The organism is Amycolatopsis keratiniphila subsp. keratiniphila, assembly GCF_001620365.2.
Lineage (GTDB): Bacteria > Actinomycetota > Actinomycetes > Mycobacteriales > Pseudonocardiaceae > Amycolatopsis > Amycolatopsis keratiniphila.
The window spans coordinates 115,344-164,313 of the sequence record NZ_LQMT02000029.1 but is presented as its reverse complement, the minus strand read 5'-3'; the positions used below and the strand labels follow the sequence as shown (position 1 = coordinate 164,313).

General features: G+C 70.0%; 46 protein-coding genes (1 of these 46 running past the window's edge). 19 read left to right on the top strand and 27 right to left on the bottom strand.

The annotated features are described in order from the left end of the window. The 5 genes from hisG to AVR91_RS28340 all read right to left on the bottom strand — a co-directional run. The coding region (hisG, locus tag AVR91_RS28360; protein WP_076857458.1) for an ATP phosphoribosyltransferase at positions 1-803 on the bottom strand (803 nt) is incomplete at its 3' end. A gap of 32 nt (positions 804-835) precedes the next feature. After that, positions 836-1,099: a phosphoribosyl-ATP diphosphatase gene (locus AVR91_RS28355; protein ID WP_007035378.1), complete on the bottom strand. Its 264-nt coding sequence runs from the start codon at positions 1,097-1,099 to the stop codon at positions 836-838. A 72-nt stretch (positions 1,100-1,171) separates the two neighbouring features. Next, a complete protein-coding gene (locus tag AVR91_RS28350) occupies positions 1,172-1,663 on the bottom strand; it encodes a methylated-DNA--[protein]-cysteine S-methyltransferase (RefSeq protein ID WP_063272102.1) in 492 nt (163 codons plus the stop codon). 14 nt (positions 1,664-1,677) lie between these two features. Further along, positions 1,678-3,141, bottom strand: a complete 1,464-nt coding sequence (locus tag AVR91_RS28345; RefSeq protein ID WP_063272103.1) for a DNA-3-methyladenine glycosylase 2 family protein — start codon at positions 3,139-3,141, stop codon at positions 1,678-1,680. 56 nt (positions 3,142-3,197) lie between these two features. Further along, positions 3,198-3,878 (bottom strand): HAD family hydrolase, encoded by a 681-nt coding sequence (locus AVR91_RS28340; RefSeq protein WP_083737773.1) that lies wholly within the window; start codon positions 3,876-3,878, stop codon positions 3,198-3,200. A 178-nt stretch (positions 3,879-4,056) separates the two neighbouring features. Between AVR91_RS28340 and AVR91_RS28335 the strand changes: the two genes are divergently transcribed. Further along, positions 4,057-4,956 (top strand): PAC2 family protein, encoded by a 900-nt coding sequence (locus AVR91_RS28335; protein WP_063272104.1) that lies wholly within the window; start codon positions 4,057-4,059, stop codon positions 4,954-4,956. A 57-nt stretch (positions 4,957-5,013) separates the two neighbouring features. Here AVR91_RS28335 and AVR91_RS28330 read toward each other — a convergent pair whose 3' ends face one another. From AVR91_RS28330 to AVR91_RS28320, 3 genes are read right to left on the bottom strand one after another with little or no spacing between them, the layout of a single operon-like run. Continuing rightward, positions 5,014-5,838 (bottom strand): metallophosphoesterase family protein, encoded by an 825-nt coding sequence (locus AVR91_RS28330; RefSeq protein WP_016334144.1) that lies wholly within the window; start codon positions 5,836-5,838, stop codon positions 5,014-5,016. 15 nt (positions 5,839-5,853) lie between these two features. Next, positions 5,854-7,092, bottom strand: a complete 1,239-nt coding sequence (locus AVR91_RS28325) for an MFS transporter (protein ID WP_063272105.1) — start codon at positions 7,090-7,092, stop codon at positions 5,854-5,856. Next, positions 7,089-7,667, bottom strand: a complete 579-nt coding sequence (locus tag AVR91_RS28320; protein WP_063272106.1) for a helix-turn-helix domain-containing protein — start codon at positions 7,665-7,667, stop codon at positions 7,089-7,091. The genes AVR91_RS28325 and AVR91_RS28320 overlap by 4 nt, the downstream gene beginning before the upstream one ends. A 146-nt stretch (positions 7,668-7,813) precedes the next feature. On the opposite strand from AVR91_RS28320, the gene AVR91_RS28315 reads away from it, so the two are divergent. Next, positions 7,814-8,284 carry a MarR family winged helix-turn-helix transcriptional regulator gene (locus AVR91_RS28315; RefSeq protein ID WP_063272107.1) on the top strand — a complete coding sequence of 157 codons (471 nt, stop codon included), beginning with the start codon at positions 7,814-7,816 and terminating at the stop codon, positions 8,282-8,284. 149 nt (positions 8,285-8,433) lie between these two features. Then, positions 8,434-10,041, top strand: a complete 1,608-nt coding sequence (locus tag AVR91_RS28310) for an ABC-F family ATP-binding cassette domain-containing protein (RefSeq protein ID WP_063272108.1) — start codon at positions 8,434-8,436, stop codon at positions 10,039-10,041. Between the two features lie 72 nt (positions 10,042-10,113). Here the strand turns inward: AVR91_RS28310 and mshC are convergent, their stop codons facing one another. The 4 genes from mshC to AVR91_RS28290 all read right to left on the bottom strand — a co-directional run bounded on the left by mshC (position 10,114) and on the right by AVR91_RS28290 (position 15,564). Then, a complete protein-coding gene (gene mshC, locus AVR91_RS28305) occupies positions 10,114-11,352 on the bottom strand; it encodes a cysteine--1-D-myo-inosityl 2-amino-2-deoxy-alpha-D-glucopyranoside ligase (RefSeq protein ID WP_043848111.1) in 1,239 nt (412 codons plus the stop codon). A gap of 75 nt (positions 11,353-11,427) precedes the next feature. Further along, positions 11,428-12,192: a MerR family transcriptional regulator gene (locus AVR91_RS28300; protein ID WP_063272109.1), complete on the bottom strand. Its 765-nt coding sequence runs from the start codon at positions 12,190-12,192 to the stop codon at positions 11,428-11,430. 19 nt (positions 12,193-12,211) lie between these two features. After that, positions 12,212-14,170: a vWA domain-containing protein gene (locus AVR91_RS28295; protein WP_063272110.1), complete on the bottom strand. Its 1,959-nt coding sequence runs from the start codon at positions 14,168-14,170 to the stop codon at positions 12,212-12,214. After that, on the bottom strand, positions 14,167-15,564 hold the full coding sequence (locus AVR91_RS28290; protein WP_063272111.1) for an ATP-binding protein: 1,398 nt from the start codon (positions 15,562-15,564) through the stop codon (positions 14,167-14,169). The genes AVR91_RS28295 and AVR91_RS28290 overlap by 4 nt, the downstream gene beginning before the upstream one ends. A gap of 240 nt (positions 15,565-15,804) precedes the next feature. Between AVR91_RS28290 and AVR91_RS28285 the strand changes: the two genes are divergently transcribed. Further along, complete coding sequence (locus tag AVR91_RS28285; protein WP_063272112.1) at positions 15,805-16,602, top strand: hypothetical protein; 798 nt, start codon at positions 15,805-15,807, stop codon at positions 16,600-16,602. 4 nt (positions 16,603-16,606) lie between these two features. Here the strand turns inward: AVR91_RS28285 and AVR91_RS28280 are convergent, their stop codons facing one another. Together AVR91_RS28280 and AVR91_RS28275 are read right to left on the bottom strand one after the other, a co-directional pair. Continuing rightward, on the bottom strand, positions 16,607-17,227 hold the full coding sequence (locus AVR91_RS28280; protein ID WP_063272113.1) for a VC0807 family protein: 621 nt from the start codon (positions 17,225-17,227) through the stop codon (positions 16,607-16,609). Next, positions 17,224-18,108, bottom strand: a complete 885-nt coding sequence (locus AVR91_RS28275; RefSeq protein WP_063272114.1) for an alpha/beta fold hydrolase — start codon at positions 18,106-18,108, stop codon at positions 17,224-17,226. The genes AVR91_RS28280 and AVR91_RS28275 overlap by 4 nt, the downstream gene beginning before the upstream one ends. Positions 18,109-18,197: 89 nt before the next feature. Between AVR91_RS28275 and AVR91_RS28270 the strand changes: the two genes are divergently transcribed. After that, positions 18,198-18,761: a TetR/AcrR family transcriptional regulator gene (locus tag AVR91_RS28270; RefSeq protein WP_063272115.1), complete on the top strand. Its 564-nt coding sequence runs from the start codon at positions 18,198-18,200 to the stop codon at positions 18,759-18,761. A gap of 250 nt (positions 18,762-19,011) precedes the next feature. Here the strand turns inward: AVR91_RS28270 and AVR91_RS44450 are convergent, their stop codons facing one another. Continuing rightward, on the bottom strand, positions 19,012-19,959 hold the full coding sequence (locus AVR91_RS44450; protein WP_063272116.1) for a cold-shock protein: 948 nt from the start codon (positions 19,957-19,959) through the stop codon (positions 19,012-19,014). Positions 19,960-20,114: 155 nt separating this feature from the next. Further along, on the bottom strand, positions 20,115-21,161 hold the full coding sequence (locus AVR91_RS28260; protein WP_063272117.1) for a ferrochelatase: 1,047 nt from the start codon (positions 21,159-21,161) through the stop codon (positions 20,115-20,117). A gap of 85 nt (positions 21,162-21,246) precedes the next feature. On the opposite strand from AVR91_RS28260, the gene AVR91_RS28255 reads away from it, so the two are divergent. From AVR91_RS28255 to AVR91_RS28245, 3 genes are all read left to right on the top strand, one after another. Further along, complete coding sequence (locus tag AVR91_RS28255; protein WP_063272118.1) at positions 21,247-21,831, top strand: TetR/AcrR family transcriptional regulator; 585 nt, start codon at positions 21,247-21,249, stop codon at positions 21,829-21,831. 73 nt (positions 21,832-21,904) lie between these two features. After that, positions 21,905-23,086: a Cmx/CmrA family chloramphenicol efflux MFS transporter gene (locus tag AVR91_RS28250; RefSeq protein ID WP_063272119.1), complete on the top strand. Its 1,182-nt coding sequence runs from the start codon at positions 21,905-21,907 to the stop codon at positions 23,084-23,086. Between the two features lie 9 nt (positions 23,087-23,095). Next, positions 23,096-23,500, top strand: coding sequence for a nuclear transport factor 2 family protein (locus AVR91_RS28245; RefSeq protein ID WP_063272193.1), 405 nt, complete (start codon positions 23,096-23,098; stop codon positions 23,498-23,500). A 64-nt stretch (positions 23,501-23,564) separates the two neighbouring features. On the opposite strand, the gene fabI is transcribed toward AVR91_RS28245, so the two are convergent. Continuing rightward, positions 23,565-24,332 (bottom strand): enoyl-ACP reductase FabI, encoded by a 768-nt coding sequence (gene fabI / locus AVR91_RS28240; protein WP_063274927.1) that lies wholly within the window; start codon positions 24,330-24,332, stop codon positions 23,565-23,567. Between the two features lie 51 nt (positions 24,333-24,383). Further along, the gene (gene fabG, locus AVR91_RS28235; RefSeq protein ID WP_016334125.1) at positions 24,384-25,088 is read right to left on the bottom strand and encodes a beta-ketoacyl-ACP reductase; all 705 of its coding nucleotides are present in this window, start codon (positions 25,086-25,088) and stop codon (positions 24,384-24,386) included. 192 nt (positions 25,089-25,280) lie between these two features. On the opposite strand from fabG, the gene AVR91_RS28230 reads away from it, so the two are divergent. From AVR91_RS28230 to AVR91_RS28205, 6 genes are all read left to right on the top strand, one after another. Beyond that, positions 25,281-26,639: an MFS transporter gene (locus AVR91_RS28230; protein WP_063274928.1), complete on the top strand. Its 1,359-nt coding sequence runs from the start codon at positions 25,281-25,283 to the stop codon at positions 26,637-26,639. Positions 26,640-26,655: 16 nt separating this feature from the next. After that, positions 26,656-27,318, top strand: a complete 663-nt coding sequence (locus AVR91_RS28225) for a response regulator transcription factor (protein ID WP_172843495.1) — start codon at positions 26,656-26,658, stop codon at positions 27,316-27,318. A 3-nt stretch (positions 27,319-27,321) separates the two neighbouring features. Further along, positions 27,322-28,725 carry a sensor histidine kinase gene (locus AVR91_RS28220; protein WP_063274930.1) on the top strand — a complete coding sequence of 468 codons (1,404 nt, stop codon included), beginning with the start codon at positions 27,322-27,324 and terminating at the stop codon, positions 28,723-28,725. After that, complete coding sequence (locus tag AVR91_RS28215; RefSeq protein WP_063274931.1) at positions 28,722-29,663, top strand: TAXI family TRAP transporter solute-binding subunit; 942 nt, start codon at positions 28,722-28,724, stop codon at positions 29,661-29,663. Before AVR91_RS28220 ends, AVR91_RS28215 begins: the two co-directional genes overlap by 4 nt. A 100-nt stretch (positions 29,664-29,763) precedes the next feature. Further along, a complete protein-coding gene (locus AVR91_RS28210) occupies positions 29,764-31,050 on the top strand; it encodes an alpha/beta hydrolase family protein (RefSeq protein WP_063274932.1) in 1,287 nt (428 codons plus the stop codon). 285 nt (positions 31,051-31,335) lie between these two features. Continuing rightward, the gene (locus AVR91_RS28205) at positions 31,336-31,767 is read left to right on the top strand and encodes an acyl-CoA thioesterase (protein ID WP_063273699.1); all 432 of its coding nucleotides are present in this window, start codon (positions 31,336-31,338) and stop codon (positions 31,765-31,767) included. Here AVR91_RS28205 and AVR91_RS28200 read toward each other — a convergent pair. Further along, positions 31,755-33,350, bottom strand: a complete 1,596-nt coding sequence (locus tag AVR91_RS28200) for an alkaline phosphatase D family protein (protein WP_063273698.1) — start codon at positions 33,348-33,350, stop codon at positions 31,755-31,757. The two genes, AVR91_RS28205 and AVR91_RS28200, sit on opposite strands and share 13 nt — an antisense overlap. A gap of 112 nt (positions 33,351-33,462) precedes the next feature. On the opposite strand from AVR91_RS28200, the gene AVR91_RS28195 reads away from it, so the two are divergent. Next, complete coding sequence (locus tag AVR91_RS28195; RefSeq protein WP_038513977.1) at positions 33,463-33,924, top strand: tRNA (cytidine(34)-2'-O)-methyltransferase; 462 nt, start codon at positions 33,463-33,465, stop codon at positions 33,922-33,924. 217 nt (positions 33,925-34,141) lie between these two features. Here AVR91_RS28195 and AVR91_RS28190 read toward each other — a convergent pair whose 3' ends face one another. The 6 genes from AVR91_RS28190 to AVR91_RS28165 form a co-directional block, all read right to left on the bottom strand. After that, the gene (locus AVR91_RS28190) at positions 34,142-35,122 is read right to left on the bottom strand and encodes a VWA domain-containing protein (protein ID WP_016334115.1); all 981 of its coding nucleotides are present in this window, start codon (positions 35,120-35,122) and stop codon (positions 34,142-34,144) included. After that, the gene (locus tag AVR91_RS28185; protein ID WP_228688411.1) at positions 35,119-36,003 is read right to left on the bottom strand and encodes a DUF58 domain-containing protein; all 885 of its coding nucleotides are present in this window, start codon (positions 36,001-36,003) and stop codon (positions 35,119-35,121) included. Before AVR91_RS28185 ends, AVR91_RS28190 begins: the two co-directional genes overlap by 4 nt. Before the next feature lie 70 nt (positions 36,004-36,073). Further along, positions 36,074-37,144 (bottom strand): AAA family ATPase, encoded by a 1,071-nt coding sequence (locus AVR91_RS28180; protein WP_063275971.1) that lies wholly within the window; start codon positions 37,142-37,144, stop codon positions 36,074-36,076. Between the two features lie 92 nt (positions 37,145-37,236). Beyond that, positions 37,237-39,504: a hypothetical protein gene (locus AVR91_RS28175; protein WP_228709378.1), complete on the bottom strand. Its 2,268-nt coding sequence runs from the start codon at positions 39,502-39,504 to the stop codon at positions 37,237-37,239. Positions 39,505-39,542: 38 nt separating this feature from the next. Then, positions 39,543-40,085, bottom strand: coding sequence for a molybdenum cofactor guanylyltransferase (gene mobA / locus AVR91_RS28170; RefSeq protein ID WP_063275972.1), 543 nt, complete (start codon positions 40,083-40,085; stop codon positions 39,543-39,545). A gap of 2 nt (positions 40,086-40,087) precedes the next feature. After that, on the bottom strand, positions 40,088-41,437 hold the full coding sequence (locus tag AVR91_RS28165) for an NlpC/P60 family protein (protein ID WP_063275973.1): 1,350 nt from the start codon (positions 41,435-41,437) through the stop codon (positions 40,088-40,090). A gap of 341 nt (positions 41,438-41,778) precedes the next feature. Here AVR91_RS28165 and AVR91_RS28160 point away from each other — a divergent pair, with 341 nt between their 5' ends. Next, positions 41,779-44,586 carry an aconitate hydratase gene (locus AVR91_RS28160; protein WP_063275974.1) on the top strand — a complete coding sequence of 936 codons (2,808 nt, stop codon included), beginning with the start codon at positions 41,779-41,781 and terminating at the stop codon, positions 44,584-44,586. A gap of 75 nt (positions 44,587-44,661) precedes the next feature. Next, entirely contained in the window at positions 44,662-45,465 is an 804-nt protein-coding gene (locus AVR91_RS28155; RefSeq protein WP_063275975.1) for an alpha/beta fold hydrolase, read from the top strand. Between the two features lie 28 nt (positions 45,466-45,493). Here AVR91_RS28155 and AVR91_RS28150 read toward each other — a convergent pair whose 3' ends face one another. Both AVR91_RS28150 and AVR91_RS28145 read right to left on the bottom strand, forming a co-directional pair. Continuing rightward, on the bottom strand, positions 45,494-45,970 hold the full coding sequence (locus AVR91_RS28150) for an MgtC/SapB family protein (protein ID WP_063275976.1): 477 nt from the start codon (positions 45,968-45,970) through the stop codon (positions 45,494-45,496). A gap of 135 nt (positions 45,971-46,105) precedes the next feature. Continuing rightward, complete coding sequence (locus AVR91_RS28145) at positions 46,106-47,059, bottom strand: LysR family transcriptional regulator (RefSeq protein WP_063275977.1); 954 nt, start codon at positions 47,057-47,059, stop codon at positions 46,106-46,108. Between the two features lie 144 nt (positions 47,060-47,203). On the opposite strand from AVR91_RS28145, the gene AVR91_RS28140 reads away from it, so the two are divergent. Together AVR91_RS28140 and AVR91_RS28135 are read left to right on the top strand one after the other, a co-directional pair. Beyond that, a complete protein-coding gene (locus AVR91_RS28140) occupies positions 47,204-48,625 on the top strand; it encodes an MFS transporter (RefSeq protein ID WP_063275978.1) in 1,422 nt (473 codons plus the stop codon). A gap of 12 nt (positions 48,626-48,637) precedes the next feature. Continuing rightward, on the top strand, positions 48,638-48,970 hold the 5' portion of the coding sequence (locus AVR91_RS28135; RefSeq protein ID WP_063275979.1) for an SDR family oxidoreductase. The gene runs 558 nt beyond the window's last position; the window shows 333 of its 891 coding nt (coding positions 1-333); its start codon is at positions 48,638-48,640; the stop codon falls past the right edge of the window.

Sequence of the window (48,970 nt, the reverse complement as noted above, 5' to 3'; positions counted from 1 at the left end):
GCGCCGGTCTCGGCGAGTTCGTCCATGATCCGGTTGACCTCCTTGCGCGGCACCATCGCCCGCACGGCCACCCAGTCCGCGTCGGCCAGCGGCGCGACGGTCGGCGACTCGAGGCCCGGCGTGATCGCGATGGCCGCGTCGAGCAGCGACCGCGGGCAGTCGTAGTCCAGCATCATGTAGTGCTGGGCGAAGACGACACCCTGCAGCCGCGCCTTCAGCTGGTCCTTGGGCCGGGTGTGCTCGGTACCCGCCCGCTGCAGCAGCACCGCCTCCGACACGCAGATCGGGTCCCCGAAGGCCACGAGGTTGTGCTGGCGCAACGACCGCCCCGACTCGACGACGTCCGCGATGGCGTCGGCCACGCCGAGCTGGATCGAGATCTCGACGGCGCCGTCGAGGCGGATGACCTCCGCCTCCACCCCGTGCTGCTTCAGGTTCTCCCGCACGAGCCGCGGGTACGACGTCGCGAGCCGCTTGCCCTGCAGGTCTTCGGGCCGCCACTCGCGGCCCGCCGGCGCGGCGTACCGGAAGGTGGAACCACCGAAGCCAAGGCCGAGGATCTCCTCGACCGGGGCGCCGGAGTCGAGCGCGAGGTCGCGGCCGGTGATGCCGAGATCCAGCTCGCCGGATCCGACGTAGATCGCGATGTCCTTGGGGCGCAAGAAGAAGAACTCGACCTCGTTGACCGTGTCGAGCACGGTCAGGTCGCGGGCCTCATGTCGCTTGCGGTAGCCGGCCTCTCCGAGCATCTCCGTCGCGGCGGCGGCGAGGGCTCCCTTGTTCGGCACGGCGACACGCAGCATTGCTTCTCCTTGGTTCTCCGGACGCGACCGCGTCACAGGTACCGGTACACGTCCTCTGTCGACAGTCCTCGGCCGAGCATGAGCACCTGTACGCGGTACAGCAGCTGTGAAATCTCCTCGGCGAGCCTGTCGTCGGATTCGTGCTCGGCGGCGATCCACACCTCGCCCGCCTCTTCGAGCACCTTCTTGCCCTGCGCGTGCACTCCCGCGTCCAGCGCGGCGACGGTGCCGGAACCGTCAGGGCGCGTGCGGGCGCGCTCGGCAAGCTCGGCGAACAGCTCATCGAAGGTCTTCACGGTCTGGAGATCCTTCCATCCGCGCCCGCGTCGCGCTGCCCCGGGCCGGTGTGTTGCCGCTCGCGTCACACTTCAGAACAGCGCGGCGCCGCCCCGTTCGAAGTCGAGCAGGTGCCGTTTCCGTTCGACACCACCGCCGTAACCGGTGAGATCGCCGGTGGAACCGATCACGCGGTGGCACGGCACGATGATGCTGATCGGGTTCTTCCCGTTCGCGAGCCCGACCGCGCGCGACGCGGTGGGCCTGCCGAGACGGTCGGCGAGCTGACCGTAGGAAACCGTCTCGCCATATGGGATGCCGAGCAGGCCTTCCCAGACCATCCGCTGGAATTCGGTGCCGCCGAAGCTCAGCGGGAGATCGAATTCCTTCCGCTGTCCGGCGAAGTACTCCTTCAACTGCTTCTCGGTGTCGACGAAGACCGGCGCGCCCGGGTCCGGATGGCCGAAGCTCTCCTCGGCCGGGCGGTGCCGCTGCTGGACCATGTAGACCCCGCAGAGGCTTTCGCCGTCCGCGACCAGGGTCAGCTTGTCGTACGGGCTGTCGATGACGGTGTGCGTGCGCATGGCTCTCCTCGAACTCAGGCGGCGGGCAGCCGGTTGATCGGGTGATCTCCGGTCGCCCAGAGGTGCTGGACGGCGTAGGCGCGCCACGGGCGCCAGCGTTCCGCGTGCGCGGCGAACGCCGCCGGGCCGAGCCCGAGCCCCTTGGCGGCGACTTTGACGCCGAGGTCGGTCGGCAGGAAGGCGTCGGGGTCGCCGAGCGAGCGCATCGCGATGCTCTCGACGGTCCACGGGCCGAAGCCGGGCAACGCGTGCAGCCGTTCGCGGGCGCGTTGCCAGTCGCTTCCCGCGCCGAGGTCGAGTTCCCCGCCGTTCAGTTCCGCGACGAGGCCGAGCAGGGTCCGCTTGCGGCTCTGCGGCATCGCGAGGCTTTCCGGGTCGATTTCCGCGAGCGCGGCGGCGTCCGGGAAGACGTGGGTGAGGCCGCCGTCCGGATCGTCGACGGGGTCACCGTGCGCGAGGACCAGCCTGGCGGCGTGGGTCCGCGCCGCGGCGGTGGACACCTGCTGGCCGAGGACCGCGCGGACGGCGAACTCGTCACCGTCGACCGTCCTCGGCACCCGCCTGCCGGGCGCGGCGGCCACGAGCGGGCCGAGCAGCGGGTCCGCGGCCAACGCTTCGTCGACCGCGGCCGGGTCGGCGTCGAGGTCCAGCAGACGGCGGCAGCGGCTGATCGCGGTCGAGAGATCACGCAGGTCCGACAGGGTGAGCCGGCAGCCGATGTAGCCGTCTTCCGGCTTGAGCGCGACGACGGCGGCGCCGTGCGGGAGCCGCAGAGTGCGGCGGTACGCGCCGTCGCGCCATTCCTCGACGCCGGGGACGCCGGTCGCGACGAGATGCCCGAAGAGGTTGTCCGGGAACAGCGGCTTCCGGTACGGCAGGCGCAGGTTCAGCGTCCCGGGCGCGGCTGCCGGCTCGGTGCGGACGCGGGCCCGCAGTTCCGTCGGGGACAGGGCGAAGACCTCGCGGACGGTGTCGTTGAAGGTCCGGACGCTGCCGAACCCCGCGGCGAGGGCGACGTCGATCATCGACAGGCCGGTCGTCTCGATCAGCAGCCGCGCCGTCTGCGCCCGTTGCGCACGGGCGAGGCTGAGCGGCCCCGCGCCGAGTTCGGCGCGCACGTGCCGCTCCACCTGCCGGACGCTGTAGCCGAGCCGGGCGGCCAGCCCGCTCACGCCGTCGGTGTCGACGACGCCGTCGGCGATCAGCCGCATCGCCCTGGCCACCAGATCCGCGCGCTCGTTCCACTGCGGCGACCCGGGGCTGGCGTCAGGACGGCACCGTTTGCAGGCACGGAACCCGGCCTCCTGCGCGGCCGCCGCGCTCGGGTAGAACGTCATGTTCTCCGGCTTCGGCGGGACGACCGGGCAGCTCGCCCGACAGTAGATCCGCGTCGTCAGGACGGCGGTGAAGAACCAGCCGTCGAACCGGGCGTCCTTCGCCTGGACCGCCCGGACGCAGCGTTCGAAATCCTCATGCACCGGGCAAGCATCACCGACCGGACGGGGCGGGGTCTAGCGGAAATGCGACATGGCGGTCAGGGCAGGAGCGCGGTCAGCGCCGGCACGTCGAGCCCGACCAGCGTCGAACGGAACACCCGCCGCTCTCCCGGTTCGACGTCGACGTCGTTCGGGATCACCACCACCGTGCAGCCCGCGGCGGCCGCGGAAGCCGCGCCGGGCGGTGAATCCTCGATCGCCACGCACCGGGCAGCCGGGACTCCCAGCAACTCCGTGGCCAGCTGATACGGCCTCGCGTGCGGTTTGTTCAGACCATCGACCTCGTCACCGCAGACCGTGGCGGCGAAGTACTCGCGGCCGATGGTGTTGAGCGCGAGTTCGGTCAGCGACCGTTCGGTGGAGGTGACCAGCGCCATCGGGACACCGTTGGCGCGCAACAGTTCGAGCAGCTCCTGCGCGCCGGGACGCCATGGGAGCGGACCGTCGAAGAGGTTCGCCGTGCGGCGGCGGATCCACTCCCCCATCTCCGCGATCGACTCGGGCGTCACGGGCCTGGCGCACACTTCGAGCAGGAACGCGGCCGTGTCGTCCATATTGGACCCGACGAGACTCAGGCGCTGCTCCTCGGTCAGGCTGCCGCCGAGGCTCTCGACGGCCTCGTAGAGCGCGACGTCCCACAGCTTCTCCGAGTCGACCAGCGTGCCGTCCATGTCCCACAGCACGGCGGCGAGTCCGTCCGGTGTGGACGGTTCGGTCACGGCTCCCCCTCACGTTCGGTCAGGCCTTCCGAAGCCCACGGTAGCCGAGACGGATTCACGTCGGCGGCCAGGTGCATGCCCGAAATGTCCCATTGCGTCGGCTCCGCGCGGTTCGCGCCCGCGAAACGCCACCGGACATGCCCAACGGCGCACGGCCGCCTGGTCGTAGGCTGGTCCGGTGAGTGAGCCCGTCGACGAGACCCAGCGGCCCGGCCGCGACCACCCGGATGACACCAAGCCGATCATGATCGTCGCCTTCGAAGGATGGAACGACGCAGGTGACGCGGCCAGCCGGGCGGTCGAGCATCTCCAGCTCAACTGGGATGCGACCCCACTGAGCGAGCTGAGTCCTGACGAGTACTACGACTTCCAGGTCAGCAGACCGACCGTGCGCATGGTGGACGGCGTCACCCGGCGGGTCGACTGGCCGACCACGCGGCTCTCGGTGTGCCGTCCGGAGGGCTTCAGCCGGGACATCGTGCTGGTGCAGGGGCCGGAACCGAACATGCGCTGGCGCGCCTTCTGCGCCGAACTACTGGAGCACATCCAGCAACTGGAAGTCTCCACCGTTGTCACCCTCGGCGCGCTCCTGGCCGACACCGCGCACACCCGGCCCGTCCCGGTCACCGGGACGGCGTACGACAAGGACACCGCTTCACAGTTCGGGCTGGAGCTGAACAACTACCAGGGGCCGACCGGCATCGTCGGGGTCCTGCAGGACTACTGCGTGCAGGCGGGTGTCCCGGCGGTCTCGATCTGGGCGGCCGTGCCGCACTACGTCTCGCACCCGCCGTCGCCCAAGGCCACGTTGGCGCTGCTGCACAAACTCGAGGACGTCCTCGACGTCGAGATCCCGCTCGGCGCCCTTCCCGAGCAGGCGGAGGAGTGGCAGCGGACGGTCACCGAGATGGCCGAGGAGGACGAGGAGATCAGCGAGTACGTCCGGGGGCTCGAGGAGCGCGGCGACGCGGAGACCGAGTTCACGCTGGACGACGTCAGCGGGGACAAGATCGCGGCGGAGTTCGAGCGGTACCTGCGGCGTCGTCGTCCCGGCCAGGACGGCCCCGGACGGGTCTGATCGCGTCCCTTCAAGCGCTATGAACGGTCCNNACCGTTCATGGCATTCGGCAGGGGGTCAGAAGATGCGCCGCAGCGGGATCGGCCCCCGCGCCCGCTTCCGCCACTCACGCGGATAGCCGAGCGACACCTCTTCGAACCGCACACCGTCCGCCTCCGTGGAGCGCGGGATGTGCAGATGCCCGTAGACCGCGACCTCGGCACGGAATCGCTGGTGCCAGTCCTCGGTCTCGGTCGTCCCGCACCACAGCGCGAACTCCGGGAAGTACAGCGGTTCGGTCGGGTGGCGGTGCAGCGGCCAGTGCGACATGAGGATCGTCCCGTGATCCTCGGGGATCGCCTCCAGCCGTTCCGTGCTGATCTTCACCCGGTCGGCGCACCACGCCTGCCTGCTGGGATACGGATCGGGGTGCAGGAAGAACTCGTCCGTGCACAGCACACCCGCCTCGCGCGCCTGCTCGATGGCCGTCAGCATCGGCAGGCCTTCGGCCGCGGGGGTCCGCCAGCTGTAGTCGTACAGGACGAACAGCGGCGCGATCGTCAGCGGCTTCTCCTGGTGCTCCCACACCGGGTACGGGTCCTCCGGGGTGAGGACGTCGATCTCGCGGCAGCGTTCGACCAGATGCTCGTAACGCGCCTGTCCGCGCAGCTGGCATTCGTCCTTCTGGGTGGTCCACAGCTCGTGGTTTCCGGGGACCCAGACGACCTTCGCGAAGCGTTCACGCAAGGTCTTGAGCACCCCGATCACGGATTCGGCGCGTTCGGCGACGTCACCGGCCACGAGCAGCCAGTCGTCGGGGGTACGGGGGACGACCTCGTCGACGAGCGGGGCGTTGCCCTCATGGGTGACGTGGAGGTCGCTGGTGGCGAAGAGATGCGGCACTCCACCACCGTAGCTTCACCCGGTCCGGGAGATCGCCGGAATAGCGGCACCGCGCAGCCTGCCCGACGCCGACACACCGAGCACGATCAACGCCGAGACGGTGTGCAGACCCGCTTGGACGTTCAGCAGGACCCCTGTGCCCAGCACGTTCAGCAGCCAGCCCGTCAGCAGCGCGCCCACCGCCGTGAACCCCGCGGTCCCGGCGAAGACGGTGCTCAGCACGCGACCGGAGCGTTCCGGGGACGCGGCGGTCTGGACCAACGAGAGCAGCCCCGATCCGGCGAGCACCCCGGGCGCGCCGACCAGGCCGAAGAGCCCGATGAAGACACCGAGTGACGCCGTCAGCGCGGGCAGGTTCCAGATCACCGCCGACAGCACGCCGAGCGCGAGCCCGCCCCAGCCGAGCAGCGCGGCGGGCGCGACCTTGCGGGCGACGGTGGCGACGGCGAATCCCGCGGCCAGCCCGCCGAGCGCCTGTACGCCGCGCAGCAGACCGACGTCGCCTTCGGTGCCGTCGAGGATGTCGAGCACGAAGACCACGAACAACACCAGGAACATCCCCTGCGCCAGTGACGTCAGCACCACGACGACACCGGCGAGGCGAAGGCGTCCTTCACGGCCGATCTCGCGAAGCCCGTCGAGCCACGCCCGCACCACCGGTTCGTGCGGTCCGGCCGCTTTCGGAGCCGCGACGCGCCGGAACGGGCGCGCCAGCAGGGCCGAGCCGATCACCAGCACGCCGAGATAGGCGACCACGACCCAGCCCAGACCGCCGAACCCGAGCAGGAGACCGCCCGCCCAGCCGCCCGCGAGCCGGGCGACGCTGCCGTTGATGCTCATCAGCCCGTTGGCGCCGATCAGCTCGCCGGGAGGGACCAGTTCGGGCACGAGCGCGTTGCGCGCGGGCTCGAACAACGAAGCCAGGCCCGCCTGCGCGGCCATCACCGCGTAGATCAGGTGGACCGGGCCGCCGGACGCGACGAACAGCAGTGGCAGGGCCACGAACGCCTGTCCAGCGCACACCACGCACAGCACCAGCCGCCGGTTCCAGCGGTCCGCGACCACGCCGGCGACCGGGCTCAGCAGCACCGCGGGCACCAGGCCGAGGACGATGCTCAACGCCGTGGTGGCCGCCGAACCGGTCGCCTGGAAGACGAACACCGGCAACGCGATCTGCAGCATCCACTCGGCGGTCTCGGAGAAGAACGCGGCGATCCACAACCGCGCGAACGCGGGTTCCCTCAACGGTTTCATCTGCTCGGCTTCCCCTCGGCGTCGATGCGGAGGAACGCCCGCAGTCCCAAGTGGACCGGGAGCGCCCCAGCGGGAGCGTCTTCACGGATCGCGCCGACGTAGGGCCGCACGAGCGCGTCGATCCGCTGGACCAGCTCCTCCAGCTCGCCGGCGGTCACCCGCAGCGAGTAGTTGCTGATCCCCGACGCGTCCCGCCACTCCTCGCCGAGCCGGTCGGCGGCGTCGAGATAGCGCTCGGTCAGCTCCTTTTCCCGCGCGAGAGTGGTCCCCACGACCGCCAGCTGCGCCCCGTGCAGCTCCGGGTCGTCACCGAACTCGATGCCGACCTGGCACGCCCGCCACGGCCGCTCCCGCCCGTCCTCGCCCTCGACGCGCTCTACGAGGCCGTGCCGCGCCAGCTGACGCAGATGCCAGCTGCAGTTCGAGGCGGTCGAGCCGACGGCCGCCGCGCATTCGCTCGCGGTCCGCGGGCCGACCGCCATCAGGTGGTCCACCAGCGCCGAACGCAACGGATGCGCCAGCGCCCGCATCAGCTCGACGTCTTCGATCCGCTTGCGCGGCGGCAACCCGGCCATCACCCGATCCAATCTGAAAGCATTCTTTCGAAAGTTCTCTTTCAGATTCGCAGGTGACCGGAACACTGTCAAGCAGCTACCCTTGCCGGAGAAGTTGCTGCATAAGACAGCAACTGCACAGTTCACTTACTGCACAAAGGAATCACGTGCCTGACCAGCGAGAACTCGCCACCGCGGCGGCTTTGGAGATCCCCCGGTTCGTCAGCGCGACCGTCCTGTTCCAGACGGCCATGGCGGAACGGCTCGGGATCAGCCCCACCGAACTGCACGGGCTCCAGCTGGTCATCAGTGGCGCCGCGACCTCGCCGACCCGGCTGGCACGGGCGCTCGGCATGACCACGGGCGCGGTGACGCGGATGCTCGACCGGATGGAGACGCGGCGGCTGGTCGAGCGTGTCCCCGATCCGGCCGACCGCCGCCGTCTCGCGATCCGCCCGCTCCCGGACCGGCTCGACGACGTCGCCGACCTCTACTCCCCCATGGCCCGGTTTTTCGGCGACCGCCTCGGCAACCTGGACCGGCGCCAGCTAACCGCACTGCTCGGCGTCCTGACCGACGGGCGCGCGTTCGCCGAACGAGAGGCCGCTCGCCTGCGCTCCGAAAAAGGGGTTGACTAACGCTACAGGTGTTGCGTTAGACTTCTCGCATCATGGACAACTGACATCGCGCCTTCCCCGCTCCGAGGCGGCTTCGGTCGAGCACGGCTCCCGTAAGCCACGAGGCCCGGCGGGGTTCCCCTATGTCCGCGGAAGCACGGTGATGTCGTATGTCTCTTTCCCTGATCGCCAAAGACCTCGTCCACTCCTACGGTGCCCGCGTCGTCCTCGACGGCGTGAACCTGACGGCTTCGGCCGGGCAGCGGCTCGGACTGGTCGGCGAGAACGGCGTCGGCAAGTCCACGCTCCTGCGCTTGCTCGCCGGGGTCGAGGAGCCACAGGGCGGTGAAGTGCTCCGCGGCGACGACCTCGGATTCCTCTTGCAGGAGTTGCCTTTCCCGCTCACCGCGCGGTTCTCCGACGTCATCGACGACGCCCTCGCCGAGATCCGGCAGGCGTCGGCGAGACTCGACGAACTGACCGCGGCGCTCGCCCGGGAGCCGGACGACGCCGCCGTGCTCGACGAGTACGGCACGGTGCTCGAATGGGCCCAGGCGCACGACCTGTGGGACGCCGACCGGCGCGCCGAGGTCGTGTGCGCGGGGCTCGGACTGGCCGGGATCGACCCGGCGCGCGAACTCGGCACGCTGTCGGGCGGCCAGCGCTCGCGACTCGGCCTCGCCGCGTTGCTCATCCGGCGGCCGGGCACCCTGGTCCTGGACGAGCCGACGAACCATCTCGACGACGCCGCGATGGAGTTCCTCGAACAGCATCTCGCTTCGCTGACCGGTGTCCTCGTGCTGTCGTCGCACGATCGCGTGTTCCTCGACGCGGTGTGCACCGACATCGTCGACCTCGACCCGGCGCTGGGCGGCCCGACCCGGTACGGCGGCACGTATTCCGACTACCTGGACCAGAAACGGGCCGAACGGGCGCGCTGGGAACAGCGCTACGCCGAGGAACAGGACGAGCTCAAGGAACTGCGCGAATCGGTGGCCGTCACCGCGCGCAACGTCGCGCACAACCGGCCGCAGCGCGACAACGCCAAGATGCTCTACGACTTCAAGACCGGGAGGGTGCAGAAGCAGATCTCACGCCGGGTCCGCAACGCCCAGCTACGGCTGGACGAACTGGAACGCGACCAGGTGCGGAAACCGCCCGCGCCACTGCGGTTCCAGGGCGATCTGACCGGCGAGCCAGGCGAGGGGAAGACGGCGATCTCGGTACGGGACATCGAGATCGCGGGACGACTACGGCTGGCGACCCTGGATGTCACGACCACGTCGAGGCTCCTGGTCACCGGCGGCAACGGCGCAGGGAAGTCGACGCTGCTGTCCGTCCTCGCCGGCTCGCTGACCCCGGACTCCGGCACCGTCCTTTCCGGACGCGGGGTGCGGATCGGCCTGCTGGCACAGGACGTCGTGTTCGCCGAGCCGGAGAAGACCGCGCAACGGACCTACGCCGAGACCCTCGGCGAGGACGCTCCCCCGTTGCGCGGGCTGGGATTGCTGGCTCCGCGTGATCTCGGGACCCGGGTGGGCGCGCTGTCCGTCGGGCAGCGGCGACGGCTCGCGCTGGCGTTGCTCATCGCCGACCCGCCGGAGGTGCTCCTGCTGGACGAGCCGACGAACCACATCTCGCTCACGTTGGCCGAGGAGTTGTTCACCGCGCTCGATTCCGCGCCGGGTGCCGTCGTAATCGCGTCTCATGATCGATGGCTGCGGCGGGATTGGGCGGGTGACCACCTCCGGCTGGAAGCCGGTCGCGTCGCCGTGTAGGGCGTTATACAGATGTCAGGAAAGGGTCGTTCAGGACGAAAGATGTCCTGAACGACCCTTTCCTGACGTTCCTCAGAGCTCGATGCCGAGCAGTGCGTCGACCGCGTTCCGGATCAGCCCGGGCGCGGCCGGGTCGGTGCCGGAACGGTTCAGCGCCTGCTCCACCCACGCGTCGACGGCCGCGAGCGCCTTGGGCGTGTCGAGGTCGTCGGTGAGGTGGTCACGCAGCCGCGCGACGGTGTCCTCCGCCGCCGGGCCCGTGGCGAGAGAGACCGCTTCGCGCCAGCGCGCCAGCCGTGCTTCGGCGTCGGTCTGCAACTGCGCGGTCCACGGCCGGTCCTCGCGGTAGTGGCCGGCGAACAGCGCGAGCCGGATCGTGCCGGGGTCGACCTTGTCGGCGCGCAACCGCGAGACGAACACGAGGTTCCCCCGCGACTTCGACATCTTCTCGCCGTCGAGGCCGATCATCCCGGCGTGCACGTAATGCCGCGCGAACGGCCTGTCCCCCGCGACGGCCTCCGCGTGCGCGGCGCTGTACTCGTGGTGGGGGAAGATCAGGTCCGAACCGCCGCCCTGGACGTCGAAGCCGAGGCCCAGCCGGTTGACCGCGATCGCGCTGCACTCGATGTGCCAGCCCGGCCTGCCCGCGCCCAGTTCGGACTCCCACGACGGCTCGCCCGGACGCGCCATGCGCCACAACAGCGCGTCGAGCGGGTGCTGCTTGCCGGGACGGTCCGGGTCGCCGCCGCGTTCGGCGAAGAACTTCGCCATGGTCTCGGCATCGTAGTTCGACTCGGAACCGAAGTGCCCGGTGGCGTTGTGGTCGAAGTAGATGTCCGGGTACTCGGCGTCGTCCGCGCGGTAGGCGCTGCCGTTGGCCAGCAGCTTGGCGATGACCTCGACGATCTCCGGGATGCTCTCGACGGCGCCGACGAACTGCCGCGGCGGCAGCACCCGCAACGCGGTCATGTCCTCGCGGAACAACGCCGTCTCACGCATGCCGAGGACGACCCAGTCGTCCTTGTCGCGCTCGGCGCGCTCCAACAGGGGCTCGTCGATGTCCGTCACGTTCTGCACGTAGTGGACTTCGTGCCCGGCGTCCCGCCACAGGCGGTTCACCAGGTCGAACGTCAGGTACGTGGCCGCGTGCCCCAGATGGGTGGCGTCGTACGGCGTGATGCCGCAGACGTACATCCGGGCGGTGGACCCGGGCGCGGTGGGACGGATCTGTCCCGTCGCGGTGTCGTGGAGCCGCAGCGGACGGGGGGTGCCGGGGATACGGGGCACGTCGACCGATGACCAAGTCTGCATACCCCGACTGTAAGCGGAGCCGCCGCGCCGTTCCCGCCCGGTGGGAGACGAACACGGCCGGAGTAACCGTAATCGCTATCCGCCCGCCCGGTCCGCGTTCGCGTTGACGGCGTCACGGATGTACTCGCCGAGGCCCGGCCGCTGGTCCGGCTCACGCACCAGGAAGCCGAGCTGGACCGGTTCGGTCGCGTACAGCCCGGCGAGCTCACGGTGCGTGGTGAAATCGCAGTCGCCCATGAACGCCGCGAGCATCCGGCGGTGTTCCTCGGCGAGGTCCATCGCCGGGACGCTGACGGCGGGCGCGCCGGAGTCGAAGACGGCGAGCAACCGCCGGACCCAGTCCTCCCGGACCTTCTCCGCCTCGATCCAGTCCTCCTTGGACCGCGGCACGGCCGCCGCCCGCCACTGCGGCGTCTCGCCCCATCGACGGACGGCCTCCTCCGCGTAGCCCTCCGGCGCGCGGAACTCGCCGAAGACCTCGAACCGCTCCTCCGGGGTCAGCGCGTTCCCGACCTCCTTCGCCGCGATCACCCGCTCGACGGATTCGGCCATCCGCGTCAGCTCGCCGATCCGTTCGGCGAGCAACGCGCGCTGACGCCGCAGGTGCTCCAGCGCGTCGACACCCGGGTCTTCGATCACCTTCGCGATCGTGTCGAGGCCGAACCCGAGCTCCCGGTAGAACAGGACGCGCTGGAGCCGGTCGAGGTCGTCGTCGCTGTAGCTGCGGTACCCCGCGGTCGTCCGCCCGCTCGGGGACAGCAGGCCGATCTCGTCGTAGTGGTGCAGCGTGCGCACGGTGACGCCCGAGAGCGCCGCGACCTTCCCGACCGAGTACCCCATCGGGCCAGCGTAGGCGAGTTCAGCGCTTCCTGGTCCGCAGGTAGTCGCCGACCACGGCGGCACCGAGCCCGTCGAGGTCCGGAGCGACCACCCGGCCGCCGGAGCGGCGGGCGAGCAGGTCGACGAACTCCGTCAGCCGCGGGTCGTCCCCGAGCCGGAAGACCGTCACCGACGCACCCAGCTTAGCCATCCGGTCCACTTCGGACAGCGTCTTCAGCAGTGTCCTCGGCTGGGGCGGGTAGTCGAATTCCGCCGATCCGTCCGGTTCCAGATGTGCGGTCGGCTCGCCGTCGGTGACCATCAGGACCACCGGCTGCGCGTCGGGATGCCGCCGCAGATGCCGTCCGGCCAGTAACAGGGCGTGGTGCGCGTTGGTGCCCTGTTCCCAGGTGCCCTCCAGGCCCACCAATTCGGCCAGTTCGACCGAAGTGGCGTACCGGCCGAAGGTGATCAGCTGGAGAGCGTCGTTGCGGAACCGGGTGCTGATCAGCTGGTGCAGCGCGAGCGCCGTCCGCTTCATCGGCAGCCAGCGGCCCTCCTGCACCATCGACCACGAGGTGTCCACGAGCAACGCCACCACCGCGCGCGACCGGTGCTCGGTCTCGATCACCTCGACGTCGGAAACGTCCATCCGGACCGATCGCTCCCCCACCGAAACCGAGCGCAGGACGGAGTTGCGCACCGTCCTGGAGACGTCCCACGGCTGCATGTCCCCGAACCGCCACGGCCTGGTCGCGCCGGTCGGCTCGCCCGCGGCGCCCGCGGACTCGGTCTCCCGCTGTCCGGTCTTGCCGCGCAGCGAGTTCACGACGTCCGCGAGCGCGGTCTCCCCCAGCCGTCGCAACGCCTTGGGAGACAGTCGAAGCGTGCCATCGGGAGCCCGTTCGAAGAGCCCTTGCCGCCGGAGTTCGCGTTCCAGTTCGGACAGCCGCCGCGCGTCGACGCCGGCGTCCGGGCCGAGCTGGCGCGTCAGCGCGTCGACGTCGATGTCCTCCAGCCTGGCGCCGGGATACGACTGGCCAAGCTGTTCGGCCAGCGCGTCCAGTTCGGCGAGATCGGACATCGCCCGGGCACCTTCGCCGAGGCCCATCGGATCGTCGCCACGGAACCGTTCCGAAGACGTCCAATCCTCACCGGGCCGTAGCGCTCGCAGCTGGGCATCCAAAGTGGACAGTTGTTGCGCGAGCCACGGGTCGCCGAACGCCTGCTGTGACAGCTCGGCCAGTTCGGCCCGCTGTTCGGGAGTCATCGAGTTCAGCATCCGCTGCGCGGCCGCGGCACGGGCGGCGAGGACGTCGATCAGCTCCTCGACGTTCTTCGGGTTCTCGGGGAAGAATTCGCCGTGCTGACGCATGAACTCCGCGAACCGTTCCGGGACGTCCTCGCGACCCTGGGCATGCGCGGCCAGGAGGTCGTTGAGGTCGGCGAGCATGCGGTTCGCCTGCTCGACCTGTTCCGGCCCGGCGTTCCGCAGTGCCTCCTTCATCCCTTCGAACCGGGAATCCAGCAGCTCACGGCCGAGCAGATCGCGGATCTTCTCGTAGTTCTCCCTGCCCTCCCGCGAACGCCAGTCGTACTCGGCGAGTTCGCGCACCGCCGCGGCCGTCCCCGGCGGCAACGCGTCCAGCTGTGCCTCGCGGAACCGCGCGTCGTCGTCCGGGTCGGGGAACAGCTCGCGCCGCTCGGCCTCCAGCGCCTGGTCGAGAAGCCGTTGGACCTCTTGGAGCGTGCCGTCGAGCCGGTGCCTCCGCTGGATCTCCGACCGGCGCTGCCAGAGCCGCCTGGTCAGCTCGTCGAGCCCCGCGGTGCGAGGTGTTCCGCGCCGCAACAGCTCTTCGAGCGCGGACCGTGGCGAGGCACCCGCCATCACGTCGCGGCCGATCTCGTCGAGCGCGTCCCGCAGGTCGGCCGGCGGCGCCAGCGGATCGGGGCCGTCGTGCCACGGCCCGTACGAATACCCCTCCGGAAGGAAACTCATCGGCCGTAAACGGTCGTCGAGTCGTCCGAGTCCTTGGCGAGCCTCCTCGACAGGAACAGGGATTCCAGCGCCAGCTCGACCGCGGCCGCGATCCGCCCCGCCGGTTCGTCCGGCGCGACGCCCGCACGCGCCGCGACGTCGTGCAGCACCGGCAGTTCGGGCAGCGCGGCGAGGACGTCCTTGCCGGGGACGCGTTCCCCGGTGGCCACCAGATGCCCGGACTCGACGGCGTCGGCCAGCGGCAGCAGGTCCAGACCGGCGAACCGCGAGCGGGCCGTCTCCGCGACCGCCCGGCGAAGCAGGTGCACGAGGTGTTCGGTCTCGCGTCCCTCCTCCCCCGGTTCGAATTCGAGTTTGCCGCGCAGGACGGCGGGCACGGCGTCGAGATCGACCGGGCGCGCCACCGCGGGCTCCTCGCCGGTCAGCGCGGACCGACGCAACGCAGCGGCGCCGACCGTTTCCGCCGCCGCGACGGCGAACCGGGCCGAAACCCCGGACCGCTGGTCGATCGCCGTCGACTCGCGCAGGTTCCGCACGAACCGCGCGAGCACCTCCAGCAGGGGCTCGCCGACCTCGGCGACCAGATGAGCCTCCTGCCGGACGACCGCGATCTCCGCCTCGACGTCGAGCGGGTAGTGCGTGCGGATCTCGGCGCCGAACCGGTCCTTGAGCGGGGTGATGATGCGACCGCGGTTGGTGTAGTCCTCCGGGTTGGCGGTCGCCACCAGCAGCACGTCCAGCGGCAGGCGCAGGGTGTAGCCGCGAACCTGGATGTCGCGTTCCTCCATCACGTTCAGCAGCGCGACCTGGATGCGTTCGGCGAGGTCCGGCAGCTCGTTGATCGCCACGATGCCGCGGTGGGCGCGCGGGACGAGTCCGAAGTGGATGGTCTCGGGATCGCCGAGGCTGCGGCCTTCCGCGACCTTCACCGGATCGACGTCGCCGATCAGGTCGCCGACCGAGGTGTCCGGTGTGGCCAGCTTCTCGGTGTACCGCTCGTCCCGGTGGCGCCAGGTCACCGGGAGGGCGTCGCCGAGTTCGGCGGCACGGCGGCGCGACTCCGGGGTGATCGGGTCGAGCGGGTGCTCACCCAGCTCGGCGCCCTCGATGACAGGCGTCCATTCGTCGAGAAGTCCCGCGAGGGTACGCAACAGCCGGGTCTTGCCCTGGCCGCGTTCGCCGAGGAGGACGACGTCGTGGCCGGCCAGCAGCGCGCGTTCCAGCTGGGGCAGCACGGTGCGCGAGAAGCCGACGATGCCGGGCCAGGCGTCTTCGCCGGCACGGAGCTTGGCGAGCAGGTTGTCGTGCAGTTCTTGGTTGATCGACCGCGGCAGGTGACCCGCCGCGCGGAGGTCCCCGGCGGTCCGGGGCAGGTTTGCGGGAACATCGTTCACCCGTTCGACGCTACGTCGCGGGCGTGGTCGCTGTCGACGTGAACCAACTCCAGCTCCGCATCAACCGTTCGATTGAGAGATCTTCGAGAGATCGGGCGATGTGGCGGCTGCGTCTGTCCTGCAGGCTTGACGCATGCCCGAACCGTCCGTTCCGACCGCACGTCGATGAGAGGAGAAGTCAAACCGGGGTTAACCCGCCCATTTCCTGGTTTCGCCGAAAGCACGACTAAAATCTGTCCGGTGTGCCGTCCTAGTGCGACCCTCGCGGTCTGGTCTTCGGCGTGGCTGAACGGAGCCGCGGCCTCCGACGACGTCCTTGACGCCCTGCAGGTCTGGGGCGAAGCCCACGACTTCGTCGCCGCCGACGCTGCGGCCGCCGAGGCGTTCGACCTGCCGCTCGCGTTCAACCGGGCCGCGACCCCGGTCCAACTGCTGCTCGCCCTGCGCGCGCAGGGGGCCAAGAGCATGCAGCTGCTGCTCCCCGTGCCCGGTGACGTCCGGGGGCTGGGTGGCCGCGGGCCGTTCGCCGAGGCCGCGCTGCGGACCGGTGAGGCCGTCGTGCTGCCGGATCTCGGCTACGGCGTGGTCCCCGAGGCGATCGCCGAAGGCCTCATGCGCTGGACCGTGTACTCGGTGCCCATGCCGGGCGTCCTCGAATACCGCCCGCTGGGCGAGGCCGAACACGGCCTGACCGACGCCATCCGCGCGAGCGCTGGTGCGCTGCAGGCGTTGGACGTCGCCAGCGAACGGCCGGGGGTGCGGGCGGAGCTCTCCGCACGGCTCCGGGCGGCCACCGACGCGCCCTGGCCCGCCGGAATGCCCAGCCGGGCGCTCCGGGTGCTCCAACGATCTCAGGAGATCGCGGCGATCCTCGCCATCGCGGAATCCGACGATCCGGGCGGAGCGCTCACCTCGTCGGCGGCGCTTCGGCGGGCGGAGGCGTTGCGGCCGCTGACCGAAGCCGTCCGCAACGCCCGGTGCGCGGCGATCAACGAAGCGGTGCGGGTGTTCGCCGAGCAGGCGGACAGGCACCCGTAGGTCCTCAGGGGGCCACCGCATGCTTTTTCTGGATTTTTTCGGCATAGCGGACGGACCACAGCGAGAGTCCGCCGATGACGGCGAGCAGCAGGATCACGCTCAGCGCGTTCATCACGTCGGCCGACAGGGTGTAGACCAGCGGCACCCGGACCACGGCCTCCAGCAGCAGCGCGATTCCCCACACCGCCGACATCCGGGTGAACGCCCGCCGGAAACCGGGGACCTCGTCGCCGAGGCGGTCGATCTCCGCGCGTTTCGCCGCATTGGAACCGGCCCGCACGGCGACGAGCACCATGGGCGTGCGGCTGAAGCAGCTCAGCAACAGCACGATCGCGGCCGTCGCGGTGCCGAAGGATTCCTTCAGCAGCAGGAACTTCGCGTCACCGGTGACCAGCGAGAGCACGAGCCCGACCCCGAGCACACCGGCCAGCAACGCGGCGAAGCCGTCGAAAGACCGGTCGCGGACGGCGACCCACGCGATCCGCGCCGCGGCCACGACCGCTCCGGCCAGCAGCGAAATCTGCTCGTTCTGGCCGGCGAGCCGGAGCCCGTAGTAGGCGGCCAGCGGAAGCGCGACGTCCCAGAGCAGCAACGACAGCGTGGGGTTCTTGCCGCGCGCGGTCACGAGCCCGCTTCGCAGTCGGTCAGGAACTTCAGGACGCGCGCGTTGACCTCGGTCGCGGATTCGCCGGCGATGGCGTGGGTCGCCGACGGCCACAGTTCGACCTGTCCCCGCGCCAGGAGCTCGCGGGCACGGGCGGCGGCGCGGTCCGGATCGTGGATGACGCTGCGCCCGGCGATCAGGGCCAGCACGGGCATCCGCAGCGAGCGCAACTGCTCGTCGGTGAACAACCTGGGCGACGGCAGGGCGATGCGGTAGGTCCGCATCCCCTCGTCGATCACCCGCGCGACGGGATCCGAGGCGTCGACCTCCGCGCCGCCGGAAATCCAGTCGAGGAACGAAGGTCGGGCCCATCGGTTGATGCCGGGGATCGCGGCGAGCGTGGCTCGGACGACCAGCCCGGCGGTCAAGCCACCGAACGTCAGCACAGGGTCGATCACAGTGAGCGACCTCAGCCGTTCCGGCGCCCGCACCGCGAGGTTGGCGGCGAGCCAGCCCCCGAACGAGTACCCGATCAGGTGCACGGACGGCAAGCCGAGTTCCGTGAGCACCGTGGTCAGCCACGCGGCTTGATCCGCGCCGTCGCGGATCGGCGCGGTCTGTTCACTGCGCCCCGCCTCGCCGATGAGGTCCACCGCGTAGACCTCGCCGTGCCCGAGCAGCGCCGTGAGGTTAGGTTCCCACATCACCGCGGTCCCCGCGCGGCCGGGCAGCAGCACGATCGGTGTCCCGCCCGGCTGCCCGAACCGGTACACGCGCGCCACCCCGAACGCCGTCTGGATGTCGTGCACTCCGGCCGGCGCGGGCAAAGCCGCCAAACCTCGGTCGTAAACGGCCTCGTACTCGGCTCGCGCCGCCGACGAGGCGAAACCGCCCACCTTCATTCGCACCCCTCCTCTTTACGGTACGATCGGATTGTAAACAGGTTCGTGAGAAGTTTGCAATCCGTTCGGACTGCCAAAAGGAGGAGTGGGTGCCCAAACGAGTCGATCACGAGGACCGGCGACGGCAGATCGCCGCGGCCGTTCGCCGCATCGCGGCCGACCGGGGACTCGAAGGGGTCAGCCTGAACGAAGTCGCGGCCGAAGCCGGTATCTCGAAGGGGTTCGTCCAGCACTACTTCGCGTCACGTGACGACATGCTGCGCTTCGCGGCGACCACCCTGCGAGGCGGAGTCGAGGAGCGCATCGCCACCCCGCTTCGTGTCCGGGACCTGCTCATCGCCTTGCTCCCCCTCGACGACGCGGGCCGGGACGACGCGTTGGTCGCCAACGCCTTCCTGGTGCGCGCACTGAAGGATCCGGAGATCGCCGGCCACTTCCGGACCGGCCACGGGCTGCTTCGCGACGCGGTGGCGGCTCTGCTCTCCGCTGCCCAGGCGGACGGCGAGCTCGTTCAGTGCGTCGACCCGGCCGCGGAAGCCGTCCTTCTGCTGTCCCTGGTTTCGGGTCTCGGTGACGCGGTGTTGCTCGGCTACCAATCCGGCGACGAGGCCATCGCCCTGATCGATCTGCACCTGTCGAGGATCGCCGCCTGACCATGGCAGATCACTGGTCAGGTCCGCCGCAGCCCCCGTCACTCGGCTCAGCCGAGGAAACGCGACCTTCACGTACTCAAGGGTGTGTCACTGCGTAACCTGCCGGTCCTGGTCGCCGATCGTGGGCAGTCGTGGCGAAGACCGGCTCCGGCAGCTGATCGAACTCCTGATCCCGTCCCGACCAGCGCCGCGCGGTCCGGGTGGGCGGCCCCGGATCGGAAGTGATCAGCCATCGGCCGGGGCAGCCTCTTCAGAGGCGTTCGATGCGGTCGGCCTGCGGGCCCCGGTCGCTCTGACGCACCGCGTACCGGACCCGGTCACCCTTCTGCAGCGGCTCCGACCCCATGATCACGGACGCGTGGGCGAAGAGATCGTCGCCGCCTGCGTCCGGGGTGATGAAGCCGAAGCCACGGTCGGCGTCGTAGCGCGCGACGACGCCCTCGCCGCCTCGTACGGGCACGTCCCGCGCCGCCGGCCCCGCGGCCGCGGCAGGTGCCGACCGCTGCGGCGCCGCCTGGGGCTCGGCGCCCCGGACCAGGTGCACGTCGCGGGCCTGCGGGCCCTTGTCTCCACTAGTCACCTCGTAGGCGACGCGGTCGCCCTCCGCGAGCCACGTCAGCCCCTCGGCCAGGGCCCGGGCGTGAACGAAGACGTCCCCGGCACCGGAGTCGGGGTTGATGAAGCCGAAGCCCTTGTCCTCGTCGTACCAGGCCACCGTGCCGTCGGCACCGTCCGCGATACCAGCCGCAGCGGGTGAGCCGGCCCCTGCTCCCAGCGGGATCACGTGCCCGGCCTGCGGGCCGCGCTCGCCTTCGACGATCAGGAAGGCCACCCGCTGCCCTTCGGTGACCACGCCGCCGGTCACGATGGCGGAGCTGTGCACGAAGATGTCGGCGCCGCCGCCGTCCGGCGACGCGAAGCCGTACCCCTTGCCCGGCTCGTACCAGTTGACGGTGCCGAGCAGGCCCACGGCGCTGCCGGTGGCCGCATCGGCGGTGACGCGAACGCGCAGCGCCTGGGGCCCGCGGTCGTTCTCGCCGACCTCGAACACGACGGCCTGACCCTCGCGGAGCACTTTCACGCCGCCGTCCCCGACGATCTCGGAGGCGTGCACGAACACGTCCGGCGAGCCGTCCTCGGGCGCGAGGAAGCCGAAACCCCGTTCGACATCGAACCAACGGACGGTTCCTTGCGGCATAAAAGGCTCCAGGTCGAGAGGGCGGGCACTGGCCCTCAGTCTCCCTGACAGCCCTCTGGTCCGTCAGGCCGGGCCCACGGACGGACGGTGCGGAGCCAGAGGCGTGCCGTTGGTTCACCTAGCGACACGCCGAACCACTCACCAGCGCTGAGCCCTTACGGACGCGCGGGCCTCTTCGCGGGCTCGCAGCAGCCCACCGCGCAAGGCGCCCCGTTGATCGTGCACCCGGCCGCCGGGAACGGCGACAGCTTCCGCGCCGGCGCCCCCTCGGTGTGCTCCCGGATCAGCTCCACGACGAGTTCCGCGAACCGCGGGTCGGTGTCCGGCGTGGCGGCCCGCGCGAAGCCCATGCCGTGCTCCGCGGCCCGCTCGGCGGCTTCGTTGTCGAGGTCCCAGATCACCTCGAGGTGGTCGGACACGAAACCGACCGGGCAGACCACCACCGAAGTGACGCCTTCCTCGTGCAGTGCGTCGATGTGGTCGACGATGTCCGGCTCCAGCCACGGCACCTGCGGCGGGCCGGAGCGCGACTGCCAGACGACGTCGTAGGTCTCGATCCCCGCTTCGGCCGCGACGAGCCGGGCCGCTTCGGCGATCTGGCGCGAGTAACGCCGTCCGCCTTCCGACGGCGGGCCGGACGCCTTGTCGGCAGACTCGGGCACCGAGTGCGCGCAGAACACCGTCCTGGTCCCGGGTTGGTTCCCCAGTTTCGCGTGCGCGGCCCGGACGGCGTCGGCGAAGGCGGCGATGAACAACGGGTGGTCGAAGAACTGCCGCAGCTTCACCAGTTCCGGCGCGCCGTCGCCGACCGACGCACGGGCACGCTCGATGTCCTCGTCGTACTGACGGCAGGCGGAATAGCCGCCGTACGCGCTCGTGGGGAACACCAGGACGCGCTGCGCACCCGCCTCGGTGATTTCGGCCAGGGTGTCCTCGACCATCGGCCGCCAGTTGCGGTTGCCGAAGTGGACGGGCAGATCGATCCCGGCGGCCGCGAGTTGCTTCTCGACCGCGGAGATCGCGTCCCGGTTCAGCCGGTTGATCGGCGAGACCCCGCCGAAGTGCTGGTAGTGCTCGGAGACTTCGAGCAGCCGTTCTCGGGGGACCCCCCGTCCCCGCGTGACGTTCTCCAGGAACGGCATCACCTCGTCGGGTCCCTCGGGACCACCGAACGAAAGCCAAAGCAGCGCGTCGTAACCCACGCTGCCATCTTGCCGCTGTGGCGCCCCGCACGCTGACCCGGCCCATTTTGAACCGACCGATCCAAAACCTGGTACGGTCGCTTCCATGGCCAGACCGAAGGAATTCGACGAGCGCGCCGCGGTCGGCCGCGCGATGGACGCGTTCTGGGCACGCGGTTACGAGGGCACGTCGACACAGGCCCTCTGCGAAGCCACCGGGTTGGGCCGCAGCAGCATCTACAACACCTTCACCAGCAAGCACGCGCTGTTCATGCGCGCGCTCGACCACTACGCCGAACGCGGAATCACCGCCAGGACCGCCCTGCTGGAGGAATCCGGGACCGGCGTCGAGCGGTTCCGCGCCCTGTTCGCGTACACGATCGACGAGGAAGTCGAGCATCACGGCCGGGGCTGCCTCGTGGTCAACACGGTGGCGGAGTTCGGCGAGCGCGATCCCGAGGTCAAGGCGAGGATCGACGCCGACACCCGGCGGCACCTCGCCCTTCTTTCGGCCTGCGCCAAGGAAGGACAACTCGACGGGACGATCGACGGCCGCCGCGAACCCGGCGCCGTCGCCGAGTTCGCGCACAGCACCGTCGCCGGGCTCCGGCTGATGTCCCGGCGTGGCGCCGGGCGAGCGGCCATGGAGGCCGTCGCGGCCATCGCGCTGGACGCGATCGCCGCGAAGTAGACCCAAACGATCCCCTTGCGCGCAACGCTGCCCACATTTTGGACTGAACGATACAAAACTGGAGGGAATTCCCGTGCCTTTGGCGGTCTGCGTACTCGGACTGAGCGTGTTCGCGCTCGGCACCTCCGAGTTCATGATCACCGGCCTGCTACCGGGGATGGCGGCCGATCTGAACGTCGGCATCCCGGAGGCCGGGCTGCTCATCTCGGCCTTCGCGATCGGCATGGTCGTCGGCGCTCCCCTGCTCGCGATCGCGACGCTGAGGGTGCCGAGGCGCGCCACCCTGATGGCCCTGCTCGTCGTCTTCGGGCTCTCGCACGTCGTCGGCGCACTGAGCTCGGGGTACGCCCTGCTCTTCGCGACGCGCGTCGTCAGCGCGGTCGCCTGCGCCGGGTTCTGGGCGGTCGCGGCGGCCACCGCCGTCGCGCTCGTCCCGGTCGAGCGCCGCGGCCGCGCGCTCGCCATCCTGGTCGGCGGCCTCACCGTCGCGAACATCGCCGGCGTCCCCGCCGGGACCTTCCTCGGCCAGCACGCGGGCTGGCGAGCGGCGTTCTGGGCGGTCACGGCGCTGACCGTGATCGCGCTGATCGGGGTCTTCGCCCTCGTCCCTGAAACCCAGAACGGCGAGGACAAAACCGACGTCGCGACCGAACTGCGGCTCTACCGAGGCGGCCGGTTCTGGCTGGCGCTCGGCGTGATCGCGCTCGCGCAGGCGATGATCTTCGCGACCTTCAGCTACCTCGCGCCCCTGCTGACCGAGGTCGCCGGGCTGCCGGAAAGCTGGGTGCCGGGTGTGCTCTCCCTGTTCGGACTCGGTGCGCTGATCGGGATCACCGCAGGCGGCAGGCTCGCCGACGCGAGGCCCTTCGCGACCCTCTACGGCGGCCTCGGCGTCGCCCTGGTCGCCCTGATCCTGCTCGCGCTCTCCGGCCCGGCGACCCCGCTCGCGATCATCGCCGTGTTCCTGTTCGGCGTCGCCGGGTTCGGGGTCAATCCCGCCTTGAACGTCCGCGCCTTCGCCGTGGCGGGCAACGCGCCCACGCTCGTCGGTGCGAGCACGACCGCCGCGTTCAACGTCGGCAACACGGTCGGCCCGTGGCTCGGCGGCGAGTCGATCGACGCCGGTCTCGGCTATCCGAGCGTGGCGTGGGTGAGCGTCGGGCTCGGGGTCGCCACCGTCGTCGCCCTCACCTTCGCCGCCGGTGTCCAGCGCACCGACGACACCCGAATGCTCCGCGAACCCGTTACCCAGTAAGGAGAAATGATGCCCGAACGAACCAAGGCCACCCTCGACGAGTTCTTCCGCCGACTGTCCACAGGGGACGCTGACGGCGCCTCCGAACTCTTCGCCGACAGTGTCGCGTGGGACATCCCCGGCGCCACCGAGCTGGTCCCGTGGATCGGCCCGCGCCGGAACCGGGCGGAGGTCCGCGAGTTCTTCGACCTGCTCGACAAGGGGCTCGTCAAAGACCGGTTCGACGTCGAGCGCGTCCTCGTCGACGGACGTCACGCCGTCGCGATCGGCCGCCTGCGCTCGACGATCCGCAGCACCGGCAAGGTGATCCAGACGGCCTTCAGCCTCGAATTCGAGGTGGACGACGACGGCCGGATCACCAAGTACCTGATGCTCGAGGACTCCTGGCACGTCGCGAACGCCGTCCTCCCCTGACACGCGTGAAGGCCCCCTTCCCGCGGCTGAGCCGAGGGAAGGGGGCCTTCACGCGCATCGAGACCTAGATGCCGAGGGCGTGCACTCCGCCGTCGACCATGATCATCGAGCCGGTGGTGGCGGGCAGCCAGTCCGACAGAACGGCGCAGACGGACTTCGCCGTCGGGTCCGGGTCGGAGCTGTCCCAGCCGAGCGGCGCGCGGTCGCCCCAGCCCTCCTCCAGTTCGGAGAAGCCCGGGATCGACTTCGCGGCCATGGTCTTCATCGGACCGGCGCTGACCAGGTTGACCCGGATCCCCTTCGGGCCGAGGTCGCGCGCCAGGTACCGGTTCACCGACTCCAGCGCCGCCTTTGCCACGCCCATCCAGTTGTAGACGGGCCACGCGACGCGCGCGTCGAAGTCCATGCCGACGATCGACGAACCGCGCGAAAGCAGCGGCAGCGTCGCAACGGCCAGGGCCTTGAAGGAGAACGCCGAGACGTCGACGGCAACCTTCACGTCCTCGCCCGGGGCGTCCAGGAACGGCGCGCCGAGGCAGGACTGCGGGGCGAACCCGATCGAGTGCAGCACCCCGTCGAGCCCGTCGACGTGCTCACGCACGCGGTCGGAGAGCGAGTCGAGGTGCTCCTGGTTGGTGACGTCCAGCTCCAGCACCGGCGCAGGCTCGGGGAGCCGCTTGGCGATGCGCTCGACGAGCGACAGCCTGCCGAAGCCGGTGAGCACGACCTTCGCGCCCTCCTGCTGCGCGATCTTGGCCGCGTGGAACGCGAGCGAGGCGTCGGTGATGACGCCGGTGATCAGCAGGCGCTTGCCTTCGAGCAGTCCTGGCACGGGACCTCCAGTCCGGAGTGGTTTTGCTATCGGTACGGGAAAACGGGGACGTCAGTGGCCCATGCCGAGGCCGCCGTCGACCGGCAGCACCGCACCGTTGACGTACCCGGCCTCTTCCGAGGCGAGGTAACGGACGGCGGCGGCGATCTCCGACGGTTCGGCGTACCGGCCGGAGGGAACCTGGGCGAGGATCTCCTTCTTGCGGTCCTCGCCGAGCTCGTCGGTCATGTCCGTGGCGACGAAGCCCGGCGCGATGACGTTCGAGGTGATGTTGCGCGAGCCCAGCTCACGCGCCAGCGAACGGGCGAGACCGACGAGGCCCGCCTTGCTGGCCGCGTAGTTGACCTGCCCGGCCGAACCGGTGAGACCGACGACGGACGAGATGAAGATGTAGCGGCCCCACTTGCCGCGCAGCATGCCGCGGGAGGCGCGCTTGGCCACCCGGTACGCGCCGGTGAGGTTGGCGTCGACCACACGGGTGAACTGCTCCTCGCTCATCCGCATGAGGAGGGTGTCGTCGGTCATGCCGGCGTTCGCGACGAGGACCTCGACCGGGCCCTGGTGCTCCTCGACGAGCTTGAACGCGGCGTCGATCTGCTCGGCGTCCGTGACGTCGGCCTGCACCCCGAAGAGGCCTTCGGGCGCGCCGGAACCGCGGTGCGTGATCGCGACCTTGTGCCCCTGCGCCGCGAGGTCCTTCGCGATCGCCAAACCGATGCCGCGGTTGCCGCCGGTGACCAGTACCGACCGTCCCACTTCAGCTCTCCTCGCCTCGTCCTGTCGCGCTGACGGCACTGAGGTTATCGGCTCGCCAGGTTCGCGCCGGAGCCGCGGCACCCCTACCTCCGGGTAACCGCGACCGTCCTAAGCGGATGTTAGGAACCGCGCCGAAACCTTGCCCGGCCGTCACGGATTGTTCACCGTGAGCCGGAACACAGGAGGTCAAAGATGACAACCCGGATCGGCGAATCCACGCCGCCCGTGAGCGAACGTCGAGTCGTCGGCAACGTGCTGCGCGGCTCGATCGGCAACCTGGTCGAGTGGTATGACTGGTACGCCTACGCCGCCTTCACCACGTACTTCGCGAAGTCCTTCTTCCCCACCAAGGACACGACGGCGGCCTTCCTCGGCACCGCGGCGGTCTTCGCCGTCGGCTTCCTCATGCGGCCGCTCGGCGGCTGGATGCTCGGCCGGTTCGCCGACCGGTTCGGGCGACGAAGCGCACTCGTGCTTTCCGTCACGTTGATGGCGACGGGGTCGTTGATGATCGCCGTGACGCCGACCTACGCCTCGATCGGGATCGCCGCGCCGATCCTGCTGCTGGTGGCCCGGCTCATCCAAGGGCTTTCGGTCGGCGGCGAGTATTCGACCTCCGCGACCTATCTGTCCGAAGTGGCCACTCCGGGCAAGCGCGGCTTCTACTCCAGTTTCCAGTACGTGACGCTCTACGGTGGCCAGTTGCTGGCGCTGGGTCTCCAGCTGCTCCTGCAGGCCGTGCTGACCGAGCAGCAGCTGACCTCGTGGGGCTGGCGAATCGCCTTCGTCGTCGGCGCGCTCGCCGCGGTCGTGGTGATGGTCCTGCGCCGCGGGATGGACGAGTCGGCCAGTTTCGAGGAGACGAAGGCCTCCGGCACCGGCAAGGACGCGGGGGACAAGGGCACCCTGCGCGCGCTGATCAAGTACCCCAAGGAGATCGCGCTCGTCGTCGGCCTCACCCTCGGCGGCACGGTGTCGTTCTACACCTTCGCCACCTACAGCCAGAAGTTCATGGAGAACACCGCGGGCATCCCGCGCCGGACGGTCACGCTGATCCTGTTCTGCGCGATCCTGGTCGCCGCGATCCTGCAGCCGTTCGCGGGCAAGCTCTCCGACCGGATCGGCCGCCGTCCGCTGCTGATGTTCTTCGGTATCGCCGGCACGCTGCTGACCGTCCCGATCATGACGCTGATGGGCGGGACGAACCAGCCGGTGCTCGCCTTCCTGCTGATGCTGGCCGGGCTGGTGATCGTCACCGGGTACACCTCGATCAACGCGATCGTGAAGGCCGAGCTGTTCCCGACGAAGATCCGCGCCATCGGTGTCGGTCTCCCCTACGCGCTCACCGTGGCGATCTTCGGCGGCACCGCCGAGCTCATCGCGCAGGCGCTCAAGGGGGCGGGCCACGAATCGGTGTTCTTCTACTACGTCGCGGGCTGTGTCCTGGTGTCGCTGATCGTGTACGGCACAATGCGGGAAACCTCGAAGACCTCGGAGCTGGACAAGAAGAAGCAGCCCGAGCCCGAACTCGTGTCCGGCCGCGAAGGCTAGGCGGGAAGGTGTGGCCGTGCGGGTGCTGCTCGTCGAGGACGACGCCGGTGTCGCCGACGCGCTCGCCGAAGCGCTGCAGTCACGCGGCCACACCGTCTCCCACGCGATCCGCGGCAGCGACGCGTTGCACCGGCATCGAGCCGCGGACGTGATCCTGCTGGATCTCAACCTGCCCGACATGCACGGTCTCGATGTACTCAGGAAGGTCCGTCAGGTGTCATCGGTGCCGGTGCTCGTGCTCACCGCGAGCGGGGACGAACGGTCCGTGGTGCGCGGGCTGCGGCTCGGTGCCGACGACTACCTGACGAAACCGGTCCGCCTCGCCGAACTGCTGGCGAGGATGGACGCGGTCGTCCGCCGCGCCACCGTCTCCGCGGCACCGCAGGACGGCGTCGTACGCGTCGAGGACGTCGAGATCGACCTCGGCGCGCGGCGTGTCCTGGTCGACGGGCACGACATCGGGCTCACCGCCAAGGAATTCGCCGTCCTGGCGGTACTCGCCGCCCGGCCCGGAACCGCGGTGAGCCGCCAGCAGCTGATGGACGAGGTCTGGGGCGACGCCTACCTCGCCGTCTCCCGTTCGCTCGACGTGCACCTGACCCAGTTGCGCGCGAAGCTCGACCGGCCGGGCCTGCTGACCACCATCCGGGGCTTCGGCTACCGGCTCGGCCGGGACTGACCGGTGCGCACCCGGCTGCTGGTCGTCCTCGTGGCCCTCGCGCTGACGGTGGTCGCCGCGTTCGCGATCCCGCTGTTCGGTTCGACCGCCGCCCAGCGCACGCAGCAGCTCGTGATCGCCCGCAACGCCGACGTCGACCGTTTCGTCGTCCTCGCCCAGCAGGCGGTCGACGCCGCCGACCCGACCGCGCTGGCGGTCGACGCCGCGCGGTATTCGTCGTTATACGGCGAAGCGGTCGTGGTGGTCGACGCGCGGGGCGTGCCGCTGGTCGAAACCGGCGGGATGACCGCCGCGGAACCGGTGGTCCGCTCGCTCGTCGAGGCCGCGCTGCGCAACCAGCCCGCGAAGGGGCCGGAACAGTTCAGCCCGTGGTCGGCCGATCCGGTCCATTTCGCCCGTCCGGTGGGCACCGGGACCCGCGTGGCCGGCGTGGTCGTGCTCCGCGCGTCGGTGACCACGGCGGCGGCCGACGTCGCCGCGCGCTGGGCCGCGATCGTCGCGGGCGCGGTGCTGGTCGCGGCGGTGTTCGTGTTGCTCGCGGTCCTGCTGGCCCGCTGGATGCTGCGGCCACTGCACGAACTGGAGACCGGCGTGCAGGCGGTGACCGAAGGGCATCGCGCGCAGGTCCCCGACCGGGCCGGGCCCCGTGAGTTGCGGTCGCTCGCGACGTCCTTCAACCGGATGTCCGACGCGGTCGTCGAGGCGTCCGAACAGCAGCGGCGGCTGGTCGCGGACGCGTCGCATCAGCTGCGGAATCCCATGGCCGCCTTGCGGTTGCGGGTGGATTCGCTCGCCGCACAGGTCGACGGCGACGGCCAGCGGGCCTACCGGGCGACCGTCGCGGAGGTCGAACGCCTGGAGTCCCTGCTCGACGGGCTGCTCGCGCTGGCGCTCGCCGAAAGCGCCGCGACCCGGCTCGCCGCGGGCGAATCCGGTGACGAACCCTGCGATCTCCCCGCCGTCCTGGCCGAACGGGTCGACGCGTGGCGGCCCGCGGCCGAAGACGCCGGAGTGGGACTCGCGGCGTCCGAAGGCCACGACGAGCCGGTGCCGGTGCGGTGTGCGGAAAGCGAACTGGCGCAAGTGCTGGATGTGCTGCTGGACAACGCGGTGCACTACGCGGGGCGCGGCGCCACGATCACCACCGGCTACGAAACCGGTGACACGACGGCGACGCTCTTCGTGTCCGACAACGGTCCCGGTCTGTCCAAAGAGGACCGGGAACGCGCGACCGAACGCTTCTGGCGGGCCGGTGGCGACGGCGCCCCGCGCGGCACGGGCCTCGGCCTCGCGATCGCGAGCCAGCACGTGCTCGCCAGGGGCGGGAAGCTCGAACTGCGCGAGGCGGAACCGCACGGGCTCGAGGTCCGCGTCGAACTCCCTCTAGCGGCAGGGGAAAAACCATGACCGTCACCAGGCGCACCGCGCTCCTCTCCGGGCTCGCGACCCTCACGGGCTGCTCGACCGCGGGCTATCGGGGCGAGGAGCGCGAGGTCGTCATCGCGGCGGGCGAGAACGGCGGTTTCTATCTGGCCTTCGCGGAACTCCTCGCCCAGCAGCTGAACCGGGCCGAGCCGCGGCTGCGGGCGACCGCCGTCGCCACCGAGGCCAGCGTCGAGAACCTGCGGCGGCTACGGGACGGCAGGGCCGATCTCGGGCTCGTCCTCGGAGACGTCGCCGAGTCCGCGTTCCTCGGAGCGGAACCGTTCTCCGTCCCGATCGCGTTCTCGGCCATCGGCCGCGTCTACGAGAACTACCACCAGCTCGTCGTCCGGGTGGACGGCGGCGTGCGGTCGCTCGCCGACCTCTCCGGACGGCCGGTGGCGATGGGCGCGAGCGGATCCGGCGTAGCGGTGTTCAGCACGCGCCTGTTCGCCCGCGCCGAAGTGCCCGTGAAGGCGAAGAACCTGCTGCTGGGCGAAGCGATCAACGCGCTGGCCGCGCACGAGGTCGACGCATTGCTCTGGTCCGGCGGGATCCCGACCCCCGCGCTCACCGAACTGAACCGGACCACCCCGATCACCCTTCTCCCGCTCGACGCCCATCTCCCCGCCCTGCGCGCGGGATACGGCCCGGTGTACGACCAGGTCCACGTCCCGGCGCAGGCCTATCAGGGAGTGGGCGAGCTGCGGACGATCGGCGTCGCGAACCTGCTGCTGGCCGCTCCTTCCCTGCCCGACGACGTCGCGGCCGCGGTGGCGCGGGTGCTGGCCGGGCACGCCGCCGATCTCGTCCCCGCCGCCGCGGTGGGGACGCAGTTCCTCGACGTCCGGACCCTGATCGGCACGGGAAAGGTCCCGCTGCATCCCGGAGCCGCTTCGGCCTACCGTGCCCTGCACGGGTGATCACGGCTCCATCTTCAGAGGGATGCGCGTCGCACCGGGGCGCTGCCAGGGTCGGAAACAGGCGGCCGCCGGGCCGCTCCGATCCGAAAGGACTCCAGCAGTGTCATCGAGACACACCAGGGTGGTGCGGGGTTCGGCGCTGATCGCGGGCCTCGCGCTCGCGGGCGGGCTCGCCACGGCGGCTCCCGCCGTCGCGGCCGACCAGGCCAAGCTCACCGCACCCGCCCTCACCGGCCCCTACGAGGTCGGCACCACCGACCTCCACCTCGTCGACCCGTCCCGCGCCGATCCGTGGAAACCGGAGCGGCGCCGGGAAGTCATGGCCACCGTCACCTATCCGGCGGACCGGTTCGCCGACGGACCGCGGGCGCCGTGGTTCACCCCCGGGATGAGCGCGGTCATCGACCAGGTGCTGGCGAGCGACGACTACCTCGGCCTGCCCGCGGGCTCCATCGACTGGGCATCGGCGAAGCGGCGCGCCGAACTCGGCGTGCCCGTCGCGCACGGCGCGCCGAAGCCAGTGACGCTCTTCTCGCCCGGCTTCGGTGCGCCTCGCGAGACGTACACGGCGATCGTCGACGACCTGGCCAGCCGCGGCTACGTGGTCGTCTCGCTTTCGCACACCTACGAGAGCGCCGCGGTGGAATTCCCTGGGGGGAGGCTCGAACCGGCCGTCCAGCAGGGCGAAGGACCCGAGTTCATGAAGAAGGCGCTCGACGCCCGGGTCGGTGACTTCCGCTTCGTTCTGGACCAGCTCGCGAAGATCACCCGTGGCGAGAATCCCGACGCGGAGAAGCGGCAGCTCCCCCGCGGCCTCGGCTGGTCACTCGACCTGTCCCGGGTCGGCGCCTACGGGCACTCCTACGGCGGATTCACCTCCGGCGAAACGATGGTGCACGACCGCAGGATCGACGCCGGGATCAACTTGGACGGTGCGATGGCGACCGCGTTCGGCTACCCGCCGGGCAGCGCCTACGTACCCGGCGAGGTCACCAAACGCGGTCTCGACCGGCCGTTCATGCTGATGGGCGCCGAGGGCGTCGACGAGAACGGCAAACCGCTCGAACACACGCACCGGCAGCCCGAATTCGACCGCAGCTGGGCGGATTTCTGGGCCAACCAGCGCGGGTGGAAGCGGGACCTCCTACTGCGCGGCGGCAGCACGCACATGGCCTACAGCGATCTGCAGGTCGTCGTGCCGCAGCTCGGTTCGCGAGTGGCGCCGGAGAAGCGGGAGGCGGTCATCGGCACCATCGATCCCCGCCGTTCGGTGGCCGCGCAGCGGGACTACATCGGCGCGTTCTTCGATCTGCACCTGAAGGGCCGCGACCGGCATCTGCTCGACGGCGAGTCGCCGCGTCATCCGAACATCGACTTCATCGACTGATCGGACGCGCGTGAAGGCCTCCTTCCCTGCCTTCAGCGTCAGGGTCCCGGCAAAGTCGGATGATGTCCACAAAGGACACCAACCGACAGGAAAATGTCCGTTTGATTCATATTCATCCGGTTTTTGATTGGGGTCGTGAGTGTTTTTGGTCGTTCTAACGACCAAAAACACTCACGACCCTTCACAAAACTTGACCAGGAAGGAGAGAGGCTTCAGGCACTGTCGCTCAAGTTCCTGGCATTGACTCCCAAGGTAGGGAACAGGGCCTTCACGTAGGTTGGAACCGTGACAGAGCCACGGAAACCGATCGTCGAGATGCCGCTGCGCGTGCGCTACCACGAATGCGACGGGCAGGGCATCGTGTTCAACGCGCACTACCTCGCCTATGTGGACATGGCCATGTTCGAGGTCGAGAAAGCCCTCTTCGGCTCCCACCAGGAGGCGGTGGCCCGCGGTGTCGACGTCGTCGTCGCCGAATCGAATCTCCGCTACCGCGCGCCTTGCCGCTACGACGACGAACTGGTCGTCGCCGTGTACCTGAATCACCTCGGCACGACGTCGCTGATCATCGACTTCGAGATCACTCGTGACGGCCGGCTGTGCGCGGAGGTCAAGACCCGCTACGTCTTCGTCGACCCGGCGACCCTCACGAAGGCGGCGCCGCCCGCGGCTGTCCGCGAGGCGTACGCCGCCTTCGTGCCCGCTCAGGCGGACTGAACGCCGGGCCGCCGGTCTTCGACGACGTAACTGGCCCGCGTGCTGATCGGCGCTCCGGGGGTGTTGACGTACGGCACCACCCGGAAGTCGCTGCGCCAGCGCTGCCGGTTGACGTTCACCCGGACGTAGCCGCGCTGGCTGTTGAAGAACTTCATGTGCGGGTTGGCCTTCAGCAGGTTCTCACCGCCGGGCGTCATGTCCGCGCCGTTCCCGCCGCTGGTGATCGACGTCCCCACGAACTCGCTCGCCACGGTCGGTGAACCGGGGTCGGCGAAGTCGCGCTTGAGGTCCCAGGCGTAGTTCTGGTGCCTGTCGCCGGTGATGACCACCAGGTTCCGCACCCCGCGGTCCTGCGCCGCGGCGAGCACGCGGTCGCGGTCGGCGACGTAGCCGTCCCACGGGTCGAGGTAGACGTTCGTGGCCTCACCCGCGTCGGTGTCGGTCTGGCCCATCGGCGCCTGGTTGCCGAGGATCTGCCACCGCGCGCGGGACCGCGAGAACCCGTCGAGCAGCCACTTCCGCTGCTCAGAGCCGAGCAGAGTGCGGTTCTCGTCGAACCGCTCGGTGCAGTTCGCCGACTGACCGTCGCCGCACGGCTGGTCGTCGCGGTACTGGCGGGTGTCGAGCATGGTGAAATCGGCCAGCGTGCCGTAGCTCAGCCGACGGTGAAGCCGCGCGTCCGGCCCCTTCGGCAGCTGGGCGATGCGGTACGGCAGGTGCTCGTACATCGCCTGGAACGCCTCGGCCCGCCGCTGCCGGAACACCGCCCGGTCCTGGTCCGGTTCCTTGTCGATCTGCGAGATGTCGCCCGCCCAGTTGTTCTCCACCTCGTGGTCGTCGTTGACGTGGATCCACGGGAAGGCGGCGTGCGCGGCCATCAGCGGCGCTTCGGATTTGTAGAGCGCGTACTGGAGCCGGTAGCGGGCCAGGTCGAAGGTCTCGCCCTTGAACTGCGGTCCCACCGGCGTCCCGCGGCCGACCCCGGTGACACCGCTTTCGTAGAGGTAGTCGCCCAGGTGCACGACCAGGTCGAGGTCCTCGGCCGCCATGTGGTCGTACGCGGTGAAGTGCCCGGCCTCCCAGTTCTGGCAGGACGCGAACGCGAAGTTCAGCTCACGCGGCGACGACCACGCGACCGGCGCCGTCCGGGTGCGTCCGACCGGCGAGATCTCACCGCCCGTGCGGAAGCGGTAGAAGTATTCGTGGTCCGGCGCGAGACCGTGGACCTCGGGGTGCACGGAGTGTCCGAGTTCGGGCGTGGCCACCACGGACCCGCGGCGGACCACGGCGCGGAAACGCTCGTCGAGGGATACTTCGTACTCGACGCGGACCGGCGTCCGCGGCATGCCGCCGAACCCGTCGGCCTCGTAGGGCTTCGGCGCGAGCCTGGTCCAGAGGACGACCCCGCCGGGCAACGGATCGCCCGACGCGACCCCGAGGGTGAACGGGTTACCGGCACCGCTGGCGAGCGGCATCGCGCCGGCGGCGTTCCAGGCACCGGTCCCCAGCAGGACGGCGGCCGCGCCGGCGGAGCCATAACCGAGGAAGCGACGCCGCGACAGGGGGTGAGGGAGCGAAGGCATGTAAGCCCTCCTGTGGTGGGATGGTCACGGGCGGGCCTCATGCTCGTCCGGCTTGATGGCCGCCCGGCCGCGCTCAGGCGAAGCGCCCGTGAACGAAAGACGATCAACCCTCGTGTTCCGCATCCTGTTCTACCGCCCCGAAATCCCGCCCAACACGGGTAACGCGATCCGCTTGACCGCGAACACCGGCTGCGAGCTCCACCTGGTGGAGCCGCTCGGTTTCACGCTGGAGGACAAGCAGTTACGGCGCGCGGGGCTCGACTACCACGACCTCGCGCGCGTCCACGTCCACGCGGATCTCGACGCCGCTTGGGCGGCGCTGCTTCCCGCGCGGGTCTACGCGTTCAGCGCTTCGGCGACGCGGCTGCACACCGATGTCGCGTACGAGCCCGGTGACGTCCTGATGTTCGGGCCGGAGTCGGCGGGGCTGCCTCGTGACGTGCAGGAGTCGGCTGAGGTGACCGACCGGGTACGGCTGCCGATGCTGCCGTCGAGCCGGTCGCTGAACCTCTCGAACACCGCCGCGATCAGCGTGTACGAGGCTTGGCGGCAGAACGGCTTCGCGACTCCGTGACCGCCCGCACCCGAATGCTATGAACGGGCCGNNAACGGCCCGTTCATAGCACGCCCGAAGGCCGAATCAGGCAACCCGCCGTCGGCATGGCAGTTGGCGAACCTGCAATCAGGCCCCGAGCCGGACCGCGTTGCGAAAGCCACTTTCGCAACGTTGAAGGTTGCGAAAGTGGCTTTCGCAACACCGGCTTCGGCCCGAACTCGGTCGAAAAGCCCACCTAGGGCAGGCGCTGCCCCAGGAAGAGCGACGCCGCGGCACCGATCATCAGCACCAACGTCCCGAGAATGACCCAAGGCCGACTCGCGTCGGCGTCCTTGAGCTCGTACCCGATCTGCTCGCCGAGGTCGTCGTACACGCGTTTCAGCTCGTCCGCGCTCGCCGCCTTGTAGAAGTCGCCACCCGAAAGCCGCGCGATCTCCTCCAGCGATTCGTCGTCGACCTTCACGTCCTGCGGTTTGCCGTCGATGTCGACCGAACCGTGCGTGGTGCCGAACGAGATCGACGAGATCGGCACCTGGGCCTGCTTCGCGGCCTGAGCGGCCGTGTAGCCACCGCGAGGGGCGTACAGGTCGTCCGGGACGGTCTGCTTGCCGTCACTCATCAGGACGATCCGCGCGGGCGGCGGGCCCTCCGCGCCGCCGACGATCGCCGAGAAGCTCTCGATCGACTGCAACGCGGCGAAGATCCCTTCACCGGTGGCCGTCGACTGCGCCAGCTTCAGGTTGTCGATCGCCTTCACCACGCCACCACGATCGGTCGTCGGCGCGACCAGCACGGTCGCCGTGCCCGCGAAGGAGATCAGCCCGAGGTTCACGCCCGGCGTCATGTTCTGCGCGAACGACCGCGCGGACTCCTGGGCCGCCTTCAGCCGCGTCGGGGCGACGTCGGTCGCCTCCATCGACAGCGAGGTGTCGATCACCAGCATCACCGTGGCCCGGTTGCGGGGCACCTTCTGCTCGGCCGTCGGCCCGGCGAGCGCGACGGTGAGCACCAGCAGCGAGAGCACGATCAGGATCGCGGGAACGTGCCGCACCCACCCTTGGCTCTTCGGCGCGACCTTCTCCAGCAGTTCCAGGTTGGCGAACCGCATGGTGCGCTTGCGCCGCGCGCGCTGGGACAGCACGTAGCCCACGGCCACCGCGGCGACCGCCAGCAGCAGCAGGAACCACCACGGCGACGCGAATCCGGTGAGGCTCACGCGACACCACCGGACCAACGGCGTTTGCGGGCCACCACGAACCGGACCATGTCCGCGATCCAGTCCGAATCGGTGCGCAGCACCAGATGCGCGGCACCGGCGCGGCGCAGCGCGGCCGCGACCTCCTGCCGGTGTGCGTGCGCCGCGGCGCCGAATTCCTTGCGCAGCAAGGCCGAAGCGTGCACTTCGCGCTGTTTCCCTGTCTCCGGGTCGGCCAGCACGACGGTGCCCACGTCGGGCAGGTCGATGTCGCGCGGGTCGAGGACTTCGATGGCGATGAGGTCGTGGTGCCCGCCGAGCGCCCGCAGCGGACGCTGCCATTCGGTGTCGCCGAGGAAGTCGGAGATCACGACGGCGAGCCCGCGACGACGCGGCGGACGGCGCAGTTTCTCCAGTGCCGCGGCGAGATCCCCGCGGACACCTTCCTCGGCACGCGGGGTCTCGGCGATCTTGCGGACCAGCCCCCGCGCGTGCGGGAGCCCGCCGCGCGCCGGGATGCGCGTGATGTTGCCCGCCCCGTTGGAGACGAGCGCGCCGATCCGGTTGCCGCCACCGCCGGTCAGATGGGCGACCGCGGCCGTCGCGCAGACGACCAGGTCGCGCTTCTCACACAGCGCGGTGCCGAAGTCGAGGCTCGCGGACACGTCCGCCACCAGCCACGTCTCCAGCTCACGGTCGGCGACGGTCTCCCGGATATGCGGGCTCGTCGTGCGCGCGGTGACCGCCCAGTCCATCCGGCGGACGTCGTCGCCGGGCTGGTACGGCCGGGCCTCCCCCGGTTCCGAACCGGGCCCCGGCACCAGGCCGAGATGGTTTCCCTGCAGCAGACCGTCGAGACGGCGGCGCACGTCGAGTTCGAGCGTTCGCAGGCCCGCCTCCATCCGCTCCCCGCGGAGTACCGGCGGAGCCCAGGAAGGACGTTCGCCCTTCTCGTTCTTCACGCTCGCTTCCCTACCTGACCGGTGCGCCGGCCGGGACCGGGCCGCCCTGCCCGGCGCCGCCCTGCGGACGGGCCGAGACCTGCGGCAGCGGCACGGTCTGCAGCACCCGCGTGATGATGTGGTCGATGGGGACGCCGTCGGCCAGCGCGTCGTAGGACAGCACGAGCCGGTGGCGCAGCACGTCGGGAACGACGTCGACGACGTCCTGCGGCAGCACGTAGTCCCGCCCGCGGACCAGCGCCAGCGCGCGGGCCGCGGCGATGATGCCGAGGCTGGCACGCGGCGAGGCGCCGTAGGACACCCAGCCCGCGACGTCGGCGAGGCCGTGGTCGTTCGGCGTACGGGTGGTGAGCACGAGGCGCACAACGTAGTCGACGAGCGCGTGGTGCACGAAGACCTGCGAAGCGACGTTCTGCAGCCGCACCAGCTCCGCCGGGCTGAGCACCTCCTGCGGGGTGGGCGGGGTGACGCCCATCCGGTAGATGATCTCGCGCTCTTCCTCGGCCGTCGGGTACTCGACGACGATCTTGAACAGGAAGCGGTCACGCTGCGCCTCGGGCAGCGGGTACACACCCTCGTTCTCGATCGGGTTCTGCGTGGCGAGCACGAGGAACGGGTCGGGCATCGGGAAGGTCTGGCCGCCGATCGACACGTGCCGCTCGGCCATCACCTCGAGCATCGCCGACTGCACCTTCGCGGGCGCGCGGTTGATCTCGTCGGCGAGCACGAAGTTCGCCACCACCGGGCCGAGCTCGACGTCGAACCGCTCGGCGCCCTGCCGGTAGATCCGGGTGCCGAGGATGTCGGCGGGGACCAGGTCGGGGGTGAACTGCACGCGCGAGAACGAGCCGCCCACGACTCGCGCGAAGGTCTCGACGGCGAGGGTCTTCGCGACACCGGGCACACCCTCGAGCAGAAGGTGTCCCTTGGCCAGCAGGCCGACCAGCATCCGCTCGACCAGCCTGTCCTGGCCGACGATGATCCGCTTGACCTCGAACACGGTCCGCTCCAGCAACTGGGCGTCCCGCGCCGGCGTTCCGGGCTGCTGCTGCGCGCCGTCGGCGTAGCCGGGCTCGGTCACTCGTGCCTCCTGTGTTCCCCGCTTGCGTTCTTGCGTCCGGATGTGACCGTAGTGGTCGGTGACACAGCCGTTCGTGACGGTAGCCAACCCGATCAGCGGTATGACGGCTGTGAAGGGGCCTCGCCGCGGAACTTCACCAGGTCGTCCCACGCCTGCTTCGGGTGCATCGCCATCCGCTGCCGGACGACGGCGAGCCCGTGCAGGCGCGGTGTCAGCCGGTCGGCGGTCAGCGTGTCGTCGAAGACCTCCAGCACGGTCGCGCAGAACAGCACGAAACAGCCGCTGTGCCGGCGCAGATCGCTGATCGCGGCGTCGCTGCCGTCGTCGTCCACCAGCCGCTCGGCGATCCCGGCCAAGGCCTCCGGCTCCTCCGTCCCCGGGATGCCGAGCAGTTCCGTGGTCAGCGCGACCAGCTCCGGCGATCGGTCCAAGGTGGCCGCGGTGGCGACGAAGGCGCGGGCCTTGCCCGCCAGTTCCCCCATGACGAGGTTTCGCGCGACGATCTCCAGCGACGGCTGGTAGATCTCGTTCGCGAGATCGACCATCTCGGTGGCGCAGCGTTTGAGGTCCCGGGGCAGGCCTCCCGACAGACAGTGCGCCAGGTAGCAGAACTGTTCGGAGATCCCCCGCAACCGCAAGGCGATCCAGAGCCTGCTTTCGTCCAAAGTGAACGGTTCGAGCCGCACCATCTCCGAGAACGCGCTGTCGAAGGCGTCCCGGACGCCGAGCCCCCGCTGTTCGAAGCCGAGCACGGCGTCGTCCGAAACGGACACGAAGAACAGGCACCCCGGAACGTCGAAGACACCCTTCACGTCGTTGATGAACTGATGCGCCTTGTCGGGTTCGCCGATCTTGTCCAGTTCGTCGATCGCGATCACGACCCGGCCGGCGATCCTCTCCGCGTCAAGCCGCCGAGCCGACACTTCGGCGAACTCGCGGAACTTGTCGACGACCTCCGGATGGGTGAGCTGCTGTTCGGCGCGCTGGGTCGACCAGGTGCGGCCTGCTTCCCCCTTCAGCGGCATGCTGAGCTTCCCGGACCATCCGGTCGTGTAGGTCTGCAGGAACCGGATCCGGTCGAGCTGCTGTTCGGTGAGGCGGCGGAAGCCCGCCAGGCGGATGTCCCGGCGGCGCGCGACGAGGAACCGGACGGCCGCGATTCCGGTCGCCACCACGCCGGACACCAGCCGCAGCAGGAACAGCGACACCACTCCGAGGGCCAGCAGTCTCACTGTGGGCTGTCCCGTCCACACCTGCTGGGGCGTCACCCGCCCGTTCACGACATCGAGCGCGAGCGTCCAGAGGTCCCGCCACGGCGCCCCGCCCCACAGCAGCCACACGGCCGACGCCGCCACTCCCCAGAACACCAGGAACGCCAACGCCTTCCGGAGCATCCGCCGCAACCGAAGACGGCCGGATACCGTTCGCAAGCCCGTCGAGATCTTCGCAAGCACCGCCTTGCAGAGCAGAGCGTGCAGGTGCAGCACGAAGTCGCGGGCCTCATAGGCGGCGGGCGCGGAGGCGACCACGACCAAGGGTGCCGCCCGGTCCGACCGGCTCAGCAGCCCCTGCTCCAACGAGCGGATCGACGTGGTCTTGCCGGTCCCCCGGTGCCCGGCGAGCGCGACGGCCACCGAATCGGCCCGATCGACGATCCGCCGCAGCCGTTTCACCGCGGCCGTCCGCACGAGGCTCGCTTCCAGATCCGCCGAGGCGTCCGGCTCTTCGAAGACGAGATTCACGCCCGAGCGGATCCGCCGGTGATCCCGCAGATGGTCCCGGAGGGCGGGCAGGACGATCTCCCGCAGCGCGAACTCCCGCCGGTCGCCCAAACCGATCATCTCCGGATGTGCCCACTCCCTGGTGCGTTGCCCGCCTTCGGTGACGAAGAGCCCAGGGATCCGCCGTCCGATGACCAGCACGGCCATCCCGATCACCCCACCGAGCCCCAGCACGCCGACCAGCTGGAACGGCAACGGCATCGACGACCACGTCAGCTGCAGGATCCGGAGGTACCCCACGAGAAGCGCGCAGGTCACGAGCAACCAGCCCGCCTCCCGGACGGTCACCCGCCGGAACGGAAGGCGCCGCGGCCGTTCGAAGACCACGCCCGCCCGTTCCCGCTCCATGCGGATCCGCGCGAGCGCGGTGACATCGCCGAGCACGGCGGTACGGGCGTCCTCGGCGCGCAGGCCCTCCCTGCGGATTCCCGCGGCGATCTCCGGTTCGGTGAGCGCTTCGTCGAGCACGGCCTCCAGCGCGAGCAGCGACGACCACGTGTCGAAATCCTCGACGAAACCCTGGCCGTCGCGCAGGAGGTCCGACTCGTACTCGTCCGGCTGCAGGTCGCTCACCGGCATATGATGCCGAACCGCCCGGCCGCGTTCCCCGGCTCCGGTCAGGAAAACCGGTCCAGATCCTCCGGCGTGTCGATGTCGGCGCTCTCCCCCGGCTCTTCGGGCACCTCGACGATCTCCAGCCCGCCCAGCGTCCGCCGCAACGACGCGTTCTCCACCGGTTCCGGCAGGGCGTCGCGCAAGGCCTCCGCGCGCCAGGCGCCGAGCAGCCACTGCCGCTCCCCCGAGGTGTCGACCAGCACCGCCCCTGAGGCGTCACCGAGTCCCGCCAGCAGGCGGTCCACAGTGGACTTCCGGACGCCGGCGAGATCACCGGCCAGGACCACGACGATCTCCGTGCGCACCAGCGCGAGCCCGGCCGCCAGCGCGGCCACCGGTCCCGATCCCGGTGACGACTCCCTGGTCCAGACGACGTCGCCGAACCCCGGCCGTTCCGGGCCGACGACGATCACCGGATCCGCGTCCACGAGGGCCGCCAAAGCCCTCGCCAGCAACGGTTTCCCGCCGACGGGGAGCGCGGGTTTGTCCACACCGGACAGGCGGCGCGCGGCACCGCCTGCCAGCACGATCCCCGCGCAGGACACGCTTAGCCGATCAGGCGGGTCGCGTACGGCATGATGCCGCCGTACCGCACCGGCGCGATCCTGACCCGCAGGCCCGACTGCGGCGCCTCGACCATCTGGCCGTTCCCGAGGTACATCGCGACGTGGTGGATGCCCCGCGCGCTGCCGCCCCAGAAGAGCATGTCGCCGCGGCGCATCTGGGAGAGCGGCACCTTCCGCCCGGCGTTGTACTGGTAGCCGCTGTAGTGCGGGAGCGACTTCACCCCGGCGAACGCGTAGATCATCAGACCCGAGCAGTCGAACCCGATCTTGTTGTAGTCGCCGTAGCGGTCCGCCGTACCACCGTCGCGGATACCGCGGGTCGGACCGGAGGTGTTGCCGCCACCCCACGCGTAGACCACTCCGAGCTGCGACAGCGCACGCCGGACGACGGCCTCGACACTCGCCCCGGCGGGGGCGGACTGGACGGGCCTGGCGGACGGACGGCCACCGCCGCCCTGGCTGGGCCTTTCCGCGGCGAGGGCGGCCTGACGCGCACGCTCTTCGTCCTCGCGGGCCTTCTGCGCCTTCCAGTCCTCGTAGCGCTGCCGCTGGCCCTGCAGGCCGTTGACCTTCTGCTGCGCTTCGAAGAGCTGCTTCTCGACGCTGGCCTTGTCAGCTTCGAGTTTCTGGTTCTGCGCGGCCTGGGTGTCCTGGGCGTGCTGCGCGGCGCTCTGCGCGTTGTCGGCCTCGTGCTTGGCCGCCTCGGCCGCGCGCTTGCGCTCCTGCGCGATCTCCAGCTTCTTGCGCGCGGTCGCGTCCTTGTTGGACTTGTCCGTCTGCGCGCGCTTCATCGTGTCGAGCGCGTTGAGCCTGCTGCCGCCGACCGCGTCGAGCATCTGGGCGCGGCCGAGGAGTTCCTTCGGGCTGTTGGCGGTCAGGTACGCCGACACCGAGCCGATCGTGCTGCCCTGCTGGAAGCTCGCGGCGGCGAACTTGTCGAGGTCGGCGCGGGCCTTGTCGATGGTCGCCTGTGCGGCGTCGGATTCGGTGCGCGCGGACCGCGCCTCGCGATCGGCCTGCGCGGCTTCGTCCTGCGCGGTCTCCGCGTCGACCCGCGCCTTGTTGGCCTCTTCCATCTTCAGCTCGACGTCGTCGTTGAGCTGAGCGAGCTTCGACTCGGCCTGGGCCAGCTGGTTGGTGAGCCTGCCGACGTCGCCCGCCTTGGCGTTGGCGTCGGCCTTGCTGGAGTTGATCTCGGAGTCGCTGGGATTCGGCGGAGGCGGCGGCACCGCGACGGCGGTACCCGTCACCCCGAGCAACAGGGCGATGCCGAGCGCGCCGATGGTCATGCCACGGCGGGCACCGGCCCCCGACCCGGCTTCACCACGCACGATCCACCCACCTCCCGATCTTGAACAATGAGCTCACTGTGCCACTGCCGTCACAGCATTACCAGAAGCACCACCAGGAACTTACACACCGTAGGCACCATTTCCCCTCAACGGGGGACGAACAGACGAACGTTTCGTCACTCGAACGGACGCAGGCGCTGAGACCTTCATGACCCGCGTGTCGGCTTGCCAAGCCAAACAGGACGGGCGTACTGTTTGAGGAGACGAACGAGGTGTGCCATCCCGGGTCCGGACCTACGGTGGGGGTGCGCAACACTCGCTCCGGGTCGGCCCGAACGACCTGGAGAACACACCGAACTGACCCGCCACTGGAGTTAGAAGTGACCGCACCCGCCAGCAAGGACAGCTTCGGCGCCAAAGACACGCTGAAGGTGGGCGACGCCTCCTACGAGGTGTTCCGCCTGAACAAGGTCGAGGGCTCCCAGCGCCTTCCCTACAGCCTGAAGATCCTGCTCGAGAACCTGCTGCGGACCGAGGACGGCGCGAACATCACCGCCGACCACATCCGCGCGCTCGGCAACTGGGACGCCAAGGCCGACCCGTCGATCGAGATCCAGTTCACGCCCGCCCGCGTGATCATGCAGGACTTCACCGGCGTGCCCTGCGTCGTCGACCTCGCCACCATGCGCGAGGCCGTCACCGACCTCGGCGGCGACCCGGACAAGGTCAACCCGCTCGCCCCCGCCGAACTGGTCATCGACCACTCCGTCATCATCGACGTCTTCGGCCGCGCCGACGCCTTCGAGCGCAACGTCGAGATCGAGTACGAGCGCAACCGCGAGCGCTACCAGTTCCTGCGCTGGGGCCAGGGCGCCTTCGACGAGTTCAAGGTCGTCCCGCCGGGCACCGGCATCGTGCACCAGGTCAACATCGAGCACCTCGCGCGCACGGTGATGGCCCGCAACGGCCAGGCGTACCCGGACTCCTGCGTCGGCACCGACTCGCACACCACCATGGTCAACGGCCTCGGCGTGCTGGGCTGGGGCGTCGGCGGCATCGAGGCCGAGGCCGCCATGCTGGGCCAGCCGGTCTCCATGCTCATCCCGCGCGTCGTGGGCTTCAAGCTCACCGGCGAGATCCCGACCGGCGTGACCGCCACCGACGTCGTGCTCACCATCACCGAGATGCTGCGCAAGCACGGTGTGGTCAGCAAGTTCGTCGAGTTCTACGGCGAGAGCGTCGGCGCGGTGCCGCTGGCGAACCGCGCCACCATCGGCAACATGAGCCCCGAGTTCGGCTCCACCGCGGCGATCTTCCCGATCGACGAGGAGACCGTCCGCTACCTCAAGCTCACCGGCCGCTCCGAGGAGCAGGTCGCGCTCGTCGAGGCCTACGCCAAGGAGCAGGGCCTCTGGCACGACCCGTCGCACGAGCCGGAGTACTCCGAGTACATCGAGCTGGACCTGTCGACGGTCGTCCCGTCCATCGCCGGCCCGAAGCGCCCGCAGGACCGCATCGAGCTCACCGACGCGAAGAACTCGTTCCGCAAGTCGATCCACGACTACGTGGGCGGCGAGCAGGTCCCGCACACCAACGTGGACGAAGCCGTCGAGGAGTCCTTCCCGGCCAGCGACCCGGCCGCCCTTTCCTTCAAGGACGAGGGCGCGGTCGACATCCAGTCGGCGGCGAACGGCCACACCGGCCGCCCGACCAACCCGATCAAGGTCAGCACCCCGGACCGCGGCGAGTTCATCCTCGACCACGGCGCCGTGGTGATCGCCTCGATCACCTCGTGCACCAACACCTCCAACCCGTCGGTCATGCTCGGCGCGGCGCTGCTCGCCCGGAACGCGGTCGACAAGGGCCTCGCGGTCAAGCCGTGGGTCAAGACCTCGATGGCGCCGGGTTCGCAGGTCGTCACCGACTACTACGACAAGGCCGGCCTCTGGCCGTACCTGGAGAAGCTGGGCTACCACCTGGTCGGCTACGGCTGCACCACCTGCATCGGCAACTCCGGCCCGCTCTCGGACGAGATCTCCGCGGCGATCCAGGAGAACGACCTCACCGCGGTTTCGGTGCTCTCGGGCAACCGGAACTTCGAAGGCCGCATCAACCCCGACGTGAAGATGAACTACCTCGCGTCGCCGCCGCTGGTCATCGCGTACGCGCTCGCCGGCACGATGGACTTCGACTTCGAGGCCCAGCCGCTCGGCCAGGACACCGACGGCAACGACGTCTTCCTGAAGGACATCTGGCCGTCGGCCAAGGAGATCCAGGAGACCATCGACTACGCGATCACGCAGGAGATGTTCACCAAGGACTACGCCGACGTCTTCGACGGTGGCGAGCGGTGGAAGTCGCTGCCGACCCCCGAGGGCAAGACCTTCGACTGGGACGCGGAATCCACCTACGTCCGGAAGCCCCCGTACTTCGAGGGCATGCAGGCGGAGCCCGCCCCGGTCACCGACATCTCCGGCGCGCGCGTGCTGGCGAAGCTGGGCGACTCGGTCACCACCGACCACATCTCCCCCGCCGGCGCGATCAAGCCGGGCACCCCGGCCGCGCAGTACCTGACCGAGCACGGCGTGGAGAAGAAGGACTTCAACTCCTACGGCTCGCGTCGCGGTAACCACGAGGTCATGATCCGCGGCACCTTCGCGAACATCCGGCTGCGCAACCAGCTGCTGGACGACGTGCAGGGCGGCTACACCCGCGACTTCACCCAGGCCGACGCCCCGCAGGCGTTCATCTACGACGCGGCGCAGAACTACGCGGCGCAGGACATCCCGCTGGTCGTCCTGGGCGGCAAGGAGTACGGCTCCGGTTCGTCGCGTGACTGGGCGGCCAAGGGCACGCGCCTGCTGGGCGTGCGCGCGGTGATCACCGAGTCGTTCGAGCGCATCCACCGGTCGAACCTGATCGGCATGGGCGTCATCCCGCTGCAGTTCCCGGCGGGCGAGTCGGCCTCGTCGCTCGGCCTCGACGGCACCGAGACGTTCGACATCTCGGGCATCACGAAGCTGAACGACGGCGAGACCCCGCGCACGGTCCACGTCACCGCGACGAAGACCGACGGCACCAAGGTGGAGTTCGACGCGGACGTCCGCATCGACACCCCGGGTGAGGCGGACTACTACCGCAACGGCGGCATCCTGCAGTACGTCCTGCGGAAGATGACCCAGGCGTAAGCACCACACGCGAAGGCCCCTTTCCCCGCACTTTCGGGAAAGGGGCCTTCGTGCGTTCTTCGGTAGCGTGGACATATGGCCCACGGTCGAATCCAGGTCGGGAACGGCGAACTCGCGTACGAGATCCGAGGCGAGGGTGATCCGGTCATCCTGCTCCACGGCGGGATGCTCGACTCCCGGATGTGGGACGCCGAGATGAGCGAACTCGGACGGCACCACGCCGTCGTCCGGTACGACGCGCGCGGGCACGGCGAATCGTCCACGCCGACCGAGCGGTTCAGGCACTACGACGATCTCCGCGCGCTGATGACCGCGCTGGAGCTCCCCCGCGCGTCACTGGTCGGGTTGTCCGGCGGCGGGCGGATCGCGGTCGATTTCGCGCTGACGTATCCGGAGCTGGTCGAGAACCTCGTCCTCGTCGCCACCGGGCTGAGCTCGATGGTGCCGAAGGATCCCTTCGTCCTGGAGCAGACCAAGAACCTCGAGGAGGCGGGCGCCCGGGGCGATCTTCCCGCCGCCATCGAAAGCATCCTGCGCATGTGGGTGGACGGCCCCCGACGCACGCCCACGGACGTCGATCAGCGAGTCCGGCTGCTGTGCCAGGAGATGTACACCCAGACCGTCGTGCGGCACCGGCTCACCGGCTTCACGCTGATGGACGAGCTGCGGGCCATCGAGCGCACCGGCGAGCTCACCCCACGCACGTTGACCTTGGTGGGAGATCTGGATTCCTCGGACATCGTCGCCATCGCGGACCAGATCGAAAGCGAGGCACGCGACGCCCGGAAACTGGTGGTTCCCGGGGTCGCGCACATGATCAATCTGGAGAAGCCCGCCGAGTTCTCCCGGATATTGCTGGACTTCCTGTCCTGCTCGTGAGTGGTTCCGTTCGCCGCCGGGCCCACCGTCAGGCGGTCTCGCGGTCTTCCTGCTCCGCGCAGTCTTCCCGCTGTTCCGGGCGCCGGTCGACGACACGGCCGAGCGGGCGCAACAGCACGTTGACCCCGACGATCACCGCGGTCCCCGCGAGCGCGACGACGTAAAGTCCAGCTCCCGCAAGGGATCCGACGGCCGCGGAGCACCAGAGGGTGGCCGCGGTGTTGAGCCCGCGCACGTTCAGGCCGTCGCGCAGGATCACCCCGGCGCCGAGGAAACCGATTCCGGAGACGATCTGGGCGGCGACGCGTGTCGGGTCGGCGTCACCGCTGGTGTTCAGCCCGCCGAAACCGTGGGCGGACAAGAGGACGAAGAGGGTCGCGCCGACAGCGACGAGGGCGTTGGTGCGGAGTCCGGCCATCCGGGCGCGGTACTGGCGCTCGATGCCGATGACGGCGCCGAGGCCGACGCCGGTGCCGACCCGGAGCAGCATTTCGAAGGTGTTCATGATTCCGGCTCTTTTCTGGCGTGCGTACACAAAGCCAGACAGGGAAAGGAGACCGGAGAAGGTCAGCGCACCGCGCACACGGGTGAACGGCGACGACGTCCGGTCGGTCCAGAACTGTCTTCCGGCATGTGCCGCTCACCTCGCTTTCGTACTCGATCGGTGTTGATCAACCTTCGGGACTCTACCACCGGACGGCCCGAGCGCGGCGTGGATCGTGTCACGTAGCCAGCGCTGGGCCGGATCGGCGTCGAGCCGCGCGTGCCAGAGCTGGCAGACCTCGATCCGCGGGAGGTCGGCGGGGATCGGGAACCAGCGGATGCCGAGTGACCGACCGTATTGCTCGGCGAGCCGCTGGGGCGCGAGCCCGATGTAGTCGCTCGACGCGACCAGGAACGCGGCGACGGCCGAAGTGGGGACGACCGCGGCGACCCGGCGCTGGAGGCCGGCCGCCTCGAGCACGTCGTCGAGCGGTCCCCTGCCCCGGCCACGCCGCGACGCGGAAACGTGCGGATGACGGCAAAGCTGCGCCAGCGTCGGACGCCGTACACCGCCGAGCGGACCGTCCGCCCTGACGATCGCGACCACGCGTTCGTGGTACAGCAGCTCCGAGTGGATGTCGGGGGCCGTGATGTCGCCCGCGCCGATGTCCAGGTCCACCGAACCATCTCGCAAGGCTTCGGTGCTTTCGCTGCCTTCCGCGACGAAGCGCAGGACGACGCCCGGAGCGACGGCGGCGGTCGCCTCGACGACGGCCGTCGCCAGTGTCGCAGCGACGCCGTCGTTGATGCGGATGGTGAAGGTGCGTTCGAGGTCGCCGAGGGACAACTCGCGGTCGGCGCTGATCAGCGCGGACGCCTCGTCGAGCAGCGATCGCACCCGCGGTGCCGTCCGGAGGGCGAACGGCGTCGGCACCATCCCGCGGCCGGCGCGCACCAGGATCGGATCCCCCATCGCGCGCCGCAGCCGGCCCAGCGCCCGGCTCGCCGCCGGGATCGACAGATGCAGGCGTTCGGCGGCCGCCGTCACGCTGCCCTCCCGCAGCAAGGCGTCGAACACCCGCAGGAGGTTGAGGTCCAGCTGATCGGCCATAGTTGCATCGTACGCAACTATCTGTTGCCAATGTTGCGTGGCACGAAGAACCAGCAGGCCCATAGCGTCGTGGACATGCCACTCCGACTCCAAGTCCGCGATACCCCCGAAACCGCAGCGGACCGACGCGGCCTGCTGCCCGTCATGTGCGCCTGTGTCGTGCTCATGGTCGGGATGGTCGCCGCGATCAACCTCGCCGTCCCGATGCTCGCCGCGAGCGATCTCCACCCGTCCGCGTCGGCGCTGATCTGGATCGTCGACACCTATGTCGTCTTCTTCGCCTGTCTGGTGATCCCCGGCGGAGCGACGGGCGATCGGTTCGGCCGCAAGGGTGTCCTGCTCGCCGGCCTGGTGCTGTTCGCGCTCGGCGCGCTGCTGTCGGCGATCGCGCCGAACGTGCCCTTCCTGCTGGCTGGCCGGGCGATCACCGGGATCGGGGCCGCCGCGGTGCTGCCCAACACGCTCGCCGTCCTGCTGCACGCCGTCCCCGCCGAGCGCACGGGCGTGACCATCGCGACCTGGGCGTCGATGACCGGGATCGGCGGGGTCGTGGGGAACGCCGGCGGCGGCGCCGTGCTGGCGGGCGGGTCGTGGCGATGGCTGTTCGCGGCCGCCGTCCCGATCTCGCTGGTGCTCGTGGCGCTCGTCGCCCGGATCGCGCCGGTGTCCCCGCGGCACGAGCGGCCGCTCAGCCCGCTCGGCGCCATCCTGCTCGTCGGCGCTTCGGTCACGCTGCTGCTCGGCATCGTCGAAGGTCCCGAAGCGGGTTGGACCAGCCCGATCGTCCTGGCCGGATTCGCCGGTTCGGTCGTGTTGTTCGCGCTGTGGACGTTCGTGGAGCTGAAGGCCGAGCACCCGCTGCTCGATCCCCGGCTGTTCCGGGTGCCCGCGCTGCGCAGTGCGTGCCTCGGCATGACCGCGATCTTCTTCGGGATGTTCGCGCTGTTCTACGTCAACGCGTCCTTCCTCCAGTACGGCAAGGGTTTCGGGGTACTGCCGACCGGGCTCGGGATCATCCCGCTGACCGTGCCGGTCATCCTAGGCGCACGGCACGTGGGCAGGCTCGTCCAGCGCCTCGGGGTCGACGTCGCCGTCGCCATCGCGTTCCTCTTCTGCGGCGGCGGCCTCCTCGGACTGTCCACCAGCGACGCTTCGACGCCGTATCCGGTCTACGCGGCCTGGCTCGTGGTGACCGGGGTCGGTGTCACGCTGGCCCTTCCGACGCTGTCCGCCGCGATCTCCGGTTCACTACCTCCGGCGCAGGCCGGTGTCGGCGCCGGACTTCAAGCCACCACGCGCGAATTCGGCAGCGCGCTCGGTGTCGCGGTCATCGGCACCGTCCTCACCGGGCGCTTCGTCGCGGCGCTGCCGGAAGACATCCGCGAGGCCCACGATCCGCACACCGTCGCGCAGGCGCTGGCCGTCGCCGCGCCCGGCCGCTCCCCCGTGGTGATCTCCGCCTTCGTCACCGGCGCGAGCACGGCACTCCGGGTGATCGGGGCGAGCGTGCTCGTCCTCGGGGCGCTCGTCGTCCTGCAATCACGGCTTTCCCGCAACACCAAGTAGAGGAGTATTCCCATGCACGTATTCGTCACCGGGGCGACCGGCTGGATCGGCTCGGCCGTCGTGGACGAACTGCTCGACGCCGGGCACGAGGTCACCGGTCTCGCCCGATCGGACGCCTCAGCCGCCGCGCTGGAGCGGAAGGGCGCCCGGGTCCGCCGCGGCGACCTCGACGATCTCGACGGCCTTCGCGCCGGCGCCGAGGCGGCCGACGCCGTCATCCACCTGGCGAACAAGCACGACTGGGCCAACCCGGCGGAATCCGACCGGGCCGAGCGGGCGGCCGTCCAGACCTTCGCCGACGCCTTGACCGGTACCGGGCGGGCCTTCGTTCTCGCTGCTGGCCTC

What these genes read in the sequence shown, in the direction of transcription:
- AVR91_RS28350 (WP_063272102.1), bottom strand. Translation starts at nt 1,663, where the DNA reads ATGCGCACGCACACCGTCATCGACAGCCCGTACGACAAGCTGACCCTG.
- AVR91_RS28325 (WP_063272105.1), bottom strand. Translation starts at nt 7,092, where the DNA reads ATGAAACCGTTGAGGGAACCCGCGTTCGCGCGGTTGTGGATCGCCGCG.
- AVR91_RS28320 (WP_063272106.1), bottom strand. Translation starts at nt 7,667, where the DNA reads ATGGCCGGGTTGCCGCCGCGCAAGCGGATCGAAGACGTCGAGCTGATG.
- AVR91_RS28310 (WP_063272108.1), top strand. Translation starts at nt 8,434, where the DNA reads ATGTCTCTTTCCCTGATCGCCAAAGACCTCGTCCACTCCTACGGTGCC.
- mshC (WP_043848111.1), bottom strand. Translation starts at nt 11,352, where the DNA reads ATGCAGACTTGGTCATCGGTCGACGTGCCCCGTATCCCCGGCACCCCC.
- AVR91_RS28300 (WP_063272109.1), bottom strand. Translation starts at nt 12,192, where the DNA reads ATGGGGTACTCGGTCGGGAAGGTCGCGGCGCTCTCGGGCGTCACCGTG.
- AVR91_RS28295 (WP_063272110.1), bottom strand. Translation starts at nt 14,170, where the DNA reads ATGAGTTTCCTTCCGGAGGGGTATTCGTACGGGCCGTGGCACGACGGC.
- AVR91_RS28275 (WP_063272114.1), bottom strand. Translation starts at nt 18,108, where the DNA reads ATGAAGGTGGGCGGTTTCGCCTCGTCGGCGGCGCGAGCCGAGTACGAG.
- AVR91_RS44450 (WP_063272116.1), bottom strand. Translation starts at nt 19,959, where the DNA reads ATGCCGCAAGGAACCGTCCGTTGGTTCGATGTCGAACGGGGTTTCGGC.
- AVR91_RS28255 (WP_063272118.1), top strand. Translation starts at nt 21,247, where the DNA reads ATGGCCAGACCGAAGGAATTCGACGAGCGCGCCGCGGTCGGCCGCGCG.
- AVR91_RS28245 (WP_063272193.1), top strand. Translation starts at nt 23,096, where the DNA reads ATGCCCGAACGAACCAAGGCCACCCTCGACGAGTTCTTCCGCCGACTG.
- AVR91_RS28230 (WP_063274928.1), top strand. Translation starts at nt 25,281, where the DNA reads ATGACAACCCGGATCGGCGAATCCACGCCGCCCGTGAGCGAACGTCGA.
- AVR91_RS28215 (WP_063274931.1), top strand. Translation starts at nt 28,722, where the DNA reads ATGACCGTCACCAGGCGCACCGCGCTCCTCTCCGGGCTCGCGACCCTC.
- AVR91_RS28200 (WP_063273698.1), bottom strand. Translation starts at nt 33,350, where the DNA reads ATGCCTTCGCTCCCTCACCCCCTGTCGCGGCGTCGCTTCCTCGGTTAT.
- AVR91_RS28185 (WP_228688411.1), bottom strand. Translation starts at nt 36,003, where the DNA reads ATGGAGGCGGGCCTGCGAACGCTCGAACTCGACGTGCGCCGCCGTCTC.
- AVR91_RS28175 (WP_228709378.1), bottom strand. Translation starts at nt 39,504, where the DNA reads ATGCCGGTGAGCGACCTGCAGCCGGACGAGTACGAGTCGGACCTCCTG.
- AVR91_RS28155 (WP_063275975.1), top strand. Translation starts at nt 44,662, where the DNA reads ATGGCCCACGGTCGAATCCAGGTCGGGAACGGCGAACTCGCGTACGAG.
- AVR91_RS28150 (WP_063275976.1), bottom strand. Translation starts at nt 45,970, where the DNA reads ATGAACACCTTCGAAATGCTGCTCCGGGTCGGCACCGGCGTCGGCCTC.
- AVR91_RS28145 (WP_063275977.1), bottom strand. Translation starts at nt 47,059, where the DNA reads ATGGCCGATCAGCTGGACCTCAACCTCCTGCGGGTGTTCGACGCCTTG.
- AVR91_RS28140 (WP_063275978.1), top strand. Translation starts at nt 47,204, where the DNA reads ATGTGCGCCTGTGTCGTGCTCATGGTCGGGATGGTCGCCGCGATCAAC.